The organism is Pseudomonas sp. CFBP 13719, assembly GCF_014842095.1.
Classification (GTDB): domain Bacteria; phylum Pseudomonadota; class Gammaproteobacteria; order Pseudomonadales; family Pseudomonadaceae; genus Aquipseudomonas.
The window spans coordinates 115,343-172,027 of sequence record NZ_JACYVB010000010.1 but is presented as its reverse complement, the minus strand read 5'-3'; the positions used below and the strand labels follow the sequence as shown (position 1 = coordinate 172,027).

The following is a 56,685-nucleotide window of genomic DNA, read 5'->3' as shown; positions in this document are numbered from 1 at the left end:
AAAAAGGCTATGCGGATTGCCTGATGCACCGCAGCGCGCCCTTCGCGGCCACGGGCCGCTCCTACGAAGGATTCGACACCCCGTAGGGGCGGTCATCGGCCGCGAAAAAGGCTACGCAGATTTCAGCCGAACACCATGCGGATCATGCCGCGCAGGGTTTTCCTGTTCCAGGCTCGAACCGGAATCATCCCCAGCAGCTCTTTGCTCAGGCCCTTGTCCTTGCGCGCATACTTCAAGAACATCGAATTGAGGAAGCGCCAGCGCACCTGCTCGTACGCCGGGTGCTCGCGGTACACGGCGTAGGTCTTGAGCACGTTCTCGACCATGAAGCGGCCATTCTTGTAGGTGTTGGTCGCATGCTTGCGGTACTGCGCCAGGGGCTCACCCAGCACATCGATGAAGTAGCCCGCGCGAGTCACCGCCAATTCGATATAGACATCTTCCAGGCGAATCTCCGGATCGAACCCCCCTACCTTCTCCAGCGCTTCGCGACGGAACATCAGCGTAGCGGCGGTCGGCCCCGGCTTGCGGTCCATGAACATGTCGTCGAAATCCAGCCGGCGGAACGGCTCGTTGCGCTTGCGCTGTTCACGCTCGCACATCACCTTGCCGGTCGCATCGATGATCTCGGTATTGGCCGAGCAGATGCCCACCTCGGGCTTGCCTTCCATGTACGCCACCTGAGTGGCAATACGATGGGCGAACATCACGTCATCCGACCCGAACGGCACCACCAGGCTGCCCTGGCAACGGGCCACTGACTCGTTCAGCGTCCGCGAAAGCCCCTTGTTCTCCTGCACGCGGAGATCGAAACCATGCTCGGCACTGAGCTTGCGCAACAGCTCGACGCTGCCATCGGTCGAGCCATCGTCCACCACCAGCAACTCGATGTTGGCGTAGGTCTGCGCCAGCACGCTGCCGATCGAGGCCTCGATATACGGCGCATGGTTGTACGAGGCGATGATCACCGACACCAGGGGCTGCTTTCGATTGTCGGAGGTGGACGTGTTCATATTCGTTGCTCTGAAAAAGTGATGCCGTGCCTACGCGAAGGTAGGCACTCTAGGTACGACGAGCGGCCGAGCCAATCGCCAGGGCCATTCGCATTGTAACAATGCATGACCCCAATGACTTTCAGGCCTTGTGCGCAGCGCCAGTCAGCGCGTGACACTTCCAACGACCTCAGCCAGACACAGCTATTGGCTGCCGGTTGCGGGCATAGGCCAGAAATCCCTCGAGGTCGTCGCTACACAGCAGATGGGCAACTGCCTTGACCTCGGCCACGGGCCAGTCCCACCACGCCGAGGCCAGCAGTGCCTGCCTCACGCTTTCTTCGAAACGCCACTTGATGAACCGACACGGGTTGCCGCCCACCACGGCATAGGGCGGTATGTCCTTGGTCACGACCGCGCCGGCTGCAACTACCGCGCCATGGCCAACTGTCACACCGGACAGAATCAACACATTGGCGCACAGCCAGCAGTCGCTGCCGATGATCACGTCGCCTTTGGTAGGCGCTGCGCCCGGCACGTCCTTGACCTCGTCGATGATCAACGGAAACGGAAAGCACGACACCCAATCGGTGCGGTGGCCACCGCCGAGCAGAATCTTCACGCCTTCGGCGATCGAGGTGTAGTTGCCGACCTTCAGCGTGGTGTCGTCACCGAATTCCTGCACGTCGGGAATGCCGTAGGTGCCCACCCCGATTGCATACTGGGGGTAGCGCATGCGGATTCGCTCGGGCCCACGAAACAGCTTCTCGAACTGCCCGAGGTGCTTGCGAACCTTCCTTTTCTTCAACCGGTCCCACCACTTCATCGACGCATTTCCTTACTTACCAATGCAACACCAGACGCTTGAGACGGCGAAACGTGGTGCGGTCCCATAGCTTGAGCGGGATGGAGCGCAGCAGTCGCAGCGCATCCTTCTTGTCTTCCACCACCGCGTATTTCAACGCCTTGTTGACCAGTTTGGCGCGGCCGCGCTCGTAGCCAGGGTGCCCACGATAGGGCTCGATGGCACGCATGTCGGCTTCGAGCAGAGTCTTGTAGCGGCGCGAGAGGTTGTGCGGATGGCGCCGGTAGCGAGTCACGATCACCGGCAGCATGTGGATCTCGACGCCCTGCTCGGCAATGCGCAGGGTGATCTGGAAATCCTGGACCTTGATCGCCGGGTCGTAGAACTTGGCCTTGCGCAGCACGTCCATGCGGTACAACGACACCGGCGCGCCGCAGACCCTCGCATTGGCGAGGATGTCGGCGAAATCCATGCGGCGGATGCGCGTGTGCGTCTGGTCCTTGAGGGCATTGCCCTGGGTGTCCATGTAGGTGATCAATGCACCTACCGCGCCGACTTCCGGATTCTGTTCGAGATAGTCGACACGCACGCGCAGGGAGTGGGCGAGCATGATGTCGTCCAGGTCCGGCGTGGACACGTATTTGCCGCGGGCGTGCTGCAAGCCGAAGTTGAGCGCGGCGCTGACACCCTGGTTGGTTTGCTGCAGCAACTGAAAGTCGTAGGTCGCCTGCAGCGCGGTTAGCATCTCGATGCTGCGGTCACTGGAACCGTCGTCGACGATGATCACTTCGAAATTCGGATAATCCTGGGCGAAGATGCTGGCCACCGCCTCTTCGAGAAACTTTTCAGCGTTGTAGCACGGCGCCACTATCGAGACGAGGGGAAGATCCACCACATCGGCTCGAACGGCAGGTTCGGAAAGTATGTCGGTCATTTTATCGGCAACGACTGGTTCGGGTATGTGCGGCCTGGTATCGGCAGCGCTGCATGATGGGCGATCCGTAGCCGATTGTCGACCAGTGCCTGGAGGCCAAGCGAGATCCTGCGGACCCTCCGTAGGAGCGGTCATCGGCCGCGANAGGAGCGGTCATCGGCCGCGAAAAGGGCGCCGCGGTGGGTCAGGGAGATCGCGGCGGGGCTTTCGCGGCCACGGACCGCTCCTACAGGGGAGCGCGGTCGTCCTGTAGGAGCGGTCATCGGCCGCGAACAGGGCATCGCGGTGGGTCAGGGAGACCGCGGCGCGGCATTCGCGGCCAGAGGCGGCTCCCACAGGAGCGCGGGTTTGCACAAAACAGGGTCAGTCAGCGCTGCCGCGGTGCTGGTGGATGTGCAGCCAATCGACGATCTCACCTTCGGGGGCATAGCCGCTCACGGCTTCCTGCAATATCTCGCGGACCCGATCGAAATCCGTGTCATCCAGTGCCCGCAGCAAAGCGGTCAACTCGCCCTTGAGGGCTTCCCATGACAAATGATCCTCATGGGCACTCATGATCATCGGATGACGGGTGGCCACCACGTTGTTACCAATCAGCAATTCCTCATACAGCTTCTCGCCCGGCCGTAGCCCAGTGAACTCGATGCCGATATCCCCCTGGGGATTCTGCTCGGACCGAATGCTCAAGCCCGACAAATGAATCATCTTCTGCGCCAGATCAATGATCTTCACCGGCTCGCCCATGTCCAGCACGAACACCTCACCGCCGCGCCCCATCGACCCAGCCTGGATGACCAACTGCGCAGCCTCCGGAATGGTCATGAAATAGCGGGTAATGTTCGGATGGGTCACCGTCACCGGTCCCCCCGACTTGATCTGCTTGTGAAACAACGGAATCACCGACCCCGACGACCCCAGCACATTGCCGAAACGTACCATGGTGAAGCGCGTCTTGTTCACCCGCGCCACATTGGCCGGGTCGCCGAACAACACCGGCGCCACTTCACGGCTCAGCGCCTGCAAGGTCATCTCGGCCAGGCGCTTGGTGCTGCCCATCACATTGGTGGGGCGCACCGCCTTGTCGGTGGAGATCAACACAAAGTTGGCCACCCCCGCCTGCAACGCCGCCTGGGCGCAGTTCAGCGTACCCAGCACATTGTTGCGCACACCTTCGGCGATGTTGTGCTCCACCATCGGCACATGCTTGTAGGCCGCCGCGTGGTACACCGTGTCCACCTTCCAGGTGGTCATCACCTCGAGCAGCTTGGCCTGGTCGCGCACCGTGCCCAGGGTCGGCAGCATCTGCACGTGCAACCCTTCACGGGCAGCACGCTGCTCCAGCTCGCCGCTGATGGTGTACAGATTGAATTCGCCATGATCCAGCAGAATCAGCAGCGCCGGCTCAAGGCCGAGAATCTGCCGGCACAGCTCGGAGCCGATCGACCCCCCTGCCCCGGTCACCAGCACCGACTTGCCAGCAATGCAGTGCTCCAGCAGGTCATCCTGCGCCGGCACCGAGTCGCGTCCGAGCAGGTCGGCAATGTCGACTTCCTGAATGTCGTCGACCTTCACTTCACCACTGGCCAGCGCGGTGAAGTTGGGCACGCTGCGCACGTGCAGCGGAAAGCCTTCGAGGAAACTGAGAATCTCGCGGCGCCGCGAGCGCGACGTCGACGGCAGCGCCAGCAGCAGCTCCTCGGCGCCGGTCAGATCGATCATGCGCTGGATGTGCTTGGGCTTGAACACCTGAATACCGGCAATCACCCGGTCGGAAATGCTAGGGTCGTCGTCGATGAACGCCACCGGACGCATCACCCGGCCCATGCGCAGTGCGGCAACCAGCTGGTTGCCTGCAACACCGGCGCCGTACACCGCCACCTTGGTCAAACGGTCGTCACGCCCGGCGAAGGGCACGTTGTGCACGGCGTTGAACCAGTCGCCCATGAAGTATTGGCGCATGGCCAGGCGCAGGCCGCCGATGATGACCAGGCTGATCCACCAGTAATTGAAGATGATCGAGCGCGGCACCACCGTCTGGTGGTTGCTGTACCAATACACCACCACCGCCAGGATCAGCGCCGACAGGCTGACCGCCTTGACGATGGCCACCAGTGCATCGTTGCCGAAGTAGCGCATCACCGCGCGATACATGCCAAAACGAATGAACAGCGGTATGGCCACGAATGGCGCTGCCACGAACAGCCATTCGTGCTCGCGGATCGGGTTGTACATGTCCTCGATGCCCAGGCGCACCAGAAAGGCCATCCACAGGGCGACCCAGACCAGCACGATGTCCGCGACCACTTGCAGCATGCGCTTCTGGCGACGTGGCAAACCCAGCAAGCGTGTACGTATTCTATCCATCAGTATTCGACCCGAATGGCCCCAGACCGTCACGGTCGGTTGTAGCAACTACGTAACCTTAAGTGCGATCAGCCGATTGCACCAGTGCGCGAACGCAATTTCATGCGCGTTCCAATTCCCCCGCATGATAACGAAAAGCCAGCAACAACAAAGGGATGTACGCAATAAAGGTGCCTAGCACGGGGTTCAGACCGAAAACCGTCACGGCAATGGCCCAAGGCAACAGCCAGCCCAGCGTGATCAACGCCGTCGCTACGGTGACCGGCAGATGCCGCCCATAGACCCGCGAGGCGTACTGATAGGCGTGGCTTCGATGAGCCTGATACACCTTGTCGCCGCGCAGCAAACGCCGCAGCAAGGTGAACGTGGCATCGACGATGAACACACCCAAAAGGATCACCCACCCCCAGAAGTAAGCCGGCTCAACCCACGCTGCCTGAACCGACAGCACCGCCAGCACCAGCCCGAGAAAACCGCTGCCCGCATCGCCCATGAAGATCTTCGCCGGCGGCCAGTTCCACAGCAGAAAGCCCGCCACCGCCGCCGCCAGCAAGGCCGGCAGCCACATCAGCTGCGCATGCCCGCTCAACGCATAGATCAAACAGGCCCCGGCGCACACGCAGATGGCCTCGACACTGGCGATACCGTCGATGCCGTCCATGAAGTTGTAGAGGTTGAGCATCCACACCAGGTACAACAGGCCGAATACCCACCACAACGCAGCAAGCCCGTCGACCGCACCGATCACGCCGGGCATGCCGCCCAGGCACAGCAGGGCCCAGGCGGCGGCTGCAAAGTGGCCGAGCAAGCGCCAGCGCGCGGCGATGTGATTGTGGTCATCGAGAAAACCCACCACGGCCACCAGCGTCCCACTGCCGAACAGGGCGAGCCAGACATGGCTTTCGAGCATTCCCCAAAGCGCCAGCCCGCTGATAGCGGCCAGGAACACCAGCACGATCGCCACGCCACCGCCGCGCGGGGTCGGTACCGTGTGGGAACTGCGCGCGTTGGGCACGTCCATCAGGCTGCGCGCCAGCGCATAGCGACGCAAAGCGAAGGTCAGCCCATAGGCAAGCACCAGCACCACCAGCAGCCATACCAGCAGGCTCATCGACGGCGCGCTGCCACGTAGGGCCGCGCCGTGGCGGCCAGCGCATCGGCCATGGAGGTGGGCGGCTGCCAGCCCAGCAACTGGCGATTCTTGTCGATGTCGACTTCCAGGGAGTCGAACAGCCGTTGCGTCACGGCGCCCTGCCCCAGGGCATTCGCCACGCGGCTCATCCACGGCAACGGCACATCGATCAACCGCGGCTGCTTGCCCATCGCCGCAGCCATGGCGCGCACCAGGTTCGCAGTGGACACCGGCTCGCCATCACTGACCAGAAAGGTCTGATTGGACGCAGCCGGATGTTCCAGGCAGGTGCACACCAGGTCCGCCAGATTATCCAGCGCCACCAGGCTGCGACGGTTGTTGGTCTTGCCGAAAGGCAGCGGCACACCGCTGCTCACCAGACGCAGCAGCGTCTGAAAATTCGCGCGCACGCCTGGCCCGTACACCAGCACCGGGCGAATGATCACCACCTCCATCCCGGTGCCTTGCGCCAATGCTCGCAAGCCCACTTCGGCTTCCAGCTTGGAAATGCCGTAGGCATCGCGCGGAGACGGCTCGTCGTCGGCGCGAAACGGCTGGCCTGGCTCGGTGGCCTCGCCATTGACCTTGATCGAGCTGATGAAGACGAAGCGCCGCACTCCGGCCTGCGCGGCCTGGCGGGCAAGGTTCAGCGTGCCTTCGACATTCACCCGGCGAAATTCGGACAAGGGATCGGCATGGGACTCGCGCATCACGTGCACACGCGCAGCGGCGTGCACCACGCTGTCAATGCCGGCCAGCGCGCTGGTCCAGTCGGTGTCGGCGGCCAGCGTGGGCACCACGCAGCCTTCCACCCCAATGGGCAGCTTGGTGTAGGCGCGGCGCACGGCGGCACGGGTGATCGGGCAGCCCAGCCGCACCAGCCGAGCCGCGACGGCGGCACCGACAAAACCCGACGCGCCAGTTACCAAAACAGCTTTCGAGATCATGGGCGAGCACCTTGGTCGAATGGATTAACGCTGCAATACGTCGTGATACAACTGCACATAACTGTCCGCCATCCCCTGCGCGGTGAACACCTGCTGGAAGCGACGCGCCGCAGCGGCGCCCATTCCACTGGCAAGGGCTTCATCGTTCCACAGTGTCTGCATGGCCGCCGCCAGCGCCTGGGGATCGCGCGGCGGAATCACCAATCCGGTTTCACCAGCCCGGTTGATATAGCTCATGCCGCTGCCGATGTCGCACGAGATCATCGGCTTGCCATACATGGCGCCTTCCAGCAGCGAAATGCCGAACGACTCGGAACGCAGGTGCGACGGAAACACGAAGGCGTGGCACAGGGTCAGCAGCGCCGCCTTGTCTTCATCCGGCAAGCCGCCGAGAAAATGCACGTTGCTCACTTCAAGCTGCCGGGCATAGGCCTTGAGCTCAGCTTCCAGATGGCCACCCCCAAGAATCACCACCGGCAAGCCGGTCGCTTTGGCAGCATCGAGCAGGTAGTTCAACCCCTTGTAGTAGCGCAGCGCACCGACGAAGAGAAAGAACTTGCCGGGAAAACGCGCTTGCCAATGCGCCAGGCGCTCGGCAGAAGGCGTGGGGTATGTGGCGGGATCGAGGCCGAACGGAATGACTGACAACTTTTCGGTGAAGCGCTGCAGCACCGGGCTGCTGGCCGCGTAGTCGGGTGAAGAGACGACGATGCGATCCATGGACCCGAGGAAGCGATTCATCAACGGCTGATACAACTTGAGCAGGGTCTTCTGCTTGATGATGTCGGAGTGATAACTGACCACCGACGGCTTGCCTGTGCGGCTGGCAAAATGCACCAGGTCCATGAACGGCCACGGAAAGTGATAGTGAATCAGATCCGCCTGGCTGGCCAACTCCTTGAAATCGCCCAGCGCCGACCAGGAAAACCCGGTCGAGGCCACGTGCAAATCGAGCTTGGCACGGTGGGCCACATGGTGCCCTACCCGTTCGCCACGCGCCGCGCCGCGCTCGCTGAGGTACAACACTTCGGACTGCACACCGCCCGCGGCACATCCCTCTGCCAGCTGAAAGATGACCTGCTCGATACCGCCCATGGAATCAGGGAAGTACGTCTTGAAAAAGTGCAGCACCTTGATCATCGGCTTTCCAACGTGCGGCGATAGGAGGTCAGCGTCTGTGCGGCGCAGCGGTCCCAGGAGAATCCGTCAGCGTGAGCCAGGCCCCGTTGCCGAGCCTCGGCGCGCCATGGGTCATCTTCCAGCGCCTTGGCCATGTGCTGCGCCAGCGTGTGGATATCCATCGCCTCGCACATCAACGCCGCCTCGCCCGCCACTTCCAGCAGAGACGAATTGTTGGCACAGACCACCGGCACGCCCGAACTCATCGACTCCAGCACTGGCAGGCCGAACCCCTCGTACAACGACGGAAAGGCGAACAATCGCGCGCCCGCGAACAGTACCGGCAAGTCCTCGGCCGGCACGAAACCCAGATAGCGCGCCCAGCCCTGGCGCTGCGCCGACTCGATGCGCGCAAAGATCGCCTCGTTCTGCCAGCCTCGGTAGCCGGCCAGAATCAACGGCCAGCGTTGGCGCGTGGCCAGCGGTAGCGTTTCGTAGGCCGTGAGCAGCGTCTCGATGTTCTTGCGCGGCTCGATGGTGCCGGCGAACAGGCTGTAGCCTTCGTGGCTCAACCCGTAGCGCCCGAGCACTTCAGCGGTTTGCGCCGCGCTACGCGGGTGAAACTCGGGCGAACTGGCCAGCGGCACGGTATCGATCCGCTCGAGCGGCCAATCGAAATACTCGGCCAGTTCGCGCCGGGTGAATTCGGAATCAGTGATCAGGCGGTCCGCGCGCTTCAAGGTCAGCCGCAGCTCTTTCTGCAGGTAGCGCGCCAGCTGCGGCGCGTGGCACTGGGACCAGGTAAACGGCGACAGGTCGTGAAAGGTCGCGATGCGCGGCCCCTTGAACGGCGGCAGGTAATAATTGGGGCTGTGATACAGATAATCGCCATGCCCTTTCAGGGCACGCGCCTTGAGCAATGGCATCAGCAGACGATAGGCCTCGATGGCCAGAAAGTTCTTCTGAACTGCCCGCTTGAGGCTGTAGCCGCTGCCGGAAGCGTCCGCCGCACTGGGCAGCGCCGGCAGAAAACTGCGTCCGGCGAAGAACTGCAGGTCAGTTATTTCCGGACTGCTCTGCAGGCGTCGCGCCAGTTCATAGGTATAACGCCCAATGCCCGTCAGCGGAAAGCGCACAGGCTCGACGGAAAGGACGACCTTCATTTATTGGGCAGCCAACATCCATTGCAGGGTGTCGCGTAACGGCGGAGTCTGCCAGTCGCCCACCAGCGAACGCAGGCGGGTGTTGTCACCGCACAGCGTCTTCACTTCGTTGGCGCGCACGAACGCCGGGTTCACTTCCACACGGATGGAATGGCCGGTAATGCTTTCGCACAACTCGATCACTTCACGCAGCGAATGGGTGACACCCGAGCTGACATTGACGGTCTGCCCCAAGGGCTTGTTTTCCAGCAGCCCACGGTAGGCAGCGACCAGCGCACGTACGTCGCTGAAATCGCGCCACACGTCGAGGTTGCCCAGCTCGATCACCTCGGCCTTGCGGCGGAAGTGCGAAACGATCTTGGGCAACAGAAAATTGTCCGCCTGCCCCACCCCGGTGTAGTTGAACGGCCGGGTGACGACAATGGGCAAGCGGTTTTGCCACAAGCTGGCCATGTATTCCATGGCCAGCTTGCTGACGGCGTAATCGTTGGCCGGCGCGGGGGCCGTGCCTTCGTCCAGCATGCCTTCGGATGCATTGCCATACACATTGGCGCTACTGGCCAGCAATACACATTCAGGCGCCTTGCCCGAAGCGGCGACCGCTTCGAGCAGGTTGCGCGTACCGATCAGGTTGACCTGATAGAACGCATCAGCCACGCCATGGCCCACGAACGCCAGTGCGGCGAGGTGAACCACGTAATCGGGCTGCAGCTCTGCCAGCAACGCGCTGAGCCTGGGTGCATCGTTCAGATCGGCCTGGTAGTAGCCTGGCTCCTCCGACGGCTGACTGCCCAGACCGATGACTTCATACCCATGGGCCTGCAACTCGGCGGCCATGTAGCGGCCGGTGAAACCCTGGATACCAGTGATCAATGCGCGTTTGCCGACATTAGCCATCAGAACGAAAACCCTTTCTCGTTGCGGCGCAGGTCAGCCTCGACCATCATCCGGCACAGCTCTTCCAGCGAGGTCTTCGGTTCCCAGCCCAATACGGCCTTGGCCTTGGCCGGGTTGCCGATCAGCAGGTCAACTTCGGTTGGGCGGTAGAACTTCGGATTGACCGAAACCAGCACCTTGCCGGTCTTGGCGCACAGGCCCTGCTCGGATTCAGCTTCGCCCTGCCACTTGATCTCGATGTCCACGGCCTTGAAGGCCATGGTGACGAAGTCACGCACGGTTTCGGTACGGTTGGTGGCCAACACGAAAGTGTCCGGCTCGTCGGCCTGCAGCATGCGCCACATACCTTCGACGTACTCCTTGGCGAAACCCCAGTCACGCTTGGCGTCGATATTGCCCAGCTCCAGGGTTTCCTGCAGGCCCAGCTTGATCTTGGCGACGGTGTCGGTGATCTTGCGGGTCACGAACTCACGACCGCGCAGAGGCGACTCGTGGTTGAACAGGATGCCGCTGGTGGCGAAGATGCCGTACGACTCGCGGTAGTTGATGGTCATCCAGTGGGCGTACAGCTTGGCCACACCGTAGGGGCTACGCGGGTAGAACGGGGTTTCCTCGATCTGAGGAATGGCCTGCACCTTGCCGAACATCTCGGAGGTCGAAGCCTGGTAGAAGCGCGCCTTCGGGTTGACGATGCGGATGGCTTCCAGCAGGTTGACAGCGCCCAGACCGGTGATTTCGGCGGTGGTCAGCGGCTGCTCGAACGAAACACCAACGAAGCTCTGCGCAGCGAGGTTGTAGACCTCGGTGGCTTCGGTGGTCTGCAGCAAACGGATGCTGGCAGAAAGGTCGGTCAGGTCGTACTCGACCAGGTGCAGGTTAGGGTTGTTCTGGATACCCAGCTCTTCGATACGCCAGAAGTTGACGGAGCTGGTGCGGCGGTAGGTGCCGTATACGGTATAGCCCTTTTCCAGCAGCAGTTCCGCCAGGTAGGCGCCATCTTGACCAGTGATACCAGTGACAATAGCTTTCATGCGAATTAACCAACTCCATTTAGTGCCGACAAGGCAGCGAAAGAGAAACCGAACAACGCTTGCGGCCGCGCAAAGCACCGGCGCTCGACTTAACAAAGCGCGGAGTATACATATACCCGCCAGCTCAGCCCAGCCTCCAACACCCGCGCTAGCCGAAGACCACACGCTGCTCGCATCCCGTAGGAGCGGTCCGTGGCCGCGAAAAGAACACCACGGACTGACTGATGTATCGCGGTGTTCCGTTCGCGGCCACAGACCGCTCCTACAGAGTTGTTACATCGGCGATACAGCATCAATCAGGGTTTGGTTTTCACCTTGGCTACATCACCGCCAGGCAAACCTTGTTCCGGCTCGGGGCTGAGCCAGACGTTGACACTGTCGACACTCTCTTGGTTCAACTTGCCACTCCAACGATTCAACATGAACAGGTTGGTAATGAAGTCGTACTGCGATCTCAACAAATCCCTGCGCGCCTTGAACTCGTTCTGCACACTGGTCAACACGTCCACCGCGTTCACCACGCCATAGGCAAACGCCTTCTGCGCCGCCACGCTCGACTGTTGGGCCGAAGACAACGCGTTCTTGTTCGCGCGCATCTTCTCCACACTGGCCTGGGCCGTTAGATAGGCCGTGGTGGTTTCCTTCACTACTTGCCGACGCACACCTTCGAGTTCCTGCTCGGCAGCCAGTTGGTCATCGTACAAACCCCGAACCCGCGCCGAGGTGGAACCGCCGCTGTAGATAGGCACCCTCACCCCCAACGTAGCCACGTAACTGTCGCTGCGAGGCGTCAAGGTATTGTCGTAGCCCACGTCGCTCTGCTGAGCGCTCAGGCTCACACTCAGCTGCGGATAGTGCCCGCCCTTGCCTTCGCGCACCGCCGCATCGGCGGCCTCGGCGCCACTCTGGTAAGCCTTGAGCAAGGGGTTGGCATCCATGGCCTGGGACACAAAATTGGCCAGCGGCACAGTCGGCGCCTGCAGTGCCACGTCGTTGCGCACCCGGCTCAACCGCTCGTCGATCCGCCGACCGACGATCTCGGACAACGCCTCACGACTGACCTGCACCTGGTTGCGCGCATCCACTTCCTGCGCAGCCAGGGCGTCCACCCGCGCCTTCAGGTCGAGCTGATCGGTGATCTTGGCCATCTGCCGCTCGTAGAGCATGTTGATCCGATCCAGGTTCTTCTGCGTAGCCCGCCGCTCGGCCTGCACCAGCTCCAGTTCGTCATCGGCGGCCAACGCGATGAAGTATCGCTTGGCCAGATCCACCGTGGCCTCGGCGTGGGAATCTTCGGCCTGGGCGCCTTTCTGCGCCGTAACGCTCTTGGCCTTCTGCCAACCTTCCCAAGCGGTCTTGTTGTAGAGGTATTGAGTCAGGCTCAGGGAATAGCTCTTGTTGTCATAGATCTCACGCGCGGCGTCGTCCTTGCGCAGAATTCGGTTGAAATTGCTCTGCGCCGACAACTGCGGCAGCAAGCCGCCCAAAGCTTCGCGCTGCTGCTCCGAAGCAGACCGCGCTCGGGCATAGGCTGCCAGCACACGCGGGTCTTCAAGACGCGCCTCACGGTACAGGCCTGCCAGATCCAGTGCGTAGGTCGAAGCCGACACCGGTGGCTTGGGCGGAACATCGTTGGGAACCAGCGGTTCGGCGCCAACGGCTTGCAACGCCAACATGCTCAACATCACACCAGGTAACAAACGCGACACAGTCATTCCTCGATCATCGACGTGGCGAACATGTTCTGAGCGGGCTTGAGCAGATACTCGAGCATGGTGCGGTCACCGGCATTGATCAGCACCTCAGCAGGCATCCCCGGTTGCAACTTCCGATCGCCGAGCTTCTTCATGCCATCGTCGGAAACCTTCACGCGCACCAGGTAGTAGGGCTCACCCGAGCGATCATCTTTCAGGGCATCAGCCGATATACGCGTCACTTCGCCCTCGATCACCGGCGTGGTGGTGCTGTTGAACGCACTGAAACGGATGTCGGCTTTCTTGCCCAGCGAGAGGCGGTCGATATCGTTAGGTGCAACGTGTGCCTCGACGATGAGCTCGGCAGACGCAGGCACGATATCCAGCAGTGGAGTGGCCGCACTGACAACGCCGCCGACCGTGTGCACTTTCATGTCCAGCACCATGCCACTCTCTGGCGCCCGAATGACTACACGAGACAGGCGATCGCTCAATGCGCTCTCTTTTTCTTGCAGGTCGAACACCTGGGCCTGCACGTCCGACAGCTCATTGGCCACGTCCGAACTGAATTTCTTGTTCAACTGCACGATCTGCATTTCCGTTTCACTGATCTGCAGCCGGGTTTTAACGATGGAGGACTGATGGTCGGCCACCTCAGTCTTGAGCATGTCCAGACGGCGCTGCTGTTCCAGCAACCTTTGATTGTCGACGAAACCCTGGGAAAGCAGATCCTTGAGCTGGACAATCTCGCCGCTATAGGACTTCTCGAGGTTCTGCTTCGTCCTGATCATGTCCTGCAGACCCAAGATCTGCTGTTTAAGCTGACTGATACGCTCGCGCTGAACTGAGATTTCGCTCAGCCGCGAATCGTGCCGAGCACTGAACACCTGCTGCTCACCGGCCAACGCTTCCTGAGCCCGCTCTGAATCCGTGCCCGTCAGAACCACGGGAGGGATGGCTTGCAGGCCGTCGCGCTCTGCACGCAGGCGCGCTTCCTTGTAGCGAGCCACGATCAACTGATTGCGGGTCGATTCGTACTCGCTGCTCAACTGTCCTTCGTCGAGCACGATCAGCGGATCACCCTGCTTGACCATGTCACCGTCGCGGGCGAGCAGCTCCTTGACGATGCCGCCCTCCAGATGCTGAACGGTCTTACGATAGCTCTGCACCGTAACGCTGCCCGTGCCGTGTACCGAGTTTCCCAACGGTGCTACCGCAGCCCATGTACCGAAGATGCCAAAGGTGACAAACACGATAGTCATGCCAATGCGCCTGATGCCGCGATCGGACGTGGGCATGTCATCGAAGTTGTGATCGAACGTCGTAATAGCCTTGCTGGTCACTGATGAATTCCTTTCAAGCGCCGTTAGGTGCGGAAGCAGCGGGCGCCTGCGCGCCTGGGCCTGCAGGAGGTGACGGCGGATTATGCGCAGCGGGCGCTGTCGCACCGTTCGTGCCTGGGCCTGGGCCTGGGCCGGGCTGGGCAACACGAGCCTGACCTTTTGCCTGTTGAGCTGCGAGCTCGGCAATGACCTTGTCACGCTCGCCATAGAGAGAAATCGTCCCGTTGGACATCACCAATATGCGGTCGAGCCGCGAAAGGATATTGGGTCGATGGGAGACGATGAAGACGGTGGCGCCTGTCTCCTTGATCTTCTGCAATGCAACGCTCAGTGCGCGCTCACCCACCTCGTCGAGGTTGGAGTTAGGCTCATCGAGCACGATAAGGCGCGGATTGCCGTAGATGGCACGGGCCAGACCAATTCGCTGACGCTGACCGCCCGAAAGGTTGATGCCATCGCTACCGATTAAAGTGTCATACCCATCGGGGAGCATCAGCACCATTTCGTGGACGCCAGCTGTCTGTGCAGCCTGTACCACCTTTTCGGGGATGATCTTTTCGAAACGGGAGATGTTGTCGCTGATGGTGCCCTCGAAAAGCTCGATGTCCTGAGGCAGATAACCCACATAGGGCCCAAGCTCGTGCTTGTCCCAACTGCTGATATCAGCACCATCGAGTCGAACGACACCGTGCTGCGTGGGCCAGATGCCCATCAAGGCGCGCACCAATGTCGACTTGCCCGCCGCGCTCGGCCCGACGATGCCGACGATCGATCCGGCAGGTGCAACGAAGCTGATATTGCGGATCACCGGAGCCTTGGCTCCCGGGGGCGCTACAACCAGATTCTCGACCTGAATGTGCCCTTGCGGCGCTGGAAGCGGCATGCGCTCGGGCTCTGCATTGAGTTTGTTCAGTACTTCGCTGAGACGGCCGTATTGAACCTTCGCAGCAATGAACCCTTTCCAACTGCCGATCATCTGGTCGATGGGTGACAGCGCGCGGCCCAGCAGCAGGGAGCCTGCCATCATCAGGCCCGGTGTCACCTGATGAGTGATCACCAGATAGGCACCGATGCCAAGCATGATCGACGAAGCCCAGTTACGGAACGTCTTTGAAATCGAGGTAATGGTCCCGCCCTTGTCACTCGCTTCGGATTGCAGCATCAGTACCTTGCGCTGACGAACCGCCCATCTGTTCATGAGGGTTTCAAGCATCCCCATGGACTCGATGACTTCCGCATTACGCAATGTCTTGTTGGTGGTGACGTTGGAGCTGACGCTTTCCTTGTTGGCGGCGGCAAGGGTGTTCGCCGTGTAGCGGTGATTGACAAACGCCAGCACGACCAGAACCAGACCTGACGCTACGGTCATCCAGCCGAACCACGGATGAAAGAGGAACATCACGGCGGTGTAGATCGGAAACCAGGGAGCATCGAAGAAGGCAAACAGTCCGGGGCCGGTCAGAAACTGCCGCAGCGAGGTCAGGTCATTCAACGACTGGGCAGTGGCATCCATCCCCCCGCTATTCAGTGCGCGTTTGAAGCTGGCTCGGTACACATCCCGACTCAGGAGCACGTCGAGCCGGTTGCTGATGCGTACCATGATTCTTGATCGTACCCATTCGAGCGCGCCCATGGTGATCATGAGCACGGTAAGAATCAGGGTCAGCATGACCAACGTAGATATACTGTTGGCGGGTACAACCCTACCAGATATCTGGATCATGTAGAAAGTTGGTACCAGCATCAATGCATTGACAAAAAAGCTGAAAAGACCTACCGAGAGAAAGCTGGTCTTACAAGCCTTTAAAGCCGACTGCAGATTATTCTCGTGTGACCGACTCATAGTATCCATACTGAAAAAATGGCGAAAAACGACGCGTAGTGTACCACTCGCTTTCGTCCGATAGGGGATTCTGCCGCGACCACCATTCTGCTGCCAGTAGGTGCGGGTCAAAACATGGGCAGCATATGGAACCGGACGATGCAGCAGTGCGGTTTTTTCATTAATTTTTCATTCGGTTTGCCTATGAAACTACGGGCTCCCGACGGATCGCCTCGTGCACCGAACCTGAATGCAAATCTAAGATGATGCCATCAATCCGATCCGTTTCTAACTGTCAAGTGGAAGATTCTCATCAGGACGGAAGCAATAGCCTAGTGCCATCAATACTGTGACTGAAATTTGTCGTAATTAAATATTACAAATTCTTAGTTATCGTAAATCCATGATTTCGTTTGCTTTTTCAAATAGATTTAGTGAGCTCCAAAAGTGGCCACATGGCTATTCACAAATCACTCGCCCCAAGCTCCTGCCTCCGCCGATCCCTTTAAGGCCGGGTTGATCGGGAATGTAAGATTTTTTTCACTCGACGATTGACAACCTCCCCCCTCTGGCTCAATCATTCTCGCTCGAAGGGAAGCCGCCACTGGCCACGTTATTGTTTCGGGATTGTCATTTCTCAATAGCACAGTGTGTTCAAGCCAACAGGAAATCGGAATTTCATGTCACTGCCTTCGCATGCACTAGATGGATTGAAAATCAGCTCGCGGGTCACCCTGCTAGAGCCTGGAATGTACATCTTTCGTTATGCTTCGCAGCCGCCCGCAGACAAGCCCGTTTGCATCGCATTACAACAGGCGCCTTTAGGCAAAGGGTCCATCGACTTCTTCCCGGCTGAAGGTGTAAGCAAGAACATGCTTACACATTTGGGCGACACCATAGTTGCCCGTGTTAAAAGTGGTGTAGCCACTGTTCTGATCACCGAATATCACATGTTCGATGCTGAAATTGATCCGATAGATCTGCGCATCGACCGTATAGACACCTCTCCTGCCATCATGCGCAATTTCTCTGTCGTTGCGACCCCAGAGCCCAGCCCGGCATTCGCGGCAACGGCCTTCCCTGCCACGCTCAAGCTTATTGCGCACCTTCAGGGCGCAGGTGATGTCGAATCCACCAAAGGGTGGGTGGGCGAGCATGACGGCACGAAACGCCTGGAAGGTTTTTGCCTCATCTGGGAAAACAAGCCAGAAGGCGTGGATCTCGTCTACACCTCAACAGTCGCCGGTTCGGGCCCAAGTCCCAATGTGGCTGCTGGCACCTTCACCGGGACACGTGGCAAAGCCTCTCCGCTGATTTCGGCAGGCTTCAGCCTGGTCGGTCCCAATCGCTGCCTCTACGAATTGTCTGGCCACATCGTGTTCTCCGGCTCCTCGCCGCAATTCGTCGTGGCCAACCAGATGATGTATGGCCCCACAGGCACCGAGCCTCTGGTGGCGCTGCATCTCTCCATAGATCCCGTCACGAAGATGAACGCTCCCCGCAATAAGTCTCCGTGGGAAAACTCTGCATTGAAGCAGAAAATCAGCAGCACGGGCCAGATGGCCTGAAGTAACAGGAATTACACATGCAATACGACAGCCCTATTTCGTCCGAATCGTTCCAGACCACGCTGACCGGTACCAACTTCTCGTCCGCTACAGCGGCCGCGATCAGCACCCTGCTGAGCTTGGAAACAACTGATACCGTCAACCTGGCAAGCTGGGACGGCGTTTCGGCACCTCTGACTCCAACTGGTCAGACTGCTGCTGCTGAAGTCGTAACCGGTACTATCGCTGGCCGTACTGGCGACACCGTAAACTTGGCCATTCCTGATTCGCTGGCCTCGGCCAAAGCGTTCGTACTGGACAGCAACGCCAACCTGAACGTCACGTTCAACCCGGTTGCCGTTGCCCCAGCAGCCCCAGCAGCCCTAGCAGAAGAAGTTTCGACTCTCAGGATCGCAGCCGCGGCTATTGCCGCTGATCCTGCTACAGCTATTGAGTTTCTGGTTAAAACCGGCAACGGCGATGACATCATCACTGTAACTGGCGATCAGAACACCTACATCGACGCTGGCTTCGGCAACGACATCATCACCACCGGCAACGGCAACAACACGGTAGTCGCTGGCCTTGGCAATAACGTCATCACTACTGGCACCGGCAATGACACCATCGTTCTGAGCGGTGTGAACCACTCTGACGTTGTGAACACCGGCGCTGGCTACGACGTGGTTCGGTTGGACGGTTCGTCGTCGGACTACACCTTCGTAACTGGTAATAATTACAACGTGACCCTGAATGGCACGCAAGGCCTTGGCCAAACTGCTGCCATCACCAACGCCGAGTTCCTGATCTTCACTGATAGCGAAGGCGCTGGCAGCACGGTTGCGCTCGCTCACAACGAAGCCGAAGCTGCTGCCCTGCGTCTGTATGACGGCATCCTCGGCCGTGACGCCGACGTTGGCGGTGCCAAGCAGTGGACTACTCAGATCAATGAAGGTACTTCGTTGTCTACCATTGCGCAGAACTTCCTGAACTCTGCCGAGTACACGGACGGTGATAACACTGCATTCATTGACACCCTGTACGGCGCACTGCTGGGCCGCAGCGTTGTTGAAGATACTGCGGGTGCTCAAAACTGGTTGAGCGTGTTGGCCAAAGGCGGTTCTCTGGTGGACGTGGTCACCGGTATCGCAACTTCCCAGGAGGCTATTGCCAAAGACAGCACCAACGGTGCATTCGTCCAATCGCTTTACAGCGCAGCGCTGGATCGTGAAGCCGACACTGATGGTTTGTCGTCATGGATTGGCCAACTGGTCAACGGTGCAAGCCGTGCCGAAGTCGCTGCAGGCATCCTCGGTTCGTCCGAAGCTGCGGAGAAATCGACTGATAACTTCCTGAACGACCTGTACATCAAAGCGCTGGGTCGTACCGAAGATCAGGCCGCCGCCGACGTTGCTGGTAAAGCAGGTTGGGCTGAGGCTCTGGCCAACGGCGCCACTCAGGCTGACGTTGCCATCGGCATCATCGGTTCGCAGGAAGCGATCGCTCATATCGACAACGTTGTGGTACTGCACGGCGCGGTGTAACTCACCCTTGCCGAGTTGAAGATACGTCCAGCTGAAAGGCTGGACGTATCTTGAAAAAAAGGGGCGACTTTAGGGTCGCCCTTCTTTTTATTTTGAATGGCGAATCGAACAGCCTATGTCCAGAACCCTTGATCGTGAGCGAGAAACGCTCATGGACATTTTTCACCGCCACCGTCATGCGAATGAGCATGACCTCGCCGCTGCAGCGCTGGAACGCGCCATGCAGACGTCCGAATACCGACCGGAAGCCTTGATCTGGAAAGGTATGAATGCGTTGCCGCATGATCCTCAGCTGGCATTTATTTTTCTAAGTAACGCAGCTCATCTCCTGCCCCATCGACCAGACGCACATGCGTTGGTCGGCCGATGCATTCTGCTCCAGAACCAACCTGAAACCGCGAAGAAATACCTGAGTGCGGCTTGGCAGAAAAACCCCAACGATTCCTCGTTGCGGATGACCCTGTGGCAAGCTCGCAGCCAATCAGAATCACCTCAGGATCTGCGCGCGTCTATCCTTGCTCACCTTCCTGATATCACTGAAGCAGCCGAGCTCTCGTTCGTCCTCAAGTTGCTGCTCGCCCAGCCCGATACTGCGTCCACTGTCGGGGTAGTTCGCTTCAATCCTGATGACAGGGAAATCCAGGGCTGGGCAGTCGACCTCAGAGATCCACAAACGGCCCCTACCCTGCACCTTGAAGCCAACGGCCAGGCGATGAGCGTTACGGCGAATCTGGCACACCCGTTGCTCACAGCTGTCGGCCTTCCTTCCACTCACGGCGGCATTCGAATCAAGGTCCCTAACCCCACGCCAGCTGTGCAGGTACGGTTCGGGACAGGCGCAGCCTTGCTGGGCAGCCCTGTTTCGGCGATGCCTGCCTTCGTTCCCCCACCGGCACTTGAGGGAGCGGGCGCAACGCAGCCAGTCGATGTATTGATTCCCGTGTATGACGGCCTCGAGGAAACCCTGGAGTGCATCAACAGTGCGATTGCAGCTCGCAAATTAAATCGCACTCCCCACAGGATCGTGGTACTGGATGACGCGACCCCAGTTCCGGCATTGCATAAAGCGCTCAAGATTCTGGCAAGCAAAGGCAAGATCAAGCTGATCCAGAATCCGGTGAATCTCGGTTTCATCCGAAACATGAATCGCGGAATGGCACTTAGTGGCCTGCAAGATGTGGTCTGGCTAAATGCCGACACGCGCGTACATGGCGATTGGCTGGACCGCCTTCGTAAAAAGGCCTATGCGTCTGGCGATATCGCATCAGTTACGCCTTTCACAAACAATGGGGAGCTGATGAGCTTTCCGGTCAGCCGTGTCAGTGCACCTATGCCAAGTGCCACCGAGCACACCAAGATCGATAACCTGGCTCGCGAGGCGGATAGCCCTGCAGTGGAGTTGGAAACCGGATGCGGTTTTTGTCTCTATATCAAGCGCACCGCGCTGGACACCGTAGGCTATTTGGACGAGGTGCATCTAAGCCGTGGGTACGGCGAAGAAACCGACTGGTGCCTGCGAGCGCGTCAGCACGGCTTCCGCCATGTAGGAGCACCTAACGTGTTCGTGGCCCACAGGGGCGGAGTCTCTTTCAAGGAAGAGAAAACGCTACGGGTGGCTTACAACAACGCCATATTGCGCACTCGTTTTCCTACGGCTGAAGCCGACTACGAAGCATTCTGCAAACGTGATCCACTTCGGCCAGCACGCAACGCTCTGCAATGTGCGCATCTACCCAAGGTTTACCATTGGCTCGAAAGCGAAGTGTTTAGCCGCGGGTCTTCGGCCCCACTGTACCTGCACTCGCAAGCTGGCGACGACACTCCCTTCATGCTCACCTACCGCCAAGGCGATGCAGGTGTCACGGTCGCCATCAAGGCTTCGACAAAGCCCCTGACGACCTTGCTCGAATACAGTTTGCCGAAAGACACGGAAGCACTGCGTCAAACCATGACAGCACTTGCTACAGTCGGCTTGGGCGAATTGCTCTGCAACGGTAGCGCTCAGGTGCCTGCGGTACTACAGCGTCTTCTGTCCGATGTGGGCTTCCGCACGTCCGTCGCGAAAGTACCCTCTATCAATGTAGTCGGCGCGACAACCGCTGTTCTGAATCAGCGTGCGCTAATTGCCGACGATTTGTCTCACCCCGAAATACTACATAAGTGGCTTGATTTGGCACGCAGACTTCGCAAGAGCTCCGCACCCAACATACTGTGCGTTTTCGGCGACAGCCCCGCATTGGGAGCGCTGCGTTCTACGGGCACGGTGCTTGGCCTGGTCGTGCCAAAAGACCTGGACGCTGCACAGTGGGTAGCCTTGAGCGGATGCCACTGCCTGGTCAGCTTGAATCCTGAAGCCGACACCGATCCTGATTCTCGAACCTTGGTAGAGCGCTACGGTTTGCCGCTCTACCTGCTGCTCACAGACACCACAAACGAAGCCGATGCGCGCGCATCCGTGCAAACGGCTAAATCAAGGACAGAGGCTTCGAGCCTGACAGAACTATGAACGATCAAAACACAACTTCCCGTGCCTGCGGCCGAATCACAGGGTTGTACGGCGATGTGCTCCAGGGGTGGGCTCTAGACCCTGCAAAGCCTGATCTGCGTCTTGTGGTCGAGATCTACATTGATGGCAGCAGCGTAGCCTTCGCACACGCCAACGAATTCCACCCAGGCGCGAACTCAGGCGACGATTTCAACGGCTTCGCCGTCCAGCTGCGTGAAAGTTGGCTGGCCGGTGGCAAGATCATTTCGGCCCGCATCGCCAATCAGGAAGAATGGATGGAAGGAACGATCCAGCTTCCTGCCCCCGCTCCTATCGATCCGGCCCCGGCTGCCTCTCAGGTATGGCACACCGGCGGACTGAAAGTGAGTGGATGGGCGTTCGATGCTACCGATCCGAATCGCGCAGTCACCGTTACGGTTCGAGAAGGTACCCACATTCTGGCAACGGTCACAGCGGATCGTTTGCATCACGCCCTGGCTTATAAAGCCAGCCGGCACCATGGATTCGAGCTGGATCTTCCATGGGCACTCGCTGATGGAAACATCCATACATTGGAAGTGCACAACGACCTGGGCCAGGCACTGTCGGGAAGTCCGTTGACGTTGTGTTGCTGGCCTGAAGGCGTGGAAGCCCTTCTACGAAACAATGCCGAAAGCATTGGTGATAAGGCGAAATCAGAACTGCTGGCCCAAGTCGCTCGCCATCAAGAACTTCTATTGCCCAAAAGCGCTGGCTTCCATCACTACCCTGAGTGGTTTGAGGTATTCCAGAAGCCCGAACCGCTAGACTCGCGGCTCAAGGGCAAATGTGGCGTGCTGATCATCAGCGAAGGCCATCCAGACAAGGACGCCATTTCCATACAGAGTGTCCGGCAACAAAGACACTCACCTCACGCGATCGAAGTGACTGACGCATCAGATGTTTTACCGAGCCTGAAACGACTCATCGAACAGGGCTGCGAGAGTATCATTCCTGTCAGCTCTGGAGATCGATTGGCGAGCCATGCGCTTGACCGGCTGCTCCCTCTTCTGAAGGAAGATATCGCTTGGGCTTATGGCGATTGTGACCGCGACGAGGTGGACGGGAGTAGATCTGCCCCTTGGCTTAAGCCGATCTGGGATATAGATCTGTTCGTCGGGGCAGACGTGTTTTCTCCTGGAGCGATATTCACGGCGACCACGCTGACGCGAGTTACAGATCCGACTTTCGCGATATTGAATGACAGTAAGCTAGAGTGGCACGCGCTACTCGCCCGTATTGCGCTGTATACTGAGCAGTCAGATCTGGACGTCGCTCACCTTCCTTACATAGTTTATCATCGACATCATATCCTTTCAGCATGCCCTTCAGAAGCCATGCGTTCGGAAGCAAGAGAGATTGCTATGTCTTGGTTGGTCAACTTACTATCTGAGGGAGCGTCAATTGAGCACATAGCTGGCTTTCCTGGGTTGCTTAGAACTAGATGGCCGCTGCCTGGGAACCTGCCCAAAGTATCAATCATCATTCCTACACGCGATCATCTTGCATTATTAAAGAAATGTATTGAAGGCGTGCTTATGAATACTGACTACAATAATCTAGAAGTCATAGTAGTAGACAACGACTCAACTGACCCCGGAACACTAACTTATTTAAATGAGATACAAGAACTTGGTGTAGTCGTGATACGCTATCCATTCGCATTCAATTATGCAGCAGTCAATAATCGCGCTGCAGACGTAGCCACTGGGCAGTTTGTATGCTTACTCAATAACGATATAGAAATACTTGAGAAAGACTGGTTAAAAGAACTTGTTAGCCATGGGATACGCAATGGTGTAGGCGCAGTTGGGGCTAAGCTTTTATGGCCTAATAACATGGTTCAGCATGGTGGAGTAGTAATCGGGATAAATGGATTGGCTGCACATGCTGGCAATCATCTCCAGGACGGTGACGCCGGATATATGGGCTTAAACCAACTTACCCACCTATGCAGCGCAGTTACGGGAGCCTGTCTTTTAATCCCAAGATTAGAGTATCTAGATCAATTCGGAATGAATGAGGTTTTTTATCCAGTAGCGTTCAACGACGTTGATCTTTGTTTACGAATAGGTGCTAATAATTACAAAATAGTTTGGAGTGCCCATGCTAAGCTCGTTCATGCTGAATCAGCCAGCCGTGGTAAAGATGTCGCTAAAGAACGTAGGGCCCGCGCAGGCATGGAGCAAATGAATTTTATTCGCTCTTGGACAATCACCCACTCTGGGGATCCTCACTATCACCCAGCGCTGAGTACGGACTACCTTGCTGGCCCCTACAGCGGGTTCATACTGTCACGAAGATTAGATCAGGCTTCTCGCAGTTCGAAAAAACACATGCAGCGCGTGCAAAGCTTTTCCTGAGCAAAAGCAATGAGGGTTTCGTGACAATAGCTAAATCTGCACCCTAGTAACCAGTCAGGCAGGCTGGGTGCGATTGAAATTGAAAACGAAAACGAAAACGAAAACGAAAACGATTTGATAGTTGATGAACTTGCAGCAACCAAATTAGAACACTGGATACTTTACTAAAGATAACTGACACATCGGACTGGGATATAGCAAATTAGTTCAGCAGAGCAGAAACACAAGCTGAGTAAAAACCTATTAGACAAGCAGAATACTAAATCATGAACGCACAGATACGAAATCAGAAGACAGGTGAATATACCACTAAAACCAAAGAAGCTAAAAATGAGCTGGCTCGTGCCTTAGAGCTTGTCAGAGCTGAGAATATTTTACTATTAGATCAGCTTCACAGCACTCAAGAAACGCTCCAGAAATCTGTTCGCAACGCTAGCAAAGTAGACAACGAAATCATTAATTTGCGCAATAGGATAGATAGGCTGATCTTACGTCACATCACTACTCTGGAATGCAGCAGCATTCAAGTAAAGATAATAGAGAATACCAGCACGAACCTCACCGCTTTGTGGCATGTCAACGACAGCTACTTAGCAGAAAGATGTTTTTCAAGGTTATGTTTCACTACATCAATTACATCAGGCATACCCGGAATAATCTTCCATAGGACGGAAGAAGACAGTCTCGCTTACTTCAACAATTTCCCTGCCGCCAATGAGCTTAGGTGCACGCCTATGCCAGGATCCTATGCCCAAAAGGAAAATAGCAAAATAAGCGGAGTCGGATCTTCGGATTGGCTTGTTATTAAAGACTTATTAACCAAAATAACCAGCGAAGCGCGGGATAACAGCAGCCTTAATTTAAGCAGGGATATTATAAGCCGCATTACGGAAGGGACTGAAACACTATCAAGTATTTTCGGCGCGTGGCCAAAGGTTTTAAGATATGACTCTATTGCACTAACAAAGATTCTACACACTGAAGAGTACCAATCTTTAGAAATACTAGTCACCAATATACAATTTGACGCACGTAAAATCCCGACACTTAATTATCGACTTTCAAGCGTAAATTCCAGCTCGGAAAGGTTTGGCCAACACCCCAGACTTGAATTTCATGAGGACACCAAAGACTTTTTTGACAATTGGTTTGTTGAGTCCGAGGATGACCGAGGAGCCCGTTTAGAACTACGCTTTTCAATGCCCGACCTTATGGACATCGGCGTCTGGAGAAGACTTTCGCAAAATGATCAACTTTTGATAGCAGCGACAATTTCAAAACTTCCTGAAAAGATAAGTGAACTGATGGGAGGCGATGATGGCGATTCCTATAAATCAGGCTGGATACACATTGCAGAGATGCTGAAGCGCACATTAAGAAACTCGCTGTGATCAGACGCGCGACATTACATATCAAGATGCGTGCTTTTAATAGATACCCAGGGAACCCGGGTAAAATACAGTCAAAAGGCACACAGTAATGGATAATAAACTTAACATAACTATAGTGGGCACAGGTTATGTCGGCCTATCTCTAGCAATGCTTCTTGCAAAAAAGCATAGTGTGATTTGCCTTGATATTGATGCTAGCAGAGTTGCTGCACTGAACCAAAAGAACTCTCCGCTCCTAGATTCGGACGTCACACGCTACCTCAAAAGCGATATCGATTTTAAAGCAACACTGCAAAAAAAAGAGGCCTATCTAAACAGCGATTTTATCGTAATTGCTACGCCCACCGATTATGATCCTACTACAGGCATATTTGATACGTCTACTGTGGAAATCGCTATTCAAGATGCTAGGCGATTCAACGTTACTGCGACAATTATTATCAAATCAACAGTGCCTGTGGGTTTCACTGCTCGCCAGCAAGCTCTACATGACAAGGGCATAATCTTTTCGCCGGAATTCCTTCGTGAAGGAAATGCACTACATGACAATCTTTACCCATCTCGGATAGTTATAGGCGGCGATTGCGAGCGCGCTCATATGTTTGCAAACGTACTGATTGATGGTGCACACTTGGATAACATTCCAGTGTTGTTTACCGAATCTAGCGAAGCAGAAGCCATCAAGCTTTTTTCCAATACCTATCTTGCTATGCGGGTAGCCTATTTTAATGAACTTGACAGTTACGCACTTGTACATGGTCTTAATTCAAAAGATATAATAGACGGTGCATGTTTAGACCCCAGAATAGGAAGCCATTATAATAATCCATCTTTTGGCTATGGAGGATACTGCCTTCCGAAAGACACGAAACAACTACTCTCGAATTTCATAGACGTCCCACAAACACTTATCAGGGCCATTGTAGAATCCAACATCGTACGCAAGGATCTGATTGCGGACTCAATCATTCAGTTAGAACCCAAAACTGTGGGAATATATCGACTTGCCATGAAAGAAGGTTCAGATAACTTTCGAGCATCTTCAATTCAAGGCATTATGAAAAGAGTTAAGGCAAAAGGCATCAAGGTTGTGATATATGAGCCCTTTTTAAAAGAAGATTATTTTTTTGAATCGCCTGTAATAAAGTCTTTACCAGATTTTAAGACTCAAAGCGACTTAATTGTCGCCAACCGTCTCTCAGTAGATCTCCAGGACGTAAGTGCTAAATTATATAGCAGGGATGTCTATGGCAAAGATTAGCCAAAGACTCGAACAGAAGACGATAATAGCATTCATATTCGAATGCTATTATGATTGGATGCAACTGCTGCAGCAGTTTTTAAATATAGAGCTGCATTAGTTACTGGCTGACGAAGTGCGCCCTTCAGCTTCAAGATAAAAAGAGGATCTACACCATGCTAATTATAAAGCTGCACAAACTCGTTGAGTAGCGCCCTAAGATCACAGGTTATACATCGGGCTTTTTTTCATAAACTATTTATTAGACTCTCTCAATGACAAACAGCATACTAGCACAAGCAAATTCGGCATTCAGGAATGAAGAATATTTGATGGCCATCGAACTCTATCAAAAGGCGTTGATAGAAACACCTGCATTGGCCAATAGCATCAATTTCAATATCGCACTGGCTCAAGATAAACTTGGTAACGTTAATAAAAACTATATAACCAATACTTTATCTACAGAGCCGATTATTCCATCCATCTCATTCGACTCAACTCAAGAAAGTTTTGTTCCGTATAGCAAAAAGAGACCTCCAGACTCAGCCGTAAAGCTAATAGCATTTTATTTGCCCCAATTCCATCCTTTCCCCGAAAACGACGAATGGTGGGGAAAAGGTTTCACTGAGTGGACCAACGTCGGTAAAGCCAAACCAAACTACGAAGGCCACAACCATCCCCATTGCCCGATTCATCTCGGGTACTACGATTTGAGAATTCCTGAGATACAAGAGGAGCAAGCTCGGCTAGCCAAAGAATATGGAGTTTATGGCTTTAGCTATTATTTTTATTGGTTTGACGGAAAAACGCTAATGGAGTCGCCATTAAAGGCGATGCTGGCAAACAAAAAGGTTGATATGCCTTTTTGTTTGACTTGGGCTAACGAGAATTGGTCGAGGCGTTGGGATGGCCAAGAAAATGATGTGTTGATTGCGCAAAACCATAGCCGTGACGACTCTACTTTATTCATTCAACACTTGATTCCTTATTTTAAAGATTCCAGATACATTAGAATCGATAACAAACCCGTACTGATTATCTATCGTGCTTCAATCATACCTGAAATAAATGAAACGGCAGACCTGTGGCGCGCAGAACTGGTAAAGCATGGTTTTGCTGGCATTTATTTGATATGTGCACAGACCTTTGGCATAAAATCCCCAGAGCCGTTTGGTTTTGACGCGGCTGTGGAATTTCCTCCCCATACCGTAGTTAGCACCGATGTGAGACAGGATGTAAAATTAACCAACCCCGAGTTTACGGGTTATATATTTAGCTATGACCAGGTCGTAAGTAATGCCGTAAAAAACCACGAACCTGAATATAAGTTATTTAGGTCAGCAATGTTGTCATGGGACAACACTGCGCGCAAGCAAAATGCAAGCCATATATTTCATGGGTTCTCATTGTTAAAGTACAAACAATGGCTTTCTTCAATTTGTTTAAACTCCCTAAACAACGAAAAGTACTCCACCGATGAAAAAATTGTTTTTGTTAACGCTTGGAATGAGTGGGCGGAAGGAACCCATCTCGAACCTGATAGAACATATGGATATGCATATCTTGAAACCACACGAACTGTACTCGCCCAACTTGAAAATAAACGATTTAGCGGATATCAGAATTATCAACCGATAAAAAGACATGACGTTGCCGCCATAGTTCATGTCCACTATATTGAACTGTGGCCTACTATCAAGCAGCAGCTTAAAAAACTGCAAAAAGTTGGATTGGATCTATTTGTCACAACCACCGACTCTGCTCTTATAAAAATAGTTAAAGCCGACTTCAAACATGCGCACGTCAGGGTAGTCGAAAATAGAGGGCGAGATGTTCTACCGTTCATCGAAACGCTCCGAAGCATCCATAGCTTTAATTATACAGCCATCTGCAAATTGCATTCAAAAAAGAGTGCTTATAGATCGGATGGGAATGACATACGTGAAGAAATCTACAATGAACTTATCGGCTCAACAGGCAACGTTAGATCTATTCTAGATAGATTTAGAGCAAATCCAAATCTAGGTATACTAGCGGCGAGGAAATACCTAATAAAGCACACTAGCCACAACATGACATTCGATAACGAAATAGTTGAAGATCTTGCCAAAAAAATGAATCTTAAGTTTGAATACAGTCATTTCCCGGCTGGCTCAATGTTCTGGTTTCGCCAACGGTCATTCAGTAGAATTTTACATTTATCTACCAGTGATTTTGACATCGAGCGTGGGCTTGCTGATGGTACCAACGCACACGGCATTGAACGCCTGTTCTGTACCATTGTCGAAGGCATAGGATATCAAACAGAGGTGATCTCGGAAAGCGAACATCCTACCGAGACACTTAGGAGCAAAGCAGTTTCGCATAATTTGTAACAAAATAACATTGTATAATATATAAGTCTTTGCAAGAGACTGATTAACACGGAAAGCTCTGACACACAGGAACATATGATGAAAACATGCATAGTTGCTATTGCAAAAGATGAAGGCCCGTATCTCTTAGAGTGGGCGTCTTACCATATAGCTTTAGGATTCGATCGCATTTTTTTGTATGATAATGATTCTTCCGACCACCCCGAATCAATTCTAGCGCCCCTATTAGATCATGTAGAAGTTATCTCTTGGCCTACGCAGGAGGGAATTTCACCTCAGCTTACCGCTTATAATAATCCTAACATAAAGCTTAGAGACTCTTACGATTTTGCAGCTTTTATTGATATCGATGAGTTCATCACCCTCAGACATCTCGATAACATAAAAGACTATCTCGAAACTCTGCCTGAGACCGTTTCGGCTGTCGCTATCAATCAAAAGATATTTGGCTCATCGCACCTCGACCAATACATTGATACCCCTGTCACAAGTAGATTCACGAAATGCGCTGATTATGACCATCCTGAACACTTATGGTACAAGAGCATTTATCGGCTGAAGAATGTTCGTCAAATAAATAACTGTCATAAGGGAGATCTTTTGCAAGGCGATTATACTGATGCCAATTTTTCGACTGAAAACGTAGACCTTGATGCTCCAGGACAAACTAAAATTAACGCTTCAGAAAAAATACATATCAACCACTACATATTAAAGTCCAGAGAAGAATTCGAAACCAAGAAGAAGCTCCGCGGCGGTGGCATGGACACTACCAAGGAAGCCAGGCTTGAGCGCTATAATAATGATTATTTTTTTTCATATCGTGATTCATATGCAAATAATTCAAGCGACCAGAGAATTATAGAGTTGATGAGCAAATTCACAGCGGAAAATAAAATCTATACGTGAGAATAACTTTCTGCAAATAGCTTAATTAGCAGCAGTACCTTTGGTAACTGCTGCCTTTGCTTTATATGACGTCGGAGCTCAACAAGTCTGGTTTGGATGATATGTCGTATCTAATCCAGGGAAGATAGCAAACAATCGCTAGCATCGCTTTAGTCAAAATTTACGTAATTCAGTCCAGCAACGGAATTTTTGCCCCGCCACTGGCGCTTTTTTGCACGCTGAATTCGCCTATATTCAATACTCACAGCTGCATTCTTTGGTTTATATCTGTTAATTTCTTTATTGGATCTGAATTCATTACTTGGAGGTTTTTTAGTAATGATTGGAGTTCCCCATCCTTTTATATTTTACTCCGACTTAACCACCGACATCCACATATGGCTATAACTTCTCGCAAGCCGTTTGTCTCTACCCGCTCGATGCTCTCCGTGGCCTAACAGCACTTAGCGTTGTACCCTGGCATTGGCAACACTTCTTCTATGTGGCTGATGATCCGTCACAACATGTCGCTTCCCAGTAGCCTTTTTTGTCTACTTCCAAGAGATTCTATAATGACGGAGGTTTGGCCGTGCAGTTACTCATCTTGATCTATGGCTTCGTTTTCTTCCGGCTGTTTGCTAGGAAATTCTTGGCGAGATGGGTTTCGGTGAAGCGTTTTGCGTAAGGCCGACTCAGCCTACTGTATCTCTTGCACATGGTGACGTTTGCGATCGTTGCTGTACTCCAAATGGTTACAGCTCAACGCATTCGAATGCGATCGACGAAGCCAATGAAGCCTATCACGCGATCCTGAACGTTTTCCTCGCGCCCGCTTGGGGCTTTGAAAAGGGTTGGTCCTTCAACGTGCCAATCTGGTCCGTATAGGGCGAGGTGCTGCTGTATGCCACCTTCTTCCTGATCTGACTGACTGGGCGGTTTTTGCTGCCCCTGGTAGTACTCATGTGTGCGCTTGGCGCCTATTTGTACCCTGACTACTACAAGCAAGGCAGCGGTCTGCTGTGTTTCTATGTAGGCGGGCTGACCTACTTCAGCTTGCAATGGTTGGAACGTTACGCTGGACCGGGACGGAGCACGGCGTTGGTATCAGCGGCATGCGCTGCTGCTTGAGTACATCAGCTAGGCCTTAGCGATAGCGTGAACACGTATTTCGTCATGTGCGTCGGCTTCCCACTCTTGATCGCAGCCCTTGCAGGTATCAGGCGCTATTGGCCCAACCTGCTTCGCTCAGGCGCAGTACTTGGAGATATCAGCTATGCGTCCTATCTGATTCACTCTCCTCTGCAGATCGTGTTCGCTTTAACGGCGGACAAACTGGGTTTTGCACGCGCTGTGTTCTATCAAGGCTGGGTGATGCTGCTGTTCTTCGCTGTGCTGATCGTACTGAATATGCTGAGCCACAGATTCCTGAAACGACCTGCGCAGCGGTTCTTGAGAGCACGTGAAGCAATGCCCCTGCACTGAATGGGCATGGAAACAGCTCGAGAAGTATTGATGGTGTTACAGGTGTCCCACCGGGGCCTGGGCCCCGGTGAGACGGCCATTAGCAGGTCACTGCGGCACGGGTGACCATTGTTTGGTAGTCAGATCGAGCTTGCACACGTCGGTAATCGCGTGGTTTTGCAGGTATGTCCGAACGCGCTGATCGTAGTCGTTGTTATTCGGATACGCCAGGTTCCAGTCCGGCGGATTGAACGAGGCGAAACCATTGATCGTGGGCATTCTCACCAGCTCCGCTATCAGCATCGCGCTGACGTTGTGAGCATAGATATTGTCGATCACCGATTCCTGTCGTGGCCACCCACTGACGTAGAACACCTTGCAGGTGGCAGGTGCCGGGGTCAGATTCGCGACTTTGGCCAGTTCTACTTTCCGATCAAGATGGATGTAGGCTCGGTTCATTTCTTCGACAATCAGCATTCCGCCCAAGATGCAGAGAATCGACACTGGCAACCTGGGAAGCAATCGCGCTAGATACACGGTCACGACGACGGTCAGCGGGAACACCAGGAAAATCTGGTAGGCAGTCACCACGTTCAACGCTTTCGCACCTGGGAACAAGGTGTATACGAAGAACCAAAGGCTTCTTTCGTTCACCTTGATGACGCAGGCCCATGTGATCAACACGGCCAGGCTCACTGCCCAGGTAAATTGAGTGATTGGGTGATGCTTGCGCTGACGAAAAATGGCAACGGTTGCAAAGCAGAACAGGACGAAGATGATGGGCGCGATGCCTGTGTTGTAGTACTCACCCTCCCAGGTGTAATTGGGGAATATCACTTTTATAGCGTTGTTGTAGATGCTGCCGAACAGTATGTTGGTTTCGCCCACCTGCAGAATGCCAGGCAGCTCAACCACATAATTCAGAGCAGACTTGTACGACCGCACTCCAGACTCGGCTGCCTTGGGTAAGTAGACACTTAGCAACGGAATCATTGCAATGATGGCTATCAAAACTACGATGGCGACCACCCACCAATGGCGCAGCGTGGCCTGCCATAGCGTCCGACGTTGCTGTTGATCCGCGACACAGAGCAGGACGAAAGCCAGGATCACCGTGAAGAAAATGAAGAACCAGGTGATGTAGAAACAGGTCAGTGCCCACGCGCCCAGCGCGATGCCCGCGGAGCCTCCCCTGACGCCCAACCTAACCCTGTCGCCGGCGAGCAACGCTACGTAAGCCTGATGCAGCAGGACCGTGACGATGGGGGCAAATGCCAATGTCGCCAGTTGAACTCGTGTGCCATGCACCGTGAGGTTGTTGGCGATCAGGAACAGCCCCGCCGACAGAACGGCCCACCCGTAGGAAACTCGGAAGACCTTGCGCATCATCCAGTAGAAGCCAAGGAAGCCAATGGCTCTTACGACCATGTTGCTCAACTCGGAAGCCAAAAACGAATCGGGACCAAATTGCCGAATGACTGAATAGATCACTGCAATCAGAAAGTAGCCGTCTGTTTGCGCGAGCGTATTTTTATAGGGGTAAAAGTAATACAGCTGCGACCATGGCGAATCGCCGCGAAACACGTTCATCCAATGTTCGAGAATGGCGACGACAATGGCGGCATCGTAACTATCGCCATAGAGAACGGAAAAACCGTTATTGATCTGCACTCTGAACTGGATGTAGAGAAAAAAACACATCGCAACCAGCAGGAAGATTATTTTTCCTGCCGATCGCAATGACTGTGCAGATTGATGCTTTTGAACTTCCATGACGTGTTGGTCCACTGCTCGGCTGGAGGAATTAAGGCGAAGAACTCAGACAGTCAGGCTTTCAAAGCCACTACGATCCCACTCATGATGAGTGCTACGCCAACAAAGTACTGCACGCTGAATCGCTCCCCGAACACGAAGTGACTGCCAATCGGGACCAGTACGAAGGCCATTGCCATCAACGGGTAGGCTTTACCCAATTCGATTTTCTGCAGCACCCAAACCCACGCAATGGTGGTGATACCGTAAAGCGCGAACGCGGTGAACAACGTGATTAGTGTCTGAGGGTCGAAGATACCCGCACGCTGCAGCGATGCAGCGCTCAATTTGAAGAGTATCTGCCCACCGGCGATCCCCAGGACACACAGTACAGCCACGAAGTAGATCATTGAACGTTGTCCCGCGCTTTGACCTTGACCTTTTTACGGGTTCGATGGAACGGGTGTCGAGGGCTGGATGCAATATCATGGCCGATGAACGCGAGCAGCAGCTGTACCCCTATGATCACGGGCAAGGCCGAAAGCATGACGGTTCCAGCCGGTGTCGGAATGTCCGTGTTCAGCGAGTCGATCCAGTGCGAAACACCGAAGATGCCACCCCATACCAGCAGTACCAGCGCGATAGGAAGTTCCAGAGAGGCCAACGACATTCCGCGCAAATAGTAGTTGTAGAAAACCCGTTTGCCAAAGTTGCGAATGTGTTTGAACAGGAATTCACCCACCACTTTCGAGATCTTGAGATTGCTGACCTCGTCTTCGTATTTCGCATCCATCGGGATGTCGATCACGACAGCCCGCAATGTGTTCAGACGAAACAGCATGTCTGTTTCAAAGAAATAGCGGCGGCTGATTCTGTTGAACGGCAGATGGCGCACAACATCGGTATGAATGGCGGTGAAACCGTTGGTAGGGTCGAACAGATCCCAGTACCCGGAGGACAGCTTGGTCATGAACGACAAGACAGCGTTGCCGAACAGACGCATTTTCGGCATCGCCGAGATCTTTTCGAGATCGTAGAAGCGGTTGCCTTTTGTGTAGTCGGCATGGCCGAGAAGGATAGGCGAAATGAAGCTTTCGATGAGTGTCGGATCCATTTGGCCGTCGCCATCAATCTTGACGACGATATCCACGTCATCATTCAGTGCGGCTTGGTAACCGGTCATCACCGCACCGCCCACCCCCTGGTTTTCAGGGTTGCGCAGTACCACCACACGCGGATCCTGGTTGTTCTGCTCGACGAAGTCTCCCGAGCCCTCGGGACAGCAGTCGTCGACCACATAGATCGTCTGGATTTCAGGCCCGATACTTTCGATGACACCAAGGATGTGTGCTTTGACTTTGTAGCTCGGAATGACTACGGCTACTTTCACATCGTTTACTAGCATTTACAGCTCCATTCAATGTCATCGGCGATCACTTTCGCTTGTAGAGAAAGTTACCTCGCGCCTCAAAAAAACCGGGATGATTCACCGGTTTCTCAAGCTATTCGGCCGTGAGTCGTTCCGGGCTATCGCCGACCAACGACTTACTGCTCTGTGGTCTCTGCCGCGGGATCAGGTACGGGGCAGCGCGCAAGAATACCTTGATCCGTCCAGTTTGTGTCAGTGCCGGCATGAAACCCGGATGATCCCGGGCGCCACTGCCGACTCTGCTTGTGCCGGGTGCCGTACTCAGGCACCACAGACCCGATCCAACTCGGCAATCAACTGCTTCGCGCTTTCCTTCCAGGTCAGCCACGGCATTTCGTCTGAACGTGGGTGCTCGTTCTGCTCATACAACGCCAACCAATCAGCCAGTCGATCTGTGATTTCCTGGGTTTCAGTACCCTTGAAGTAATAGGCATACTCCCCTGCCACTTCGCGAAACACCGGCAGATCCCGTGCGAAAATAGGCAGGTTGTACTGAGCGGCCTCGATCAGGGGCAATCCGAAGCCCTCCCCGTAGGACGCGGCCACCAGGCAGTCGGCCTCGTTGTAGAGGTGTTCGAGGTATTCATCGCTCACACCTTCCAGCCACAGCAAACGCTTGCCCAACTCCGCATGACTGGTCAGGCGCGCTGCCAGCTCGTCCACCAGCCAGCCGTGCTTGCCGACGATGATCAGGTTGGCGTCATGGCCCGCCTTCCATAGCAGTTCAAACGCATCCAGGGCCTGCGCGTGGCCTTTACGCGGCTCAAGCGTGCCTACCATCAGGAAGCTTGGCGCAGGACTCAGCGATTCGATGCGCAGCCCAGGGCTTTCCGGTACGCCCGAGGATGGCATGGACTGGTCGATGTCGGCCCCCAGGTGAAAGGCGCCAATGTGGAACGGTCGACTGCGCTCTGGTGCATTTTCCACCAGCCATTCGCGTAGCTCGTCCGCCACCGCATGGGAAATGCACATCGCGCCATCGTAGTGCGCTACGGCGTTGATCCACGTGATGTAGTGCGCCTGCAGGCTTTCCACGAAGCAGTGCGGCAGTTGCAGGATCAGCAGGTCGTACACAACGAAGAAGATACTGACACCGTGCGAACGCAAGGTATTGAGGTACGACTGCTTGTGAGGAAGCACATCCATCAGCAGATCGAGGCAGATGTAGACATCGCCCGCGCGGTAGCTTATTGCCTCGTCGACTTCCGCTTCGCTTGCCTCTTTGCCCAGGAACATTGTCGTGAACTTGGCGGCATAGCGATAGAACGGCTCACCCGCCTTGGTGTACACCGGCTTGACGACGTAACCTTCCGGGGCGTTGGTCAGCCACTCCAGCAGAATACTGCGCACCACGCGCTGAATACCGCTCTTGCCGTCGTGCTTGCACAACTCGGAGATGTCCACGAACAGTGTGGGCTTATCAGCCAAGCCTTGTACCGAATAGTCAATGGCCTTTGCCAACAGCGGTATATCGAGTACTCCCGGCGCGAGTGCCCCCGAGGCTGCCAGCGTCTCGACTAGCAGCTGAACCCGATCTTTGCTTTGAAGCTCGGAAACTGGTAACGAACTGGCTTTCGCAACTGCGGATTCGAATGCGCTGATAGCCGCCTTACCAGTGCGATCCCACGAAAACTCGCGTGCCTGGCGAATACCATGTTCGACAAGCTCAGTACGGAACTCGTCGTCATTGAGAGCCCGGCTTATCTTGCGGGCGATTGCCTCAACGTCGGCGGGATCGAACATCGCTTCATCCCAACCGATAACTTCGGGAACGCTAGACGTGTTGGACCCGATCACCGCCGCACCGCACTTCATGGCTTCAAGTGGCGGAAGCCCAAAACCTTCATGGCGAGAAGGGAATACGTAGAGGCGACATAGCCCATACAAAGCGACCAGATCGTTATCAGTGATATAACCGGTGAATATCAGATCCGACGGACTCAGGCCCTGGGCTTTGGCCAAGGCCGTATAGGTATCCACGTGGAATTGCGGCATCTTGCCGGCGAAGACCAGTTGGGTAGTGCCTACATCAGCCTTGATACTGGCAAACGCTTTGATCAACGACGGTAGATTCTTCCGCTCATCCGCCCCACCTGAGTACAGGACGAAACGTTCGCGAAGCCCAAACTTGTTCTCAAGTGCCGAGCGCTCTTCCTGGCTTACCGGCATGGGCCCAAAAACATCGTCGGCGGCAGTGGAAACGTTTACGACCTTGTCACTGTCCAGAGCCAGCAAGCCCAGCGCTTCATCGCGGGCAAAATTGGAGATGGAAAGTAGAAGATCGTAGTCCCTGAACGCGTCGACCTTTTTCAGGTAGTGGGCTTTGTATAGCGGATTCGGATCCAGGTATTGCCCTGGATTGACGAGCGGAATCAGGTCGTAGAGAGTAGCGCAGTTCACTACCTGGCCAACCGACACCGGGGCGCCAATCACCGCATCGTCAATATATCCTTCTACCGAACTGGTTATATGTACGACGTCTGGCTGCAATTCATCGATGCAGGCCTGACGAATCAGCTGCGCAGCGTCGCGACGGGCCTGATTACCAGGATCGCTGTCGCTTACCGGACCTTGTGCATACCAGACGCGGATGTGGCTTTGGGCGAGCAGGCCGATGAAGGCTGTGCGGATACTATCGACACTTTCACTCAGCATACCGTTGAGCACTAGATAGACTTCGTGCTCGCCGCGATTACGGGCGATGCCCTGGGCCAGCGACAAGCTGTAGCGACCAATGCCTCGGAAACGGCTTTCGGTCTGAGCACCTTGCATGTCAATTACGATGCGCATCAATTCTGGTCCTTCGTTATAGCAGCTCGCAGTGCGCTTTCTATCGCACGGCCTCTGGCCGTGAGGGGTGCGCGATCAATTACTCCGTGAAGCGGATCGTGTCTATTTTCTGTGGCAACGTGTTGTTGACTGGCTTGATGCAGGCTACGCAACTTTGCATGCAGCCAAGGGCTACGTCTGGCCAAAGCCATGCACCGACGTTCGATTGACGGACGGCGGGCCAACCATAGCTTGGCGTGAGGCAGGGCCCGGGTTAGCTGGCTCCGCATCGTCGAACGGGAGCTCGTAAGGGGCCAACGAACGATGCGGATGACCAGCCGCAGGGGCGCTGTCGCACGCCACGAGGTGCTGTTCTTGAGCGCCTCGGCTTCGGCACCATGGGCTGTAGCTCGCAGATACCAGCTGTGCGCATTGGCCAATGACTGATCAAGCTCGCGCTGCACCGTGGCAAGTTGGCTTTGTAATCCATGTACATGGGTTTGCAGATCGTGATTCTGCGTGTACAGCGGTTTGAGACGATCCAACAGGTCAGCCTGGGATTGAGCGCTATCAATATTCTGACGCTCTGACTGGATATTCAGTGCTTCGAGCAGTTGCTCATGAGTGAGTGTCTGGGCAAGCCTGGTCTCGAACTGATGAAGCAAATGCTGTATATGAGTTTCAAACTGGTGCTGAAAATTACTCTCTATCTCATTTCGACTTTGAGCTATGCGCTTGTCTACACCAGAGTCGTACCGTTGCGCCAGCTCTGGCAACGACAAGCCATAATCGCCGTCGAACAGCTGATCGAATTGTTGCAACACTTCAACAGCTGCGGTTTTCTGACCGACGATGGAAAAGTCTGGGCTCACCCCACCAAGTACTGACATGAGGTCGATAGCTCTTTCAGCGCTGTGCAACTCAGGCGGCTCCTGCAGGCGCAAGATCTTGCAACGGTGGAAGCCAGAATGCTCAACTAGGAACGACATCAGCAGCTGCGGTATGGGTCGCTCATGAGTAGGGTCCAGGTAGAACCCCGTAGTACCAACCGAGATGTTTTCCGCATTCGGAGTTTCGAGTATAAGCAAACCGCCAGGACGCAGCGTACGCAGGGCCTCGTCGACAAGAGTCTGTAAATCATCGAATGGTATATGTTCGGCGATGTGAAAGCCGGTGACAGCTGAGAGGCTTGCATCGGGCCGGGCACGCAACGCGCTCAGTGCATCACCATGCTCGGCAGGCAGTGACAGCTGTCGGCAAGCTTGCAGCATTCCTTCGTCCAGATCGACTCCAACAGCTGTGTAGCCTTCATTGGTCAATAACTCGAGCCACTCACCGCGCCCACAGCCTACGTCGAGAATGGGTGCCTGGGCTGAGTCCTTTAGAAAGAACTGAAGAAACGGCAAGTAGACCCGCAGACGCTCCGCAATCAGTTCACGCGAGCCGCGATGCTTGTCTTCGAAGGCCCGATAAAATCCACCAGACATCAGCGGTACTCCACTCTAGGCGGCAGCCAAGCTGAGCCTACAAAAGGTTTTCTGGAAATGTTCGTGACGTTGAAGACGAGTGCAAGATCGCGCCACTCGAAATTCTCGGCGATATGCGTGTCAGATGTGTGGAGCGCTACGGCTACGGAGTACGACCCTACACCAAGGTTGGCGGCAAACTGGAACGTATAGCTAACCAGCCCGCCCGCTTCGAGAGCCACTAGTTTGCAATCAAGGTGATGGGTATTGGTGCCAAATATGTCCTGGCCCAGTCGATCCTTAATTACGTAGCCGACCACTAGTTCGTCTAGAGACTCGTGGACATCGACGTCGATGGTCAGTTTCACTTCATCCCCGACGTCAATGTACTGGACAGGCTCACCAGTAGAACTGCGCAGACTGACGCTGCGCACGGTAGCCTTGCCACTACCCGAACGCGTCTGTACCCCACCGTCGGCAAGCGTGTGCACTTCGACCGTCGAGTTTTCCTTCTGGGCGATGATGGCGTTGTAGTAGTCCATCACCTCCTCCGGCGAGCCGTCCTTGATGACGGTGCCACCCTCCAGAAGGATTGCGCGCTTGCACAGCGCCTGGATGGCGCCGCGATCGTGCGAGACGATCAGCAGCGTCGTGCCGGCTTTCTGGAATTCCTTGATGCGGCCGAAGCTCTTGTGCTGGAAGTAGCTGTCGCCTACCGACAGCGCTTCGTCGATGATCAGGATCTCGGGGCGGAAGGCAGTGGCAACGGAAAAAGCCACGCGCATCTGCATGCCGCTGGAGTACATGCGCACGGCCTGGTCGAAGTATTCGCCAATCTCGGCGAAAGCTTCGATGTCGCCGATCACGCCGTCGATCTGGGCCGTGTTGAAACCCATCAGGCCGGCGGCGTGGTAGACGTTCTGGCGACCGGTGAGTTCGGCGTTGAAGCCCATGCCTAGCTCCAGAATCGCCGCGATGCGCCCGTTGACCTGCACCGTGCCTTCGGTGGGCTGCAGGGTGCCGGTGATCATCTTCAGCAGCGTGGATTTGCCCGCACCGTTCTGGCCGACGATACCGATCGCCTCACCCGCTTCGATGTTGAAGCTGATGTGCTTGAGCACCCAGTGTTCCTGGCTGGCCTTGACCGGCAAATAGAACCAGCGGGCCATGCGCTGCCATTCCGAGCGGTAGGCGCGGTAGGCCTTGCCAACGTTGGTGACTGCAAGAAGGGTCATAGCGAGTCCACCATTTCTGCGGATGCCCGGCGGAACAGGAACAGCCCCAGCAGCATCAAGCCAACGGCGATGAGGAACGTCGCGCCGATCTGTTGCAGGTCAGGCGAGACCTTGTAGACCAGCACGTTGTGGTAGGCGGTGACGATGGGGTACATCGGATTGATGTCCAGCGTGCCTTTGAGGTAGTCAGGCACGATGTTGACCGAATAGACGATGGGGGTGAACCAGAACCACACCTGCAGGATGATCGGCACCACTTGGCCGATGTCGCGCAGGAACACGTTCAGCACACCCAGCACCAGGCCGATACCGACCGCCAGAGCGACCACGGCCAGGGTCAGGGGGATGAGCCAGAGCATTTGAATGTTGGGCGAGTGGCCTAGCACCGTGAAGATGATCAGCACGGCCACGAACAGCAGCAGGTTGTTCAGCAGGCACGAGCCCACCACGATCACCGGCAACGCAATGCGCGGAAAGCGCATCTTCTTCATCAGGTTGCCCTGCTCGATGAACACCGTCAGGCAGCGCCCGACGATTTCCGCGAACAGGTTCCAGGCCAGGATGCCGGCAATCAGGTACAGCGCGTAGGCGTACTTGTTGTCGATGCCCGGCAAGCGGGCGCCGAGCACGTTGGACAGGATGAGCGCGTAGATGGCGACCTGGGCCAGCGGATGAATGATCATCCAGAGGCCACCCAGTTTGCTGCGCGCAAAGCGCGCAACGAACTCGTTCTTGATGGAAGTTACAATGAAGCCTCTGTAGTCCCAGATGCCTCTCAACATGCCAAACATAATTATCCTTTGATCAAACGCTCTATCTCAGCAACACGCTGAGCCACCAATTCTTCGCTGCCGCGGCTTTCCACGTTCAGGCGCAGCAGTGGCTCGGTGTTCGAACCCCGCAGGCTGAAGCGCCAGTCGGCGAACTCGACGCTGATGCCGTCGGTGCGGTCGACGCTGGGGGTCTGTGAGTTGTAGAACGCGAGGATCTTCTCGATCGAGCCTTTGACGTCGGCGACTTCGTAGTTGATCTCGCCGCTGCACGGGAACGCCTGGATGCGCTCGTCCACCAGTTGGGCCAGGGTCTTGCCGGTGACGCTCATCAGCTCGGCCACCAGCAACCACGGGATATTGCCGCTGTCGCAGTAGGCGAAGTCGCGGAAATAGTGGTGAGCGCTCATCTCGCCGCCGTAGACGGCGTCTTCGGCGCGCATGCGCTCCTTGATGAAGGCGTGCCCGGTCTTGCTCTGGATGGCGACGCCACCGGCGGCTTCGACCTGTTCGATGGTGTTCCAGGTCAGGCGCGGGTCGTGGATGATCTTGCTGCCGGGGTGCTTCTTCAGCAGCATTTCAGCCAGCAGGCCAACCAGGTAGTAGCCCTCGATGAAACGGCCCTTGTCGTCGAAGAAGAAGCAGCGGTCGAAGTCGCCGTCCCAGGCGATACCCATGTCGGCGCCGTTTTCCAACAAGGCCTTGCGGGTCAGCTCGCGGTTTTCCGGCAGCAGCGGGTTGGGCACGCCGTTGGGGAAGTTGCCGTCTGGCTCGCCGTTGATGACGATCAGTTCCAGCGGCAGCTTGGCCTTGAGCAGTTCGATGGTCGGGCCGACGGCGCCGTTGCCGGGGTCGGCCAGCACCTTGAGAGGCTTGAGCGACTTGACGTCGATGTAGGTCAGCAAGTGCTCGATGTAGGCGCTCTTGTCGAACACTTCGCGCACGTGGCCAGCAGTGGCGGCCTTGTCGTCGAAGTTGCCGGCTTCAACGCGGGCACGAATAGCGTCGAGGCCAGTGTCGCCGCTGATCGGCTTGGAGTGCTCGCGCACCAGTTTCATGCCGTTGTAACCCTTGGGGTTATGGCTGGCGGTGATCATGATGCCGCCATCGGCCTTGAGGTGGCTGGTGGCGAAGTAGACTTCTTCGGTGCCGCACAGGCCCAGGTCGAGCACGTCGGCGCCGGCCTCGGTCAGGCCCTTGATGAGGGCGGCGGCCAGGCCTGGGCTTTCCAGGCGCATGTCGCGCCCGACGACATAGGCTTTGCCGTGCAGTTCGGACACCAGCGCGCGACCGATACGGTAGGCGATGTCGTCATTGAGGTCGGCAGGGACTTGGCCACGAATGTCGTAGGCCTTGAAGCAACGGGTCTGGAGAGGGGGATACATGGCAATCGCTCGCTCTATGTGGCCGACGCGCGATGAGCGCGGACGTCGGTAGATTGGACGGTCGCTGACGAACGACCAGCGCAGTTCGGCCCCTGCGCATGCATTGGAGGCACGCGCAGAGGCCGAAGCGGGGTTTATCGGTCAGGCCTTGTCAACGCGGCCGTAGACGTCTTCGAAACGGACGATGTCGTCCTCGCCGAGGTAGTCGCCGCTTTGCACTTCGATCAGCACCAGGTCGATCACGCCCGGGTTTTTCAGGCGATGCTGGTGGCCGGCACGAATGAAGGTCGACTCGTTGGTGTTGAGCATCAGCTCGCGGTCGTCGTTGACCACCACGGCCATGCCGCTGACGACGATCCAGTGTTCGCTGCGGTGGTGGTGCATCTGCAGCGACAGCGACGCCTGGGGCTTGACCACGATGCGCTTGATCTTGAAGCGCTCACCCTCTTCCAGGGTGGTGTAGGTGCCCCACGGACGGTGCACGGTGCGGTGCAGCTTGTGCAGGTGGTGGCCGCTGGCTTTGAGCTGGCCGACGATGTGCTTGACGTCCTGGCCATGATCCTTGTGGCTGATCATCAGGGCGTCCGGGGTGTCGATGACCAGCAGGTCTTCGACGCCGACCAGTGCGGTCAGGCGGTCTTCGCTGTGGACGAAGTTGTTGCGGGCATTGTGCGAGAGCACTTCGCCTTCGAAACGGTTGCCGTTTTCGTCGGCACCGGTCAGTTCACTGACCGCGTTCCACGAACCGATGTCGCTCCAGCCGATGTCGCACGGCACGGTGGCAACTTTGTCCGAGCGCTCCATCAGAGCGTAGTCGACCGAAATGTCCGGTACCTGGGCGAACGCGTCGGCGTCCAGTGCCAGGCAGCGGTAGTTCGGTGCTTCGGTCAGGCGCGAGGCTTCCTTGACGGCGACGGCGGCGGCGAGAACGTCCGGCGCGTGCTTCTTCAGTTCTTCGAGGACGCTGCGGACCTGGAAGCAGAACATGCCCGAGTTCCAGAAGTAGTTGCCGGCAGCGACGTAGCCCTTGGCGGTGTCCAGGTCTGGCTTCTCGACGAAGCGAGCGACTTTCAGGGTGCCTTCCAGGCCGGTGCCGACGCCGGCTTCGATGTAGCCAAAGCCGGTTTCAGGGTACTGCGGCTGAATGCCGAACGTGACCAGCCAGCCTTCGGCCGACAGCTTGACGGCCTTGGCGACGGCGGCGGAGAACGCGGCTTCGTTCTGGATCAGGTGGTCGGCCGCCAGCACCAGCATGTGGGCGTCGGGACCGTGGGAATCGTTGAGTTGCAGCGCGGCCATGGCCACGGCGGCGGCGGTGTTGCGGCCGAACGGCTCGAGGATGAAGCCCTGGGCGTGGCCGGTCTTGTTGACGGTGCGGTATTCGTCTTCGGTCTTGAACAGCAGTTCGCGGTTGGTGACGGTCAGCACTTCGGACACGCCTTCGAGCTTGGAGGCGCGCAGGAAGGTCTTCTGGATCAGGTTCTGGCCGTCAGGCAGTGCCATGAATGGCTTGGGATGGGCCTCGCGGGAAACGGGCCACAACCGGCTGCCAACGCCGCCGGAAAGAATAACGGGGATCAGGTTCATGCGTATTGGATCCTTTGTTTGCCGGTGTAGCGGCACTGTGAAAATCGATCTGTAGACCAGCTGTACATGGGGTGGAAACCACCGCTGCGCATCGAAGATCTGGCGGCTCCCTGCGCCGCAGACAACATATACGTCAAACCCCTGAAACCGCTCGCTGCTGATGAGTCAAGGAAGTGGCGGCTAGAATATCAGGAAATCCGGGGCCAAGCGCAAATCGTTCGCGCTTGGACACCCGGTCTGGGCCAGTAGTTCAGCGATCATTGCTTGGTGCTGATCTCGGCCAGCATCCGCTTCACGCCCACTTCCCAATGCGGCAATGTCAGGCCGAAACGCTCTGTCAGCTTGGTGATGTTCAGGCGCGAATTCAGCGGGCGCAGGGCGGGTGTCGGGTAGGCACTGGTAGGGATGGCTTCAATGGTTTCCACGGCCAGCTTGGTGCCTTGGCGGCGGGCGTTTTCGATGACCAGCTTGGCGAAGGCGTGCCAGGACGTTTCACCCGTGGCGGCGAGGTGGTAGGTGCCGGCCAGGTCGGGGTTCGCCACGGCCATGGGAATGGCGTGGGCGACGACGTCGGCCAGCAGCTCGGCGCCGGTGGGCGCGCCGATCTGGTCGCTGATGACGCTCAGGCTCTTGCGGTCCTTGGCGAGGCGCAACATGGTCTTGGCGAAATTGTTGCCACGGGCTGCGTAGACCCAGCTGGTGCGGAAAATCAGGTGCTTGCAGCCGGACTTGCGGATGGCCTCTTCGCCTGCCAGCTTGCTCGCGCCGTAGTAGTTGACGGGGACCGTGGTGTCGCTCTCTTGCCAGGGCTTCTCGCCCGTGCCGTCGAACACGTAGTCGGTGGAGTAATGCACCAGCCAGGCGTCCAGATCGAGCGCTTCGCGGGCAAGCACGGCGCTGGCCCGGTGATTGATCAGGTCGGCGGTGTCCTTTTCGCTCTCGGCCTTGTCCACTGCGGTATAGGCGGCAGCATTGACGATCACGTTCGGCGCGATGCGCCGCACCGTTTCGGCCAAGCCTTCAAGCGATGCCAGGTCTCCGCAGAGACCGGCTTCATCGATGTTCCTGCCCAGTGCGACTACCTTGCCCAGCGGCGCCAAGGCACGCTGCAGCTCCCAACCCACCTGACCGTTCTTGCCCAGGAGCAATATTTTCACAGTTCACGCCCTTGATAATTCGTATCGATCCATTGCTGGTAGGCGCCGCTCTTCACGCGGTTCACCCATTCGGGATTATCCAGATACCACTGCACGGTCTTGCGAATACCGGACTCGAACGTTTCTACCGGCGTCCAGCCCAGCTCGCGCTGGATCTTGCTGGCGTCGATGGCGTAGCGAACGTCATGGCCGGGGCGATCTTGTACGTGGGTGATCAAATGCGCATGAGGACGATGGAGTGACTGCGGGCAGAGCTCGTCGAGCAAGGCGCAGACCGTGTGCACGACTTCGATGTTCTGTTTCTCGTTGTGGCCGCCGATGTTGTAGGTCTCCCCTACCTCACCTTCGGTCACCACTTGATACAGCGCACGTGCGTGGTCTTCGACATACAGCCAGTCGCGAATTTGATTACCTTTGCCATAAATGGGCAAGGCCTTGCCTTCCAGGGCATTGAGGATGATCAGCGGAATGAGTTTTTCAGGGAAATGGCACGGCCCATAGTTGTTCGAACAGTTGGTGATCAACGTCGGCAGACCGTAGGTGCGCTGCCAGGCGCGGACCAGGTGATCGGAGCTGGCCTTGCTCGCGGAATACGGCGAGCTGGGCTGGTAAGGCGTGGTTTCGGTGAACAGGTCTTCGGGGCCTTCGAGGTCGCCATACACTTCATCGGTGGAGATGTGGTGGAAGCGGAAGGCAGCCTGGGGCTCGGCGTCGAGTTGCGACCAGTATTGGCGCGCGGCTTCGAGCAAGGTGTAGGTACCGATCACGTTGGTTTCGACGAAAGCGGCAGGCCCGGTGATCGAGCGATCGACATGGGACTCGGCAGCCAGGTGCATGACCAGATCCGGCCGGTGCTCGGCGAACACCCGGTCCATTTGCGCGCGGTCGCAGATGTCGACGTGCTCGAAGGCGTAGCGCGGTGTGCGCTCGCTGCCCATGAGCGAATCCAGATTACCGGCGTAGGTCAATTTGTCGACATTGACCACGGCATCGTCGGTATTCGCGAGGATATGGCGAATGACTGCCGAGCCAATGAAGCCTGCACCACCGGTTACGAGGATTTTCACGTTAAACAACACCATCGAGTTAAAGAAGAGACGCGCTGGATCGATTCAGGGCGCGCGTGACGCATGCAGAATGTTCAAAGGCCGGATGATACCAAACCACCCAACGCCTGTCCCTACGGGACATACAGCCCAATAGCCAGGGTTGTAACGCCCGTTGAACACACTGCAAAAAAAGATGTTACGAGAGGTAACCATAGCCTCCCGCAGCACAGATCCAGCTGTGCCCATCTGCTTCAGCGAGGCAATGGACAACGCATTTCGCCTTTTCGTAAATGACAGTTCCTTTCATCTGACGAAAGGCACACCTGGCGCATGGCCGACTTCATGGGCTGAAGCGTTTATAGTGCCGACCTCACACAAGGAGTGGCAGACATGAAAGCGTTGATAGGCCTGGTGGTTGCGGGATTGCTCGCCGGTTGCGGCACGATCAATACGGTGTTCCGCGACGATGCAGTGACCAGCGACAATCTGAAGGAGGCCGAGTCGTTCTGCGGCGCTGTGCCGCGGGTGTACAGCGGCGTGGTCTATGATTTTTGCCTGCTGCACGGCAAGGAGCCGCCTCCTGGTCGTTCGAGACCCGGGCCGCAGATGGGTTTCGTGGCACTGGACATTGGTGTCTCGGCGATCTTCGACACTCTGATGTTGCCCTACACGCTGTACCGGCAACACAACGATGGCGGGATTGAGGTCGTGGGTCGCTGACGGCTGCCCTGGCGGGGATTAGGGGTTAAGGAAGCCGTCGAGGCAGGTGACTGAGGCGCCGGTGACCTTGATCGAGTGGTCGGTGATTGACAGCTGCATCTTGCCAGCGCGACCCAGCGCAGCCCCCTGGGCCACTCGCAGCTGCGACCCCAGCGAGGCAGTCTGGCCGGTGGCGCGAATGAACGCAGCAACCGCCCCGCCACCGCTGCCGCAGGCTGCATCCTCTGTGATGCCGCAGGTGGGCGCGAAGGTGCGGACTTCGATGTGTTCGTTGCTGCCCTCGGGGTGCGGGCCGAAGATCACCACGCCGGTAGTGCTGGTGCGGTGGTCGTTGATGGCCATGCGCGCCAGGTCGGGGATGACCGCCAGCACGGTTTGTGCGTCGCGCAGTTGCACCACCAGCCAGCGCGGGCCGACGGTCACGAAGCACGGCCGGCGGTCGCGCACCACGCTCACGCCCAACACGGCCTGCAGTTCGCGATGATCGCTGTCGTTGACCGGCTGGATCGTCGCAGGCGGCAATTCGAAGGTGATCAGTTGTGAACCATCGGGCTGGCGGACGACGTCGAGTTCGATCAGGCCCGAGGGGCACTCCTGCACCAGTCGGCCGTTGCGCGGCTCGATCAGTCCGGCTTCGATCAAGGCGTGGGCGCTGCCGATGGTGGCGTGGCCGGCGAACGGCAGTTCCGAATTGGGCGTGAAGATGCGTACGCGGTAGTCCGCTTCAGGGCGAGTGGCGGGCAGCACGAAGGTGGTTTCGGAAAGGTTGTTCCAGTGGGCGATTTCTTGCATCTGTTCGCGCGTCAGGCTTTCGGCCTGCAGGATGACCGCCAGCGGATTACCCTTGAAGCGCTGGGTAGTAAATACATCGACTTGCTTGAACGCTAGGCGGTGCATGGTCGGCCCTGGAAATGGATGTATGGAGACGTAGCACAGGTTCGCATGTTTCCTGTAGCAGCGGCGCGAGCCGCGTCCGGTAGCGCCGTGATTCTTCCGGCCTACTGCGTGTACCGCCGACGCGGCTTGCGCCGCTGCTACAGGGGTTGCGCGAGCCGCGTCCGGCAGCGCCGCGATTTTTCCGGCCTACTGCGTGTACCGCCGACGCGGCTTGCGCCGCTGCTACAGGGGTGTGTGGGTTGGTTATAGGGTGATAGGTCTGCGGCCGGCGAAGGAATGGGCCAAGGTACCGCCGTCGACCAGCTCCAACTCCCCGCCCAATGGCACGCCGTGGGCGATGCGTGAAGCCACCAGGCCTTTCTTCGCCAACAGCTGGGCGATGTAATGGGCAGTGGCTTCGCCTTCGACGGTCGGGTTGGTGGCCAGGATCACTTCGACGAAGGAGCCCTGCTCGTCTATACGGGTCATCAATTGCGGAATGCCGATCGCCTCTGGACCCAGGCCATCGAGGGGCGACAAGTGCCCTTTGAGCACAAAATAGCGCCCACGATATCCGGTCTGTTCAACAGCATAGACGTCCATCGGCCCTTCCACCACGCACAGCAGCGTATCGTCGCGACGCGGATCACCGCATTGCGGGCAAAGTTCTTCTTCGGTGAGGGTGCGGCACTGGCGGCAATGGCCTACGCCTTCCATCGCCTGACTCAGAGCCTGGGCGAGGCGACTGCCGCCGCTGCGGTCGCGCTCGAGCAGCTGCAGGGCCATGCGCTGGGCGGATTTCTGGCCGACGCCGGGCAGTGTGCGCAGGCTGTCGATCAGTTGACGAATCAGTGGGCTGAAGCTCATGGAAGGCGGCCTGACGTTACGACGAGACGCGGTTTATACCCGCGCCTCCGGACCACGTCAAATGCTCAGGCGTCGGAAACCTTGACCACCAGCTTGCCGAAGTTATGCCCTTGCAGCAGGCCGATGAACGCCTCCGGCGCACGCTCCAGGCCGTCGACCACGTCTTCGCGGAACTTGATCTTGCCGTCACGGACCCACGGCACCATGGCGGAGAAGAATTCGGCATGGCGATCGCCGAAGTCGTCGAACACGATGAAGCCCTGCATGCGGATGCGCTTGGTGAGCAAGGTGCGCGGCAACAGTGCAAAGCGGTCCGGGCCTTCGGGCAGATCGGTGGCATTGTAGCCGGCGATCAGGCCGCACACCGGGATGCGCGCACGGGCGTTGAGCAACGGCATGACGGCATCGAAGACTTTGCCGCCGACGTTCTCGAAGTAGATGTCGATGCCTTTGTCGCAAGCTTTGGCCAGGTCGTCGGCGAAGGTTTCGCTTTTATGGTCGACGCAGGCATCGAAGCCGAGCTCTTCGACCACGTAGCGGCATTTTTCCGGTCCGCCGGCAATGCCGACGACTTTCAGGCCTTTGATCTTGCCCACCTGCCCTACCACCGATCCGACTGCGCCGGAAGCTGCTGCGACGACCAGGGTTTCACCTTCCTTGGGCTGGCCGATGTGGGTCAAGCCCATGTAGGCGGTCATGCCGGGCATGCCCAGAACACCGAGTGCCATGGAGGGACTGGGGATACCGGCAGGCAGCGGCGTGAGGTTGCTGCCGTCGGAAATGCAGTGGGTCTGCCAGCCGGTCATGCCGACGACCAGATCGCCTTCGCGGAATTTGGGGTGCCTGGAGGTCTCCACGCGGCTGACGGTGCCGCCGGTCATCACCTCGTCGATTTCCACCGGTGCGGCGTAGGACGGTGCGTCGCTCATGCGGCCGCGCATGTAGGGGTCCAAGGACAGGTACAGCGTGCGCAGCAGGACTTGCCCGTCTTCGAGATCCGGCAACGCCTCGCGCTCGAGGCGAAAATTCTCCGGCGTCGGCGCCCCGGTCGGGCGGGAAGCAAGAACGAAGCGCTGGTTGAGGTTCAGGTCTTGGGACATTGCGGGGTATTCCTTCAGCAAGTGGCTATAGGAAAAGGACAGCATGGGGTGGCGGGATGTTCAACTGGCTGCTCGGCTAACAGACGGCGCTGGATTTCGCGGCCCACAGGGCACCTGGATTACGCGGGCAACCTGTAGGAGCGGCCTGTGGCCGCGAAGGGCGCACACGGTGTGTCTGGTAGACCGCGGTGTGGCTTTCGCGGCCGATGACCGCTCCCACAAAGGGGATTGGATTGCGCGGGCGACCTGTGGGAACGGTCTGGGGCCGCGAAAGGGGCACACGGTGTGTCTGGTAGACCGCGGTGGGGCCTTCGCGGCCGATGACCGCTCCTACGGGGGCAATTGGATTACGCAGGCAACCTGTAGGAGCGGCCTGTGGCCGCGAAGGGCGCACACGGTGTGTCTGGTACACCGCGGTGTGGCTTTCGCGGCCGATGACCGCTCCTACGAGGGGGATTGGATTGCGCGGGAAACCTGTAGGAGCGGTCTGTGGCCGCGAAGGGGCACACGGTGTGTCTGGTAGACCGCTGTGGGGCTTTCGCGGCCGATGACCGCTCCTACGAGGGGGATTGGATTGCGCGGGCGACCTGTGGGAGCGGTCTGTGGCCGCGAAGGGGGCACGCGGTGTGTCTGGTAGACCGCGGCGTGGCTTTCGCGGCCGATGACCGCTCCTACGAGGGGGATTGGATTGCGCGGGAAACCTGTAGGAGCGGTCTGTGGCCGCGAAGGGGGCACGCGGTGTGTCTGGTAGACCGCGGTGTGGCTTTCGCGGCCGATGACCGCTCCCACAAGGGGGTTACTCAGATACAAAAATGCCAGGCTGAGGGCCTGGCATTTGGGGTTTAGAACGGCATCTTGAAGCCGGGGGGCAGTTGCATGCCGGAGGTCATGCCGGACATCTTGTCCTGGCTGTTTGCTTCGATCTTGCGCACGGCGTCATTGACGGCGGCGGCAATCAGATCTTCCAGCACGTCCTTGTCTTCCTGCATCAGGCTGTCGTCCAGGCTCACGCGCTTGACGTCATGGCGACCGGTCATCACTACACTCACCAGGCCTGCGCCCGATTGGCCAGTCACTTCGGCTTTTGCCAGCTCTTCCTGCATCTGAGCCATTTTTTCCTGCATCTGCTGGGCCTGCTTCATCAGGCCGGCCATGCCACCTTTCATCATGGGGTTCACCTCAAAGGTCAATGGGTATGACCGCGCATTGCCGAAGGCATCCTGCGCGGGCTTGGGTAAGAGCGCTTAACGCGTTGGGCTGGTCACCGCTTCGACTGGTTCAATCGTATCGTCGCGAATGATGGCACCAAACTGTTGCAGCATTTGTTGAATGTACGGGTCTTGCTGAATCGACTGCTCGGCATCGGCCTGGCGATTCGCACGCCAGCGCGCGGCGGCCTGGGCCGGGGTTTCCTGTTCCGGGCGGATCAGCTCGATGGTCAGGTTGAGCGTGCGCTGATGGTACTGGTTCAGCGCGTCGTTCAGGCGGCGCTGCTGGGTGCTGTTGAACAGTGCGCTGTGCGCAGGGTCCAGGTGCAGCAGCCAGTCGTCGCCCTCCACCGCGATCAAGGTGCAGTTGGCGGCGATGCTGCCGGTCATGCCCGAGATCGGCAACTTCGGAAACAGCTCGAGCCATTGCAGGGCCAGACCGCTCGCTGGCTGTGCGGCAGGCAGCACTTCGGGCTCGGCTTCGACGGGCGTGTCGTGGACGGTTTCGCTGGCCAGTTCGTCGAGGTAGCTGTAGGCGGCGCCGTCGGTTTCCGGAGCGTAATAGTCTTCGTCCAGCGGTGGCTCGTCGTCGCGGTCCATGCCGGCTGGTGTGTAATCGGCGGGCTCGGCATCGTCGACAGTCGGGGCCGTCTGAGTTTCCGGGGCGTCCGGCACGGCACTGGCAGGCGTGGGCGCCGGCATTGGAGTCAATGCGGGCTGCTCGGCGACGACATCCAGGATCGGTTCCTGAGTGGGCGCCGGTGCGGGCTCTACCGGGTCGTCCCAGGGTAGATCGATAACGGGATCGGGGGCGGCCTGGGAATGCGCGGGGGATTCTTCGCGGCCGCTGACCGCTCCTACGGGGGGATTCGAGGGTGCGGGCATCTCGTAGGAGCGGTCCGTGGCCGCGAAGGGCGCGACGCGGTCTGTCTGGGGATCCGCAGCAGGGCTTTCGCGGCCGATGACCGCTCCCACAGGGGGCATCTCGTGGGAGCGGTCCGTGGCCGCGAAGGGCGCAGCGCGGTCTGTTTGGTTATCCGCAGCAGGGCTTTCGCGGCCGATGACCGCTCCCACAGGGGGCATCTCGTGGGAGCGGTCCGTGGCCGCGAAGGGCGCGGCGCGGTCTGTCTGGGTATCCGCAACAGGGCTTTCGCGGCCGGTGACCGCTCCTACGGGGGTTGGAGCTGCCACGGGTTGGGTGGAATCAACTGTGGCTGGGCTGATCCCCACTGTCTTTAGCGGGTGACTGGGTCCGTCGCTGCTGCCTGCGGGGCGAAACGCGAGCATGCGCAGCAGCACCATCTCGAAACCGCCACGCAGCTCCGGGGCCAATGGCAGATCGCGACGGCCGATCAAGCCCATCTGATAATAGAACTGCACATCTTCGGCCGGCAGCGCCTGCGCCAGCGCCAACACCCGGTCGCGGTCACCCTGGCCGTTGTCCACCGCCTCGGGCAGCGCCTGGGCGATGGCCACGCGGTGCAGCACGTTGAGTATTTCAGCCAGCACGCCATTCCAGTCCGGGCCCTGCTCCGCCAGATGGCGCACAGCCTCGAGCACACTGCGGGCGTCACCTTCGAGCAACGCTTCCAACACGCCATATACCTGGCCGTGGTCCAGGGTACCCAGCATCGCCCGAACATCGGCTGCCAGCACCTTCCCTTCACCAAACGCGATGGCTTGGTCGGTCAGGCTCATGGCGTCGCGCATCGAGCCATCGGCGGCGCGGCCGAGCAACCACAGCGCGTCGTCCTCAAAGGGTACATTCTCGACACCCAGCACATGGCTCAGGTGTTCGACCACCCGCTCCGGCGTCATGTTCTTCAACGAGAATTGCAGACAGCGCGACAGAATGGTCGCCGGCAACTTCTGCGGATCGGTGGTGGCCAGAATGAACTTGACGTAGGGCGGCGGCTCTTCCAGCGTCTTCAGCAACGCGTTGAACGAGTGCGTGGACAGCATGTGCACTTCGTCGATCAGGTAAACCTTGAAGCGCCCGCGGCTGGGTGCGTACTGCACGTTGTCGAGCAGCTCGCGGGTGTCTTCGACCTTGGTGCGGCTGGCGGCATCGATCTCGATCAGATCGACGAAGCGACCCTCGTCGATCTCGCGGCAGACCGAGCATTCACCACACGGCGTTGACGTGATGCCCGTCTCGCAGTTGAGGCACTTGGCAATGATCCGCGCGATGGTGGTCTTGCCCACCCCTCGGGTACCGGTAAACAGGTAGGCATGATGCAGGCGCTGGTTGTCCAGCGCATTGATCAATGCCTTGAGCACATGGGTCTGGCCGACCATTTCGCGGAACGAGCGCGGACGCCATTTACGTGCAAGAACCTGATAACTCATCGAAAACCGTCGCGACATGAAAGCGGAAGACCGCCAATGCTAATGGAGCAGGGCCGAAATTGCATCCGTGCCCTGATCTATTGCTGAGTTCGCCTGAAAAAACGCAGACAAAAGTCGGCAATTGCGATGTTTCGCATGGGTATCGGTTTGGGAGAGTGATGCGATGAATCCGTGCGAGGACGAACTCTGGAATAGGTGGCAACCCTACCAGCCACACCCCGGCACACAATGTTCCCGCTGTGGCTGCTTCCTTCCGGATCTGACCAGGTTCACGGGTAATCGTTGCGGGGGGACCGGCAGGGTCACCATAACGACACTCGCTTGGTAGCGAGCGGGGGCCATTGTACCGGTCCTGACGGAAGTTACAACCCGTTGCGCGAGATAAAATTTGTAGGGCTGTCAGGGACTTGGCGTGGGCGGCTTTGTACGGTCCGGGGCAGGCGCGGATCGCTTGCGCGCAAGACAAGCGACAGCCGCGATGTGAATTGGTAACGTCGCGACATGTCCCCTGCCTGGTTGCTTGCGATGAAGGTTCTGACGCCCTACTCCCACTTATCGTCTGTTCAGTTGGAGCAATTGATAGAGATCGAGATTCGTCCGGAGCAGAGGCAATATTCCGGGGATGTGGACATGGCGCTTTATACGCTACTGGGTTGCACCGACGGTGAGATCCGAGGTTTCGCGCTGCTGGTGGATGAGGTGCCAAAGGGGTTTCTGCTGCTCAAACACGGGCGATTCGTGCCGGAATGGGCGGACTCGAAGGCGGCGACCTTGCATGCATTGCAGGTGGATTGGCGAATGCAGGGACGTGGGCTGGGGCGGGCTTGTCTGGAAGGCTTGCCTGATGCAGCGCGCGCGGCGTGGCCTGGGGTGCAACAACTGGAGTTGTCAGTGGATGCTGATAATGCGGCGGGCATTGGGTTGTACAAGGCGCTGGGATGGGAGGATCGCGGTCAAGCGTACCGTGGGCGGATTGGTTATGAGCGCAGGTATGTGCTGGCGCTGTAGAGGCGACAGCTCTCTTTGCAGCAGCGCTACCTCGCTTTTGTGGGAGCGGGCTCTGCCCGCGAAGGCGTCTGAATGAGCGGTGCACATTTCGGATGGGACGGTGAATGAGCGGGCCTCTTCGCGGGCAGAGCCCGCTCCCACAGGGGGATGGCGGGCACCGGCCGTTGCGTTACACCTGCAGGACGTCGTCGGCGCGGCCACCGGCTTCCTGGACGACGACGTGGATGAAGTGCAGCTTGGCGATCACGGCCGGTGGCAGCACGAAGGGGTAGAAGTCGGGCTGACCCATGGCGCGTGAGAGCTCGTTGAGCATGCCGGCCAGTTCGATCCAGGCGTTCACGAACGCGAGGAATGCCGGGCCGCTGGTGTGGTCCGGGTCATACAGGGTGGCCAGGGGGAACGGCGTGTAGTCGAGGTCCATTTCCTTGGCGCTCATGCCGAAGCCCAACGCGGTGTCGACCGCGTCCATCATGTGCAGGTAGTGGGCCCAGGTTTCCGCCCAGTCTTCCCATGGGTGCATGGTGGCGTAGGCACTGACGAAGTTCTGTTGCCAATCGGACGGTGCGCCTTGGTCGTAATGGCGCTGCAGGGCGTCGGCGTAGCTTTGGCTTTCATCGCCGAACAGGCGGCGGTAGTCGGCCACCCAGTGGGTGTCGGCGATCAGCCGGTCCCAGTAGTAGTGCCCTACTTCGTGCCGGAAGTGTCCGAGCAGCGTGCGGTACGGTTCGCGCATCTGCACGCGGACCTTTTCCCGGTGGGCGTCGTCGGCTTCCTTGATATCCAGGGTGACCAAGCCATTGGCGTGGCCAGTGGTGGGCGCGTTGCCGTTGAGGTCGGTGCCGATAAAGTCGAACGCCAGGCCGGTGGCTTCGTCTTCGGTCTTGGCGATGACCGGCAGGCCGAGGTTGATCAGTTGCGCGATCAGGCGGCGCTTGGCTGTTTCGACCTTGCGCCAATGCTCCGGGTTTTCCGGAACGCTCAGGTCGGGGATGGTCCGGTTCAGGTTGCAGGCGGTGCACAGGGCAGCGGGCCCCTTCTCTGCCGGCACCAGCCAGTTGCACGCTGCGGGGGTGTCGAGGTTGGCGCAGCGGTGGAACAGGCCTGCGTCGGGCACGGCATGCAGGCGCCAGCTGCCTGCTTCGGGACCGGCGTCGAGGGTGGACAAGACATTCTTGGCCGGCCAGAAACCGAGCAAGGCATTGCACGCCAGGCACTGACTGTTGCGGAAGAAGATCGACTGCCCGCAGGTGCATTCCCAGACCTTGCTGTGACGATTTTCCGGTTTGGCGAATGGGGCGGTGATTCGGGTGCTGAGTTGTTCGAAAAAACGATACATGGCGATCTCCGGTGGCCTGCCATGACTAGAGCTTGCGGGTGTGGCAAAGGTTTCATTTGCGGTAGAGGTTGGGTGGAAATGCGGATGGGAGGTTGGAAATGGCCGTGTAGCAGCGGCGCGAGCCGCGTTGGGGGTGGCTGCAGTCCGTCTGAATGAACGCGGTAGATCCGGACGCGGCTCGCGCCGCTGCTACAGGGGAAGAGGATCGCATGGGCTGTAGCAGCGGTCGGTGGCCGCGAAGGGTGCGGTGCGGCTTGTCTGGTGGCCCGCGGTGTCTTTTCGCGGCCGATGACCGCTCCTACAAGGGGGGAGGATCGCATGGGCTGTAGGAGCGGTCGGTGCGGCTTGTCTGGTGGACCGCGGTGTTCTTTTCGCGGCCAATGACCGCTCCCACAGGGAACCCCTATCTTGTGGGTGGGCCTCGGGCTCTGATTGCTGGGGTGCACCTCAATTTGGGGAGAACCTGGGGTGCGCCGTGTCATGATGTTACATGTTGGCGAGAAACTTCAGGAACTGTTCTTCGTCGAGGACTTTTATGCCCAGTTCGCTGGCCTTGGCCAGTTTGGAGCCGGCGCCGGGGCCTGCGACGACGGTGTGGGTCTTGGCGGAAACCGAGCCGGAGACCTTGGCGCCCAGGGCTTCGAGTTTCTGCTTGGCTTCGTCGCGGCTCATCTGCTCCAGCGAGCCGGTCAGTACCCACGTCTGCCCTGCCAGCGGCAGGCCTTCGACGACCTTTTTCTCGCTTGCCCAGTGCATGCCGAAGGCTTGCAACTGCGCTTCCACGGCCCTGGCCGTCTCGGCGTTGCGCGGCTCCTTGAAGTACTCGCGCACCGCCTCCGCCTGCTTGGCGTTAAGCGCCTGGCGAAGGTCGATGCCGTCGGCGGCGATGATCTGGTCCAGGCTGCCCAGCTTGGCCACCAGCTTTTCGGCGCCGGTCGGGCCTACCGAATTGATCTCCAGCTTGGCGATCATACCGGCCAGGGTGGTGCTGGCAGCGTATTCGGGGTGTACGTCGCCCTCCTCCTGCAACTGCAGGCCGCGCT

42 protein-coding genes and 1 other RNA gene (1 of these 43 running past the window's edge) are annotated in these 56,685 nt (G+C 57.3%); 11 read left to right on the top strand and 32 right to left on the bottom strand.

Going from position 1 to position 56,685, the window contains the following annotated elements:
• Positions 1–122 precede the first annotated feature (122 nt).
• The 13 genes from IFT57_RS24050 to IFT57_RS23990 form a co-directional block, all read right to left on the bottom strand.
• Positions 123–1,013 (bottom strand): glycosyltransferase, encoded by an 891-nt coding sequence (locus IFT57_RS24050; RefSeq protein ID WP_192152911.1) that lies wholly within the window; start codon positions 1,011–1,013, stop codon positions 123–125.
• 169 nt (positions 1,014–1,182) lie between these two features.
• Positions 1,183–1,818: a CatB-related O-acetyltransferase gene (locus tag IFT57_RS24045; RefSeq protein WP_192152910.1), complete on the bottom strand. Its 636-nt coding sequence runs from the start codon at positions 1,816–1,818 to the stop codon at positions 1,183–1,185.
• A 16-nt stretch (positions 1,819–1,834) separates the two neighbouring features.
• Entirely contained in the window at positions 1,835–2,731 is an 897-nt protein-coding gene (locus IFT57_RS24040; protein ID WP_122795722.1) for a glycosyltransferase family 2 protein, read from the bottom strand.
• 363 nt (positions 2,732–3,094) lie between these two features.
• A complete protein-coding gene (locus IFT57_RS24035) occupies positions 3,095–5,095 on the bottom strand; it encodes a polysaccharide biosynthesis protein (RefSeq protein ID WP_192152909.1) in 2,001 nt (666 codons plus the stop codon).
• A 100-nt stretch (positions 5,096–5,195) separates the two neighbouring features.
• Positions 5,196–6,206 carry an MraY family glycosyltransferase gene (locus IFT57_RS24030; RefSeq protein WP_192152908.1) on the bottom strand — a complete coding sequence of 337 codons (1,011 nt, stop codon included), beginning with the start codon at positions 6,204–6,206 and terminating at the stop codon, positions 5,196–5,198.
• A complete protein-coding gene (locus tag IFT57_RS24025; RefSeq protein ID WP_192152907.1) occupies positions 6,203–7,174 on the bottom strand; it encodes a UDP-glucose 4-epimerase family protein in 972 nt (323 codons plus the stop codon). Before IFT57_RS24025 ends, IFT57_RS24030 begins: the two co-directional genes overlap by 4 nt.
• A gap of 24 nt (positions 7,175–7,198) precedes the next feature.
• Positions 7,199–8,314, bottom strand: a complete 1,116-nt coding sequence (locus IFT57_RS24020; protein WP_192152906.1) for a glycosyltransferase family 4 protein — start codon at positions 8,312–8,314, stop codon at positions 7,199–7,201.
• On the bottom strand, positions 8,311–9,456 hold the full coding sequence (locus IFT57_RS24015) for a glycosyltransferase family 4 protein (protein WP_192152905.1): 1,146 nt from the start codon (positions 9,454–9,456) through the stop codon (positions 8,311–8,313). The genes IFT57_RS24020 and IFT57_RS24015 overlap by 4 nt, the downstream gene beginning before the upstream one ends.
• Positions 9,457–10,353, bottom strand: coding sequence for a GDP-mannose 4,6-dehydratase (locus IFT57_RS24010; protein ID WP_122795717.1), 897 nt, complete (start codon positions 10,351–10,353; stop codon positions 9,457–9,459).
• Positions 10,353–11,384 carry a GDP-mannose 4,6-dehydratase gene (gene gmd, locus IFT57_RS24005; protein WP_122714154.1) on the bottom strand — a complete coding sequence of 344 codons (1,032 nt, stop codon included), beginning with the start codon at positions 11,382–11,384 and terminating at the stop codon, positions 10,353–10,355. The genes IFT57_RS24010 and gmd overlap by 1 nt, the downstream gene beginning before the upstream one ends.
• A gap of 296 nt (positions 11,385–11,680) precedes the next feature.
• Entirely contained in the window at positions 11,681–13,099 is a 1,419-nt protein-coding gene (locus IFT57_RS24000; protein WP_192152904.1) for a TolC family outer membrane protein, read from the bottom strand.
• Entirely contained in the window at positions 13,096–14,376 is a 1,281-nt protein-coding gene (locus tag IFT57_RS23995) for an HlyD family type I secretion periplasmic adaptor subunit (protein WP_199869103.1), read from the bottom strand. Before IFT57_RS23995 ends, IFT57_RS24000 begins: the two co-directional genes overlap by 4 nt.
• 58 nt (positions 14,377–14,434) lie before the next feature.
• Complete coding sequence (locus tag IFT57_RS23990) at positions 14,435–16,264, bottom strand: type I secretion system permease/ATPase (RefSeq protein WP_192152924.1); 1,830 nt, start codon at positions 16,262–16,264, stop codon at positions 14,435–14,437.
• Positions 16,265–16,992: 728 nt separating this feature from the next.
• Between IFT57_RS23990 and IFT57_RS23985 the strand changes: the two genes are divergently transcribed.
• The 9 genes from IFT57_RS23985 to IFT57_RS23945 all read left to right on the top strand — a co-directional run bounded on the left by IFT57_RS23985 (position 16,993) and on the right by IFT57_RS23945 (position 31,600).
• Positions 16,993–17,811, top strand: a complete 819-nt coding sequence (locus IFT57_RS23985; protein ID WP_192152923.1) for a hypothetical protein — start codon at positions 16,993–16,995, stop codon at positions 17,809–17,811.
• A gap of 17 nt (positions 17,812–17,828) precedes the next feature.
• On the top strand, positions 17,829–19,334 hold the full coding sequence (locus tag IFT57_RS23980; protein WP_192152902.1) for a DUF4214 domain-containing protein: 1,506 nt from the start codon (positions 17,829–17,831) through the stop codon (positions 19,332–19,334).
• A gap of 151 nt (positions 19,335–19,485) precedes the next feature.
• Entirely contained in the window at positions 19,486–21,840 is a 2,355-nt protein-coding gene (locus tag IFT57_RS23975) for a glycosyltransferase family 2 protein (protein WP_192152922.1), read from the top strand.
• Positions 21,837–24,221, top strand: a complete 2,385-nt coding sequence (locus IFT57_RS23970) for a glycosyltransferase family 2 protein (RefSeq protein ID WP_192152901.1) — start codon at positions 21,837–21,839, stop codon at positions 24,219–24,221. The genes IFT57_RS23975 and IFT57_RS23970 overlap by 4 nt, the downstream gene beginning before the upstream one ends.
• A gap of 266 nt (positions 24,222–24,487) precedes the next feature.
• Positions 24,488–25,612 carry a hypothetical protein gene (locus IFT57_RS23965; RefSeq protein ID WP_192152900.1) on the top strand — a complete coding sequence of 375 codons (1,125 nt, stop codon included), beginning with the start codon at positions 24,488–24,490 and terminating at the stop codon, positions 25,610–25,612.
• 88 nt (positions 25,613–25,700) lie between these two features.
• On the top strand, positions 25,701–26,873 hold the full coding sequence (locus IFT57_RS23960; RefSeq protein WP_192152899.1) for a nucleotide sugar dehydrogenase: 1,173 nt from the start codon (positions 25,701–25,703) through the stop codon (positions 26,871–26,873).
• 311 nt (positions 26,874–27,184) lie between these two features.
• Positions 27,185–29,230, top strand: a complete 2,046-nt coding sequence (locus IFT57_RS23955) for a glycoside hydrolase family 99-like domain-containing protein (protein WP_192152898.1) — start codon at positions 27,185–27,187, stop codon at positions 29,228–29,230.
• Positions 29,231–29,308: 78 nt separating this feature from the next.
• Complete coding sequence (locus IFT57_RS23950) at positions 29,309–30,139, top strand: glycosyltransferase family 2 protein (RefSeq protein WP_192152897.1); 831 nt, start codon at positions 29,309–29,311, stop codon at positions 30,137–30,139.
• A 1,134-nt stretch (positions 30,140–31,273) separates the two neighbouring features.
• Positions 31,274–31,600 (top strand): hypothetical protein, encoded by a 327-nt coding sequence (locus tag IFT57_RS23945; RefSeq protein ID WP_192152896.1) that lies wholly within the window; start codon positions 31,274–31,276, stop codon positions 31,598–31,600.
• Between the two features lie 87 nt (positions 31,601–31,687).
• On the opposite strand, the gene IFT57_RS23940 is transcribed toward IFT57_RS23945, so the two are convergent.
• The 11 genes from IFT57_RS23940 to rfbB form a co-directional block, all read right to left on the bottom strand.
• Positions 31,688–33,352 carry a hypothetical protein gene (locus IFT57_RS23940; RefSeq protein ID WP_192152895.1) on the bottom strand — a complete coding sequence of 555 codons (1,665 nt, stop codon included), beginning with the start codon at positions 33,350–33,352 and terminating at the stop codon, positions 31,688–31,690.
• 53 nt (positions 33,353–33,405) lie between these two features.
• Positions 33,406–33,741, bottom strand: a complete 336-nt coding sequence (locus IFT57_RS23935) for a 4-amino-4-deoxy-L-arabinose-phospho-UDP flippase (RefSeq protein WP_192152894.1) — start codon at positions 33,739–33,741, stop codon at positions 33,406–33,408.
• Complete coding sequence (locus IFT57_RS23930) at positions 33,738–34,736, bottom strand: glycosyltransferase family 2 protein (protein WP_122478386.1); 999 nt, start codon at positions 34,734–34,736, stop codon at positions 33,738–33,740. Before IFT57_RS23930 ends, IFT57_RS23935 begins: the two co-directional genes overlap by 4 nt.
• Before the next feature lie 285 nt (positions 34,737–35,021).
• On the bottom strand, positions 35,022–37,550 hold the full coding sequence (locus tag IFT57_RS23925) for a glycosyltransferase family 4 protein (RefSeq protein ID WP_192152893.1): 2,529 nt from the start codon (positions 37,548–37,550) through the stop codon (positions 35,022–35,024).
• Entirely contained in the window at positions 37,550–39,016 is a 1,467-nt protein-coding gene (locus IFT57_RS23920; protein WP_192152892.1) for a class I SAM-dependent methyltransferase, read from the bottom strand. The genes IFT57_RS23925 and IFT57_RS23920 overlap by 1 nt, the downstream gene beginning before the upstream one ends.
• Positions 39,016–40,230 carry an ABC transporter ATP-binding protein gene (locus IFT57_RS23915; protein WP_192152891.1) on the bottom strand — a complete coding sequence of 405 codons (1,215 nt, stop codon included), beginning with the start codon at positions 40,228–40,230 and terminating at the stop codon, positions 39,016–39,018. The genes IFT57_RS23920 and IFT57_RS23915 overlap by 1 nt, the downstream gene beginning before the upstream one ends.
• Positions 40,227–41,021 carry an ABC transporter permease gene (locus tag IFT57_RS23910; protein ID WP_192152890.1) on the bottom strand — a complete coding sequence of 265 codons (795 nt, stop codon included), beginning with the start codon at positions 41,019–41,021 and terminating at the stop codon, positions 40,227–40,229. The genes IFT57_RS23915 and IFT57_RS23910 overlap by 4 nt, the downstream gene beginning before the upstream one ends.
• A 2-nt stretch (positions 41,022–41,023) precedes the next feature.
• Positions 41,024–42,385, bottom strand: a complete 1,362-nt coding sequence (locus tag IFT57_RS23905; RefSeq protein ID WP_192152889.1) for a phosphomannomutase — start codon at positions 42,383–42,385, stop codon at positions 41,024–41,026.
• Between the two features lie 141 nt (positions 42,386–42,526).
• A complete protein-coding gene (locus IFT57_RS23900; RefSeq protein ID WP_192152888.1) occupies positions 42,527–43,972 on the bottom strand; it encodes a mannose-1-phosphate guanylyltransferase/mannose-6-phosphate isomerase in 1,446 nt (481 codons plus the stop codon).
• 257 nt (positions 43,973–44,229) lie between these two features.
• Positions 44,230–45,129 (bottom strand): dTDP-4-dehydrorhamnose reductase, encoded by a 900-nt coding sequence (gene rfbD, locus IFT57_RS23895; protein WP_192152887.1) that lies wholly within the window; start codon positions 45,127–45,129, stop codon positions 44,230–44,232.
• A complete protein-coding gene (gene rfbB, locus IFT57_RS23890) occupies positions 45,126–46,196 on the bottom strand; it encodes a dTDP-glucose 4,6-dehydratase (protein ID WP_192152886.1) in 1,071 nt (356 codons plus the stop codon). Before rfbB ends, rfbD begins: the two co-directional genes overlap by 4 nt.
• 372 nt (positions 46,197–46,568) lie before the next feature.
• Between rfbB and IFT57_RS23885 the strand changes: the two genes are divergently transcribed.
• The gene (locus IFT57_RS23885; RefSeq protein ID WP_122795697.1) at positions 46,569–46,898 is read left to right on the top strand and encodes a YceK/YidQ family lipoprotein; all 330 of its coding nucleotides are present in this window, start codon (positions 46,569–46,571) and stop codon (positions 46,896–46,898) included.
• An 18-nt stretch (positions 46,899–46,916) separates the two neighbouring features.
• Here the strand turns inward: IFT57_RS23885 and IFT57_RS23880 are convergent, their stop codons facing one another.
• From IFT57_RS23880 to ffs, 6 genes are all read right to left on the bottom strand, one after another.
• Complete coding sequence (locus tag IFT57_RS23880; RefSeq protein WP_192152885.1) at positions 46,917–47,795, bottom strand: PhzF family phenazine biosynthesis protein; 879 nt, start codon at positions 47,793–47,795, stop codon at positions 46,917–46,919.
• 243 nt (positions 47,796–48,038) lie between these two features.
• Positions 48,039–48,641: a recombination mediator RecR gene (recR, locus tag IFT57_RS23875; protein WP_192047245.1), complete on the bottom strand. Its 603-nt coding sequence runs from the start codon at positions 48,639–48,641 to the stop codon at positions 48,039–48,041.
• Positions 48,642–48,706: 65 nt separating this feature from the next.
• On the bottom strand, positions 48,707–49,741 hold the full coding sequence (locus IFT57_RS23870) for an NADP-dependent oxidoreductase (RefSeq protein ID WP_192152884.1): 1,035 nt from the start codon (positions 49,739–49,741) through the stop codon (positions 48,707–48,709).
• An 842-nt stretch (positions 49,742–50,583) separates the two neighbouring features.
• Positions 50,584–50,910 carry a YbaB/EbfC family nucleoid-associated protein gene (locus IFT57_RS23865; protein WP_043189078.1) on the bottom strand — a complete coding sequence of 109 codons (327 nt, stop codon included), beginning with the start codon at positions 50,908–50,910 and terminating at the stop codon, positions 50,584–50,586.
• A gap of 75 nt (positions 50,911–50,985) precedes the next feature.
• The gene (gene dnaX / locus IFT57_RS23860; RefSeq protein ID WP_192152883.1) at positions 50,986–53,298 is read right to left on the bottom strand and encodes a DNA polymerase III subunit gamma/tau; all 2,313 of its coding nucleotides are present in this window, start codon (positions 53,296–53,298) and stop codon (positions 50,986–50,988) included.
• A gap of 202 nt (positions 53,299–53,500) precedes the next feature.
• An RNA gene (ffs, locus tag IFT57_RS23855) (signal recognition particle sRNA small type) lies at positions 53,501–53,597 on the bottom strand.
• Between the two features lie 202 nt (positions 53,598–53,799).
• Between ffs and IFT57_RS23850 the strand changes: the two genes are divergently transcribed.
• Complete coding sequence (locus IFT57_RS23850) at positions 53,800–54,306, top strand: GNAT family N-acetyltransferase (protein ID WP_244657418.1); 507 nt, start codon at positions 53,800–53,802, stop codon at positions 54,304–54,306.
• Between the two features lie 169 nt (positions 54,307–54,475).
• Here the strand turns inward: IFT57_RS23850 and IFT57_RS23845 are convergent, their stop codons facing one another.
• Both IFT57_RS23845 and ligA read right to left on the bottom strand, forming a co-directional pair.
• Positions 54,476–55,642 carry a zinc-binding metallopeptidase family protein gene (locus IFT57_RS23845; RefSeq protein ID WP_192152882.1) on the bottom strand — a complete coding sequence of 389 codons (1,167 nt, stop codon included), beginning with the start codon at positions 55,640–55,642 and terminating at the stop codon, positions 54,476–54,478.
• A 486-nt stretch (positions 55,643–56,128) separates the two neighbouring features.
• A protein-coding gene (gene ligA / locus IFT57_RS23840; protein WP_192152881.1) for an NAD-dependent DNA ligase LigA crosses the window boundary here: on the bottom strand, positions 56,129–56,685 show its end. 1,786 nt of this gene lie beyond the right edge of the window; the window shows 557 of its 2,343 coding nt (coding positions 1,787–2,343); its start codon lies beyond the right edge, outside the window; it ends in the stop codon at positions 56,129–56,131.

Bases quoted from the DNA above. Each gene is read 5' to 3' on its own strand.
- IFT57_RS24050 (WP_192152911.1), bottom strand. From the start codon at position 1,013: ATGAACACGTCCACCTCCGACAATCGAAAGCAGCCCCTGGTGTCGGTG.
- IFT57_RS24045 (WP_192152910.1), bottom strand. From the start codon at position 1,818: ATGAAGTGGTGGGACCGGTTGAAGAAAAGGAAGGTTCGCAAGCACCTC.
- IFT57_RS24040 (WP_122795722.1), bottom strand. From the start codon at position 2,731: ATGACCGACATACTTTCCGAACCTGCCGTTCGAGCCGATGTGGTGGAT.
- IFT57_RS24035 (WP_192152909.1), bottom strand. From the start codon at position 5,095: ATGGATAGAATACGTACACGCTTGCTGGGTTTGCCACGTCGCCAGAAG.
- IFT57_RS24030 (WP_192152908.1), bottom strand. From the start codon at position 6,206: ATGAGCCTGCTGGTATGGCTGCTGGTGGTGCTGGTGCTTGCCTATGGG.
- IFT57_RS24025 (WP_192152907.1), bottom strand. From the start codon at position 7,174: ATGATCTCGAAAGCTGTTTTGGTAACTGGCGCGTCGGGTTTTGTCGGT.
- IFT57_RS24020 (WP_192152906.1), bottom strand. From the start codon at position 8,314: ATGATCAAGGTGCTGCACTTTTTCAAGACGTACTTCCCTGATTCCATG.
- IFT57_RS24015 (WP_192152905.1), bottom strand. From the start codon at position 9,456: ATGAAGGTCGTCCTTTCCGTCGAGCCTGTGCGCTTTCCGCTGACGGGC.
- IFT57_RS24010 (WP_122795717.1), bottom strand. From the start codon at position 10,353: ATGGCTAATGTCGGCAAACGCGCATTGATCACTGGTATCCAGGGTTTC.
- gmd (WP_122714154.1), bottom strand. From the start codon at position 11,384: ATGAAAGCTATTGTCACTGGTATCACTGGTCAAGATGGCGCCTACCTG.
- IFT57_RS24000 (WP_192152904.1), bottom strand. From the start codon at position 13,099: ATGACTGTGTCGCGTTTGTTACCTGGTGTGATGTTGAGCATGTTGGCG.
- IFT57_RS23995 (WP_199869103.1), bottom strand. From the start codon at position 14,376: ATGCCCACGTCCGATCGCGGCATCAGGCGCATTGGCATGACTATCGTG.
- IFT57_RS23990 (WP_192152924.1), bottom strand. From the start codon at position 16,264: ATGAGTCGGTCACACGAGAATAATCTGCAGTCGGCTTTAAAGGCTTGT.
- IFT57_RS23985 (WP_192152923.1), top strand. From the start codon at position 16,993: ATGTACATCTTTCGTTATGCTTCGCAGCCGCCCGCAGACAAGCCCGTT.
- IFT57_RS23980 (WP_192152902.1), top strand. From the start codon at position 17,829: ATGCAATACGACAGCCCTATTTCGTCCGAATCGTTCCAGACCACGCTG.
- IFT57_RS23975 (WP_192152922.1), top strand. From the start codon at position 19,486: ATGGACATTTTTCACCGCCACCGTCATGCGAATGAGCATGACCTCGCC.
- IFT57_RS23970 (WP_192152901.1), top strand. From the start codon at position 21,837: ATGAACGATCAAAACACAACTTCCCGTGCCTGCGGCCGAATCACAGGG.
- IFT57_RS23965 (WP_192152900.1), top strand. From the start codon at position 24,488: ATGAACGCACAGATACGAAATCAGAAGACAGGTGAATATACCACTAAA.
- IFT57_RS23960 (WP_192152899.1), top strand. From the start codon at position 25,701: ATGGATAATAAACTTAACATAACTATAGTGGGCACAGGTTATGTCGGC.
- IFT57_RS23955 (WP_192152898.1), top strand. From the start codon at position 27,185: ATGGCCATCGAACTCTATCAAAAGGCGTTGATAGAAACACCTGCATTG.
- IFT57_RS23950 (WP_192152897.1), top strand. From the start codon at position 29,309: ATGAAAACATGCATAGTTGCTATTGCAAAAGATGAAGGCCCGTATCTC.
- IFT57_RS23940 (WP_192152895.1), bottom strand. From the start codon at position 33,352: ATGGAAGTTCAAAAGCATCAATCTGCACAGTCATTGCGATCGGCAGGA.
- IFT57_RS23935 (WP_192152894.1), bottom strand. From the start codon at position 33,741: ATGATCTACTTCGTGGCTGTACTGTGTGTCCTGGGGATCGCCGGTGGG.
- IFT57_RS23930 (WP_122478386.1), bottom strand. From the start codon at position 34,736: ATGCTAGTAAACGATGTGAAAGTAGCCGTAGTCATTCCGAGCTACAAA.
- IFT57_RS23925 (WP_192152893.1), bottom strand. From the start codon at position 37,550: ATGCGCATCGTAATTGACATGCAAGGTGCTCAGACCGAAAGCCGTTTC.
- IFT57_RS23920 (WP_192152892.1), bottom strand. From the start codon at position 39,016: ATGTCTGGTGGATTTTATCGGGCCTTCGAAGACAAGCATCGCGGCTCG.
- IFT57_RS23915 (WP_192152891.1), bottom strand. From the start codon at position 40,230: ATGACCCTTCTTGCAGTCACCAACGTTGGCAAGGCCTACCGCGCCTAC.
- IFT57_RS23910 (WP_192152890.1), bottom strand. From the start codon at position 41,021: ATGTTTGGCATGTTGAGAGGCATCTGGGACTACAGAGGCTTCATTGTA.
- IFT57_RS23905 (WP_192152889.1), bottom strand. From the start codon at position 42,385: ATGTATCCCCCTCTCCAGACCCGTTGCTTCAAGGCCTACGACATTCGT.
- IFT57_RS23900 (WP_192152888.1), bottom strand. From the start codon at position 43,972: ATGAACCTGATCCCCGTTATTCTTTCCGGCGGCGTTGGCAGCCGGTTG.
- IFT57_RS23885 (WP_122795697.1), top strand. From the start codon at position 46,569: ATGAAAGCGTTGATAGGCCTGGTGGTTGCGGGATTGCTCGCCGGTTGC.
- IFT57_RS23880 (WP_192152885.1), bottom strand. From the start codon at position 47,795: ATGCACCGCCTAGCGTTCAAGCAAGTCGATGTATTTACTACCCAGCGC.
- recR (WP_192047245.1), bottom strand. From the start codon at position 48,641: ATGAGCTTCAGCCCACTGATTCGTCAACTGATCGACAGCCTGCGCACA.
- IFT57_RS23870 (WP_192152884.1), bottom strand. From the start codon at position 49,741: ATGTCCCAAGACCTGAACCTCAACCAGCGCTTCGTTCTTGCTTCCCGC.
- IFT57_RS23865 (WP_043189078.1), bottom strand. From the start codon at position 50,910: ATGATGAAAGGTGGCATGGCCGGCCTGATGAAGCAGGCCCAGCAGATG.
- dnaX (WP_192152883.1), bottom strand. From the start codon at position 53,298: ATGAGTTATCAGGTTCTTGCACGTAAATGGCGTCCGCGCTCGTTCCGC.
- IFT57_RS23850 (WP_244657418.1), top strand. From the start codon at position 53,800: ATGTCCCCTGCCTGGTTGCTTGCGATGAAGGTTCTGACGCCCTACTCC.
- IFT57_RS23845 (WP_192152882.1), bottom strand. From the start codon at position 55,642: ATGTATCGTTTTTTCGAACAACTCAGCACCCGAATCACCGCCCCATTC.